The organism is Flavobacterium rhizophilum (assembly GCF_046000485.1).
GTDB classification, from domain to species: Bacteria; Bacteroidota; Bacteroidia; order Flavobacteriales; family Flavobacteriaceae; genus Flavobacterium; species Flavobacterium rhizophilum.
In genome coordinates this window covers 171,611-228,503 of sequence record NZ_JBELQB010000007.1, presented here as the reverse complement: position 1 = coordinate 228,503, position 56,893 = coordinate 171,611, and the positions used below count along the sequence as shown (strand labels likewise).

Sequence of the window (56,893 nt, the reverse complement as noted above, 5' to 3'; positions counted from 1 at the left end):
CTTAGTGATGGGACAATTTATTATGGAGAGATAACCGCAAACGGTTGTGTTAGTACTTCAAGGTTTGCAGTAACGGCAAATGTGTATACTACAGCAGCCCCAACAGGAGATGCTACTCAGAACTTCTGTTTTCAGGATACACCAATAATTGCTGATTTAGTAACTAATGAAGGCAGTACAACCTGGTACAATCAGGCATCAGGAGGTACAGCATACAATAGTGGAGATGCCCTTAGTGATGGGACAATTTATTATGGAGAGATAACCGCAAACGGTTGTGTTAGTACTTCAAGGTTTGCAGTAACGGCAAATGTGTATACTACAGCAGCGCCAACAGGAGATGCTACTCAAAACTTTTGTTCTCAGGATAGTCCTACAGTAGGAGACCTTGTAACTGTTGAAGGCAGTACAACCTGGTACAATCAGGCATCTGGAGGTACAGCTTATAATAGTGGGGATGCTCTTAGTGATGGGACAATTTATTACGGAGAGATAACCGCAAATGGCTGTGTGAGTACTTCAAGGTTTGCAGTAACGGCAAATGTGTATGCTACAGCAGCACCAACAGGTGATGCTACTCAGGATTTTTGTTCTCAGGATACCCCAACAATTGCTGATTTAGTAACCAATGAAGGCAGTACAACCTGGTACAATCAGGCATCGGGCGGTACAGCATACAATAGTGGTGATGCCCTTAGTGATGGTACTGTTTATTACGGAGAGATAACCGTAAACGGATGTGTGAGTACTTCACGATTTGCGGTAACAGCAAATGTATATTCAACACCGGCACCAACCGGTTTTGCAACTCAGGAATTCTGTACTCAGGATAACCCTACAATAGCCGATTTGACAACAAACGAAAGTAACGTTACCTGGTACAATCAGGCATCAGGAGGTACAGCTTATAATAGTGGAGATGCCCTTAGTGACGGAACTATTTATTACGGAGAGATAACCGCAAACGGTTGTGTCAGCACCTCAAGGCTGGCAGTTACTGCTAACGTGGGTAATATACCTGCACCAACGGGAGATGCTGCACAGGCATTCTGTACTATAGATAGTCCTACAGTAGCAGATATTGTGGTAAATGAAGCAGGTGTTGTATGGTATGACCAAGCTACTGGCGGTACAGCTTATAATGGGACTGATGCATTGGTTAACGGAGAAACGTATTATGGTTCTATTGAATCAGGAACCTGTGTTAGTACGAGTCGACTTGAAGTTACGGTAACCTTAAATACAACAGCTTCGCCTACAACATCAAACGCTACTCAGGATTTCTGTATTCAGGACAATCCTACTATAGCCAATTTGTCGACTAACGAAGGTAGTGTTACATGGTACAATCAGGCATCCGGCGGAACGGCCTATACAGGTACCGATGCCTTAACAGATGAGACTACATATTACGGAGAAATTACCCAAAACGGCTGTCCTAGTACCACAAGGTTGGCCGTAGCGGTTAATGTATATACTACGGCAGCTCCAACCGGAAATGCCTCTCAGGATTTCTGTTCTCAGGATAGTCCTACAATAGCTGACTTAGTAACCAATGAAGGCAGTACAACATGGTATAATCAGTCAACCGGAGGTACGGCTTATAATAGTGGAGATGCCCTTAGTGATGGAACAATTTATTACGGAGAAATAACCGCAAACGGTTGTGTGAGTACTTCAAGGTTTGCAGTAACGGCAAATGTGTATACTACAGCAGCACCAACAGGAGATGCTACTCAAAACTTTTGTTCTCAGGATAGTCCTACAGTAGGAGACCTTGTAACTGTTGAAGGCAGTACAATCTGGTACAATCAGGCATCTGGTGGTACAGCTTATACAGATACCGATGCCTTAACTAACGGCACTACTTATTATGGTGAAATAACAGCAAATAGTTGTGTGAGTACTTCAAGGCTTGCTGTGTCGGTAAATGTATACAGTACTGCTGCCCCAACAGGTAATGCGTCACAATCATTCTGCGGATATGACTCACCTACAGTAGCCAGCTTATCGGCTAACGAAAGCAATGTTACATGGTACAATCAGGCATCGGGTGGTACTGCATATGCAGGTACTGATGCTCTTGTAACCAGTACTACATATTACGGAGAGATTACCCAAAATGGCTGTGTGAGTACATCGCGTTTGGCCGTAACGGTGACCTTAACTACAAACTGTGATGTTACACTTAATCTAAAAATGATGCTTCACGGGGCATTGTCGGGTACTTCAGACGGGCTTATGCGTGACGATTTAAGAACAGGAGGTCATATTCCGGAAGAACAGCCTTACAGTAGTACGCTTAACGCAAGGTTTACTCATGTGAATAATACCGGAGATGAAACCACAAATGCTACAGTTCTTAGTGCTAACGACGGAACTGGTGACGCGGTGGTAGACTGGGTGTTTATTGAGATAAGAAACCCTTTAGATGATACAGAGGTAATTAAAACAATATCGGCACTGGTACAAAGGGATGGTGATGTAGTAGATGCTGCTACAGGCGGAGCCTTAAGAATAAGCTCATTACCACAAACATTTTATGTAGCAGTAAAACACCGTAACCATTTTGGTGCTATGACGGCAAATCCTATAACAGCTTCAATGGGATTAGCTACAATAGATTTTACATCTCTAAGTGATGCTAATACCTATCATTTATCAACCAGTCCTGATAATGTAGCAATGAATGATGTGGATATGACTGGTTATACAGGTAAGGCATTATTTGCAGGAAATGCAAACTATGATAACAAGATTAAGTATGACGGAATAAATAATGACAGGCAAACCATGGGAAGCCAGGTGCTTTCAGATTCCGAAAATACGGGACAGGTATTGAATTTCAATGCAGAAGGTTACCTGTCGGGAGATATAAACATGGACGGTACGGTTAAGTATGATGGTGCCGGAAATGAAAGGCAGGTAATGCAAAATTCAGTAATAACATATCCGCTAAATACAGGAAATTTAAACAACTATAATAATATGATAGAGCAGATCCCCCAATAAAGTGGAATACCGGGAGAGGAATTCCACTTTACGCACAAATTATTTCTAATTATATACCAATTGCATATGAGAAGTTTTCTACTTAAAATATTATTGCTCGGAGGAATATTGTTTTCCACACAATATTTGCATTCGCAGCAAATAGATCTTACCCTTAAATATGTTTCGGCAACGAACATGTATGAAGTGTATGCCCGCCCTGATTTTACTCAGGCCAATTTCTTCCTCGCGGGTGGTAGCCAGATAACGGTAGTAGTTCCTGCTGCGGTTAGCGATGGTGCACTTTCTGTCACAACTATAGACGGAGGACCGTGGTCTGACAACTCGCAGGTGTATGCTCCCGGAGCAGACTCTGCCAGTGATTACCATGGTGTAGCTACAAACGGTTCTACCGTAGATCTTGTGGCTAATAACGAATTGCTGCTTTTCAGGTTTACATTAGCTATGGGCTGTGTAAATGATGTTAGGCTGTATAACAATTCGTTAGATCCGGGTCCGTCTGATACCGGAATGAATGGTGCCGATTTCGGTAACTATATAGGTAATGTTTTTGACCTTCAGGACTACTATGGTGTAAACTACAACAATTCAGGTACATCGTGTGGAATAGTAGATAATGATGGTGACGGGGTAGCGGAAGGAACCGACCCTGATGATAATAATCCTTGTGTGCCTAACGCCAATTTTGCTACCTGTGATCAGGATGGTGACGGACTTAATAATTCTGAAGAGGCTCTTATAGGTACAGATCCAACTCTTCCGGATACCGATGGAGATGGTATAAATGACGGAGATGAGGTTACAGGAGGCAGTAACCCGTTAGATCCTTGTAGCCCTGTACCAACAGGAGGTTGTCCTACGGATGCCGATGGAGATGGTTCTCCTTTCGGAACCGATCCGGATGATACTAACCCTTGTGTGCCCGATATGTCTGCCGGAGCCTGTGATCAGGATGGCGACAACCTTAATAATACTCAGGAAACAGTATATGGTACAGACCCAACTCTTCCGGATACCGATGGAGATGGTATAAATGATGGTAGCGAGGTTACAAACGGTACCGATCCGCTTGACCCATGTAGTCCTAATCTTAATAGTCCGCTATGTGACAGGGATGGTGATGGTCTTACCAATGCCGATGAAGCCTTGTTAGGAACTAATCCAACACTGGCAGATACCGATGGAGATGGTATTACAGACGGTGATGAGGTAACAGACGGAACAGATCCGTTAAACCCTTGTGACCCTAATTCGGCAGCCGGTCCTTGTGACCGCGATAGTGACGGATTGACAAATTCTCAGGAAGCTTCAATAGGAACAAGCCCTACAAATCCGGATAGTGACGGTGACGGGATTAATGACGGTGATGAGGTTACAGGAGGCAGTAACCCTCTAAACCCTTGTGATCCTAACCCCACAAGTCCGGCTTGTACGGTAGATCCTTCAATAGATTTTACAGTAAGGTTTGACCCTTCAACCTGTACTTACGAGGTGTATGCTATGCCTAACTTCTCGGCAAGTGATTTCTTTGTGGCGGCAGGTAGCCAGATAGCGGTTGTTTTACCGGCTTCTGTAGACGATGAGGTTTTAGTGATAACTTCGGTTAACGGAGGTGTTTGGCTGGATGCTTCTCAGGTTTATGCCCCGGCAGCAGACTCTGCAAACGATTATCACGCGATAGCTACAGATGGTTCGGCTTTCGATTTTGTAGCCGGTAACGAATTACTGTTATTCACATTTGTATTGCCAAACAGTACTTGTTGTGCCGATGGTACAAGGTTGTTTAATAACGATACCGATCCTCAGTCTACTGATCCAGGTATGGCAAGCGGTGACTTTAACAACTACTTTGCTGATGTTTTCATATTAGACGATTACTATAATGATAATTATGATAACACAGGCACAATTTGTGATCCGTGTTTAATAAATCCGGTAGCAACACCTACTACAAATAATACAACCCAGGATTTCTGTGTGGTGGATGTACCAACTCTTGCGGATATTCAGGTAAATGAGGTAAATATAAGATGGTATGATGCCGCTACAGGTGGTGTGCTACTTGCAGATACAACCCCTCTTGTAGACGGAGGAATATATTATGCAGCCCAGTTTGAAACGGTTAACAACTGTGAAAGTGCAAACAGGCTGGAAATTACAGTAAATGTAAACGATGCGCCTACACCAACTACCACAAGTGCAACTCAGGACTTCTGTGTGGTAGATGCGCCAACGGTGGCGGATATTCAGGTAAACGAAACCGGAGTAATTTGGTATGATGCCGCAACGGCGGGTACAGCATTTGTAAATACTGATTTACTGGTAGACGGATCTGTTTACTATGCAGCACTGGTAGATGCGGTAACAGGTTGTGAGAGTTCAGTTAGATTAGCTGTAACAGTTAATGTGAACGATGCACCTACGCCAACTACTACAAATGCAACTCAGGACTTCTGTTTAATAGACAGCCCGACAGTTGCGGATATTCAGGTAAACGAAACCGGAGTAATCTGGTATGATGCAGCAGCAGGTGGTGCTGTAGTTGCAAACGGAATGCCACTGGTTGACGGAATGATATATTATGGTGTACTTACAGATGCAGTAAGCGGTTGTGAAAGTTCAACCCGACTGGCTGTAACGGTAAATGTAAACGATGCACCTACACCTACAACAACAAATGCTACCCAAAACTTCTGTCAGGCAGATATGCCTACAGTAGCCGATATTCAGGTGAATGAGACAGGAGTGATTTGGTATAATGCTGCAAATGGAGGAGCTGTTATAGCTAATACAACGACCCTTACAAGCGGAATATATTATGCAAGCCTTACCGATGCGGTTAGTGGTTGTGAAAGCTCAGTACGATTAGCAGTTACAGTAAATGTGAATGATGCTGCAACACCAACTACCATAAATGCTACTCAGGACTTCTGTCAGGCAGATATGTCAACAATAGCCGATGTTCAGGTAAATGAAACAGGAGTAACCTGGTATGATGCTGCTACAGGTGGTAACATGCTGGCAGCTACAACAGCCCTAACAGATGGCAGTATTTACTATGCCAGCTTAACCGATGCAGTAAGCGGGTGTGAAAGTTCGGTACGATTAGCAGTTACAGTAAATGTAAACGATGCACCAACGCCAACTACTACAAATGCTACTCAGGATTTCTGTCAGGCAGATATGCCAACAGTAGCCGATATTCAGGTAAACGAAACCGGAGTAGTTTGGTATGATGCTCCAACAGGTGGTAACGTAATAGCAAATACAGAAGCCTTAACGAGCGGAATGTACTACGCCAGCTTAACCGATGCGGTAAGCGGATGTGAAAGTTCGGTACGATTAGCAGTTACAGTAAATGTAAACGATGCACCTACGCCAACTACCACAAATGCTACTCAGGATTTCTGTCAGGCAGATATGCCAACGGTAGCCGATATTCAGGTAAACGAAACCGGAGTAGTTTGGTATGATGCTGCAACAGGCGGAAGTGTTGTTGCCAATACAACAGCCCTAACAGATGGTATGGTATACTACGCCAGCTTAACCGATGCGGTAAGCGGATGTGAAAGTTCGGTTAGATTAGCAGTTACAGTAAATGTAAACGATGCGCCTACACCAACTACCACAAATACTACTCAGGACTTCTGTCAGGTTGATATGCCAACGGTAGCCGATATTCAGGTAAACGAAACCGGAGTAACCTGGTATGATGCTGCAACAGGTGGTAACATGCTGGCTGCAACTACAGCTCTTACAGATGGAAGTGTTTATTATGCCAGCTTAACCGATGCGGTTAGTGGTTGTGAAAGCTCAGTACGATTAGCAATTACAGTAAATGTAAACGATGCGCCTACGCCAACTACTACAAATGCTACTCAGGACTTCTGTCAGGTTGATATGTCAACGGTAGCCGATATTCAGGTAAACGAAACCGGAGTAACTTGGTATGATGCTGCAACAGGAGGTAACATGCTGACTGCAACAACAGCTCTTACAGATGGTATGGTATACTACGCCAGCTTAACCGATGCGGTTAGTGGTTGTGAAAGTTCGGTACGATTAGCAGTTACAGTAAATGTAAACGATGCGCCTACACCAACTACCACAAATGCTACTCAGGACTTCTGTCAGGTTGATATGCCAACAGTAGCCGATATTCAGGTAAACGAAACAGGAGTAGTTTGGTATGATGCTGCTATAGGTGGTAACGTAATAGCAAATACAGAAGCCTTAGCGAGCGGAATGTACTACGCGAGCTTAACTGATGCGGTAAGTGGCTGTGAAAGTTCGGTACGATTAGCAGTTATAGTAAATGTAAACGATGCTGCAACACCAACTACCACAAGTGCAACTCAGGACTTCTGTCAGGTTGATATGCCAACGGTAGCCGATATTCAGGTAAACGAAACCGGAGTAATTTGGTATGATGCTGCAACAGGCGGTAACATGCTGGCTGCAACTACAGCTCTTGCAGATGGAAGTGTTTACTATGCGAGCTTAACCGATGTGGTAAGCGGGTGTGAAAGCTCAGTACGATTAGCAGTTACAGTAAATGTAAACGATGGGCCTACGCCAACTACTACAAATGCTACTCAGGACTTCTGTCAGGTTGATATGCCAACGGTAGCCGATATTCAGGTAAACGAAACCGGAGTAGTTTGGTATGATGCTGCTACAGGTGGTAACGTAATAGCAAATACAGAAGCTTTAGCGAGCGGAATGTACTACGCCAGCTTAACCGATGCGGTAAGTGGTTGTGAAAGTTCGGTTAGATTAGCGGTAACAGTAAATGTAAATGATGCTGCTACACCAACTACAAATAATATAAACCAAAACTTCTGTGTGGTGGATACACCTACAGTAGCCGATATACAGGTAAATGAAACTGGAGTTGTTTGGTATGATTCCCCAACCGGAGGCACAGTGGTCGCAAACACGGCATCGCTCATAGATGGAATGGTGTACTACGCGAGCCTGACCGACCCTGTTTCTGGTTGTGAAAGTTCGGTACGATTAGCGGTAACTGTAAATGTGACCGATGCGCCTACACCAACTACCACAAATACAACTCAGGATTTCTGTACTGTGGATATGCCAACGGTGGCCGACATTCAGGTGAACGAAACCGGAGTTACATGGTATGATGCTGCAACAGGAGGTAGCCTTCTGCCGGATACAACAGAATTGACTGATGGTATGACTTACTACGCAAGCTTAACCGATGCAAACGGTTGTGAAAGTTCGGTACGATTAGCGGTTACAGTAAATGTAAACGATGGTATGACTCCAACAGCTACAGAAACAGATCAGACATTCTGTAGTGTGGATAACCCTACTATTGATGATATACAGGTAAACCAAACAGGTATTACATTCTATAATACCGCAACGGGAGGTACTGCAATTGCAGCAGGAACCGAACTGGTAGACGGTATGACCTACTATGCAAGTATGATTGACCCTGTTAGCGGTTGTGCAAGTGCGGTAAGGTTAGCAATTACAGTTACCCTGAGCAACGGTACTACACCGACCACCAATAGTGATGCACAAACATTCTGTGCTGTAGATATGCCAACAGTAGCCGATATACAGGTAAACGAAACCGGAGTGGTTTGGTACACAGCAGCTACAGGAGGTACACAAATACTGGATACGGCAGCACTTGTAAGCGGTATGACCTACTATGCAAGTATAACCGATACCAGTGGATGTGAAAGTTCAGTAAGACTAGCGGTAACAGTAACTGTAGATGGTGGTGCAACACCTACAACAGATGATGTAACTCAAAACTTCTGTGCAGTAGACATGCCAACAGTAGCCGATATACAAGTTAACGAAACCGGAGTTACATGGTATGATGCTGCAACAGGTGGTAATGTGGTAGATCCGGCAACGGCTCTTGTTTCGGGAGTTACTTACTATGCATCGGTACAGTCGATAGCAGGTTGTGAGAGTTTGATACGACTGGCTGTAACAGTAACGGTAGATCCAGGTGTTAAACCAACTACTACAGATACTACTCAGGATTTCTGTGGGGTAGATATGCCAACAATAGCTGATATCCAGGTGTCACCTGCAGGAACCATATTCTATACTTCTATGACTGGTGGAGATCCGTTGGATCCTTCAACAGCATTGGTAGACGGTATGACTTACTATGCAGCTTATGTAAATGAGTCTGGTTGTGAAAGTCTTGACAGGCTTGAAATAACAGTTAATGTAAACGATGGTATTACACCAACTACTACAGATACTACTCAGGATTTCTGTGCAGGTGATATGCCAACAGTAGCTGATATTCAGGTAAATCAAACCGGAGTGATTTGGTACTCATCTCCAACAGGAGGAGCACCATTACCGGATGATACCCCACTTATGGACGGAGGAGTATACTATGCTTCAATCATTAACGGAGGTTGTGAAAGTTTGATAAGGCTGGCAGTTACGGTTAACATAAACGGTAATGCTACTGCGACTATATCTAACTCTGACCCTAGAACATGTTATGGTACAGAAACGGTTTATACTACCGAAGAGGGAATGACCGACTATGTATGGACAGTTGACGGAGGTATAATTGTAGAGGGAGGTACTGCTACAGATAATACCGCTACAGTAATATGGCTGAATCTTGGTGCCGGAAATATAAGTGTTTCTTATACAGATGCTAACGGATGTGCCGGAACTACAGAAGGTTCGCTTGATGTGGATGTGGTAAGCTGTTCTGATTTAACGATATCCAAATCTGTTAATAATTTTAATCCGCTTATCGGTGAAAATGTTATTTTTACCATTACAGTGACAAATGAGGGTAACAGTACCTTTACTGATCTTGAGGTAAGCGAGCAGCTGCCAAGCGGTTATGATTATGTTGATTCTACAGTAACACAGGGTACTTATAATGAGGTTAGCGGTATATGGGTTATACCATCACTTGGACCGGGAGAATCGGCAGTGCTGCAGGTAGTTACTCAGGTACTGTTTGGAGGTGATTATAATAATATTGCCTTCATAGTTGGATCCAACCCTATAGACAGCCAAACAGATAATAATGAGGCTATAGCCTGGGTAGAACCGTCATGCTTAACAGTATATAACGAGTTTACACCAAACGGAGACGGTGCTAACGACACCTTCAGGATAGATTGTATAGAGTACTATCCAAACAATACGCTTTCGGTGTACAACAGGTATGGTTCGCCGGTATACAAAACGTCTGGTTATCAAAACGACTGGGATGGTACGGCAAATCAGGATGGTACTGTAAGAAGAGGAGAAAAGCTACCGGTAGGTACTTACTACTATGTTCTTGAAGTAGATGGTGCAGTGAAAACAGGCTGGTTGTATATAATGAGATAAATAATGGTTTAGATAAAAAGAGTGGCAGCAGCACTGCCACTCTCAATTATCAATTAACAAAATATATTTAAGTATGAAAATCACACCAAAATTTATAAAAAGATATTTCCTGTTCGTGCTACTCTTTGCGGCATTTGCTGTAAACGCACAGCAGGAAGCTCAATATACCCAGTACATGTATAACACGCTAACCGTTAATCCTGCTTATACAGGCACGGTAGGGCATTTTCAGGGAGTGTTACAGCACCGCTCACAATGGGTAGGGCTGGACGGAGCTCCTACAACCCAGGCGTTTACTTTGCACTCACCTGTGTTTAACGAAAGGATGGGCTTAGGTTTAAGTGTTGTAAATGATAAACTGGGGCCTTCTCAGGAATTTTTTGCTAATGCTAATTTTGCCTACATTATCCCAGTGGGGTACGATGCTAACCTTTCATTTGGTTTAAAGGCAGGTGTAAGGCTTATGGATATTGACTGGTCTAAGGGTATTTACTATCAGCAAAACGACCCGTTACTTAATACTAACATCAATAATAAAGCAACACCTACCATTGGTGCAGGTGTTTATTATTATACCGAGAAGTTTTATGCAGGACTTTCTGTACCAAGCTTTATCAGGTCTGATTATTATGATGATGTTCAGGAGTCAACCGTGTCAGACAGGCTACACTATTATATAATGGGTGGTTATGTGTTTGACCTTTCAGAGAATTTAAAGTTCAAGCCGGCTGTTTTAGGTAAAGTGGTATCAGGTGCGCCTTTAACGGTAGATGTTTCTGCTAACTTCCTACTGTATGAAAAACTGACTTTAGGAGCATCATACAGATGGGACGATTCGGTAAGTGCACTTGTGGGCTTCCAGATAACGAGAGGGATTTTTGCAGGATATTCGTATGATTATACCGTAACTGATTTCAATAAGTACAACGACGGATCTCACGAAGTAATACTACGATTTGATGTATTACCTAAAAACAAACGTGTTAAATCCCCAAGATTTTTCTAAAAGATAAAGATTATGATGAGAAAACTATTTTTATACAGTTTACTATTTTGCATAGCATCAGGATTTGCCCAGCAGAGACAGCTTAAACAGGCCGACAGGCTTTTTGAAGACCTGGCTTATGTGGAAGCAGCAAAAGCTTATGAGAAATATCTTAAGGAAGAATCTGCTCCCGGTACCCAAACCATAATGAATGTTGCTGATGCTTATTACTATACAAGTAATAACGGTAGTGCCTTAAGATGGTACACTAAACTTTATAGTGTTTTAGCCGATAATATGGATGAAACCCATTTTAATAGGTATATACAAACCCTAAGGGCTACCGAAGATTATAAGAAAGCCGATGAATTACTAAAGAAAAGACTGGAACAAAAAGGCGATCAGGCTATGATTGACAAGTTTATAAGCCAGAGGAAGTACCTTGACAGTATTAATGGCCAGCCGTCTAATTATACGGTAAGTAATTTGAGTTCCAATAGTGATAAAGCCGATTTTGGTACGGCATTTTATGGTAGCCAGATTGTGTTTTCTTCCAGTAGGGACACCACAAAAGTAGGAGGGAAAACCTATTCATGGAACGAGCAGCCTTATTTAGAACTTTATGTAGCCGACAGGAATGCCGAAGACGGCTCATTATTCAATATTCAGAAGTTTCTGCCAAAAGAGCAAACGCAGTATCATAACGCTACCATATCGTTTATGCCTGATTTAAAAACGGTTTACTATTCGGCAAACATTGTAAAGCCTAATGATAAGCTAATTACAGATGATGAGGGGACAGGTAATTTTGAGATAATCAAAGGGACTATAGAGGGGGAGAAGTTCTCTGCAACCGAAAAACTTCCTTTTGATAATAAAAAATATTCGGTGGGTCACCCTGCGGTAAGCGCCGATGGTAAATGGCTGTTCTTCGTGTCAGATATGCCTGGTGGTTACGGTGATGCCGATATTTATGTTGCTCAGATTTTTGACGATGGTAAACTGGGTGAACCTAAAAACCTTGGTGATAAGATAAATACCAGTGGCAGGGAAATGTTCCCGTTTATTAACGACAGTATATTATATTTCTCTTCAGACGGTCACTACGGACTTGGAGGTTTAGATGTATTTGAGAGTAAAATGATAGGCAGGACCGAATTTGAAGCGCCTAAAAACCTGGGGAATCAGGTAAATAGTAATGTGGATGATTTTGCCTTTATTATTGATAAGGATAAAAAATACGGATACTTTTCTTCCAGCCGTAAAGGAGGCATGGGAGATGATGACATCTATTACTTTACGAGACAGGAACCGGTTTGTATACAAACGGTATCAGGTATTGTGACTAATGCTAAATATAAAGTGCCAATCAATCAGGCCGACATTAATGTGTATGATGAGTTTGGTGATGAGATAGCATCGGTTAAAACCAAAGAAGACGGTAGTTATAGCGTTGAGGTTCCGTGTGGTTCAAAAATAAAAGTAGAGGCTTCAAAACCTAACCACACCAAAGCAGAAAAAGAACTGGAAACAGATAAGACACCTAACCATGAAACTAAAGACGTAAACTTTGAACTTAACAACTATGAAGATCTTGTTAAGAAAGAAGACAACGTGGAAAAGGTAGATATCAATCCTATTTACTTTGATTATGACAAATGGGATATTACCCCTCAGGCAGCAGAAGAGCTTGATAAGGTAGTATACATTATGAAAAATTTCCCTGCAATTGTTATTAAAATTGAATCGCATACCGATTCCAGAGGTAAGGATGCATATAACATGACCCTGTCTGAAAACAGGGCGCAGTCTACTTACAAATACATTATTGAGCATGGTATCGATCCGTCAAGGATAGAGAGTGTGAAAGGATATGGTGAGTCGCAGCTTAAAAACAGATGCAGCAACGGAGTGAAGTGTTCTGAAGAGGAGCACGCAATAAACAGAAGGTCAGATTTTATTATAGTGAAGAAGTGATTTTAGCTTAAGTTGTTTAAGTTGATTTTGATGACAGGGCACCCTTATATGGGGTGCCCTTGTTTGTTTTTGGCGGATTAACACAAATAATGTTGTTAAATGTTCGCGAATTGTTATTTTTGTTGGTTGCAAAAAAGCAACGAAGTATAATTTTTTTATCTCCGTTGCGTTTACTTAACCGTATTACAGTGTTACAAACTATTTAATAATGAAATTAAAAAAGGTTCTTCTGGGGATTTCATTGTGTGTATCGGCACTTTCGTTTGCCCAACAAACAAAAAAAGAGGTGTTGTTTACCATAAATGAAAATCCTTATTATACAGACGAGTTTGTGAGGGTTTATAACAAAAACCTTGATTTAGTAAAAGACGACTCGCAAAAAGACTTAGATAACTACCTTAATCTTTTTATTGGTTATAAGCTTAAAGTAAACAGGGCTTACGAACTGGGACTTCAGGACAACAGGAAGTATCAGTTGGAGCTTAAAAACTACCGTGAGCAGCTTTCTAAAAACTATCATCTTGATAAAGAGGTGACAGATGAACTGGTGGAGGAAGCTTATAACAGACTTCAAAAAGAAGTAAAAGCCTCGCACATTTTATTCAAACTGGACGAAAATGCTTTACCTGCAGATACTTTAAGGGTTTACAATAAAGCAATGGAAATAAGGGCCAAGGCTCTTGCTGGTGAAGATTTTGGTAAGCTTGCACAACAATATTCTGAAGATATTCCTGCTGCAAAAACCGATAAAGGTGAACTAGGGTACTTCTCTGCTTTCAGAATGGTTTATCCGTTTGAAACAGGAGCCTATACTACTCCGAAGGGTGAGGTGTCAATGCCGATAAGAAGCCGTTTTGGTTATCATATTATAAAAGTTGAAGATGTTAGGCAAAACAGGGGAGATATTATAGTAGCCCATATAATGTTGCTTAAATCAAAAGATAATGCCTCTGAGGAAGAAAAAGCAAAAGTAAAAACCCGTGCTGAGGAGATATACCAAAAGTTAAGACAGGGAGAAGATTTTGGTGAACTGGCGAAGCAATTCTCTCAGGATGGTTATACAGCTACAAAAGGAGGTGTGCTTGAAAAGTTCAGCTCAGGATCATTAAGCTCAGAAGAGTTTGAGAACAGAGCGTTTGCGCTAGAGGTGCCTGGTGATTATACCGAGCCTTTTGAAACACAATACGGTTGGCATATTGTTAAACTGGTTAAAAAATTCCCATTACTTACTTTTGAAGAAAGCAAAGAGGATTTAGAGGCAAGAGTAGCTAAAGACGACCGTTCATCTGTTATTGCAGAGGCTATGACAGAAAAGCTTAAGAAAAAATACCCTATGGATACCGATAAAAAAATGTATTCTAAGGTACTTACGGCTGTAAATGATTCTTACTATGTTACTGACTGGAAGCTACCTGAAAGTGCAGATAACTTTAATAAAACTTTATTGACTATAAATAATGATAAAGAAATAAAGGCTTGGGATTTTCTGGAATACATAAATAAAGAGCAAAAAGGAGGTATTAAAGCCAAACCTCTTAACAGGCTTGTATCTATTTTATATGAGAAATTCAGCAATGAAAAGCTAAACGAGTATTATGATGAAAATCTGGAAAATGAATTTCCGGAGTTTGCAGGTGTAATGCAGGAGTACAAAGACGGACTGTTGCTGTTTGATTTAATGGAGAAAGAGATATGGGATAAAGCTAAAAAAGATACGATAGGGCTAAGAAACTATTACAACGCTCATCTTAACGAATACAGATGGGGTAACAGGGTTAATGCCGAGGTTATTTCTTCTACAGATAAAAAGACTATTGAAAAAGCAAGAAAACTTCTTAAAAAAGGTAAAGACATTGCTTTTATAAAAGAGGAACTTAATACTAACGGTAAAATAAATGTAATAGAAAGATCGGGTGTGTTTGCTCAGGATGATGAGATGCTACCTGTTCTTGATAAGTGGGAAACAGGTATAAGTGATGTGGTTAGTAAAGGCGACTACTATTATGTTATTAAAGTAAATAAGATTTTACCTGCTACTACTAAAACACTTGATGAGTGCAGAGGGCGCGTGGTAAACGATTATCAGCAATATCTTGAGAGCACTTGGGTAGATACTCTTAAAAAAGAGTTTACCGTTAAGATAAATAAAGATGTTTTTGAAAAAATAAAAAAACAGCTTAACCAGTAATGATTAAAAAAGCAGTATTGTTTTTACTGGCAGGATTAGCCGTATCCTGTAATTATTTTCAAAAAGAGGCAAAGCCACATGCTGTTGCAAGGGTTAACGATTCGTATTTGTATGAAGAGGAAATTAGTAAGCTCGTACCGGCAGGAACCTCAAAAGAGGATAGTGTAGCTATTGTGAAAAGTTATATTGACAGATGGGCTACTCAAAAACTACTTTATAATGCGGCAGAACTTAACCTTGGTGCAGAAAAGCAGGAAGAGTTTAATGAACTGGTAAGGCAGTATAAAATTGATTTATATACTAAGGCGTATATAGAGGAGCTGGTAAAACGAAGTGTAGATACTGTAGTGGCAGATACCGAGCTTAAGGCGTACTATGATGCCAATAAAGAAAACTTCAGGACTACCGGTACACTTGTTAAGCTTAAATACATACACTTATTAAAAGATCATCCTAAATTTGCATCGATAAAAGAAAAATTTTCGAGTAATAAGAAAGCAGATGTAAAGGCGTTAAGTGATATAGCAATACAATTTAAAAGTTATGCTTTTAACGATACAACGTGGGTAGATATGAATCAGGTATACAGAAAACTGCCTTTTATAACTCCTGAGAACAGGGATACATATATAAGTAGTAATATGTCTTATCAGTACCCCGACTCTACAGATGTGTATTTGGTAAAGGTGTCTAAAGTGTTAGGTAAAAATGAAATTTCCCCGTATGAGTATATAAGGCCAACTTTAGAGCAGCTTATAATAAACGGCAGGAAGTTTGAGTTAATAAAGAAATTCGAAAAAGATATAACGGATGATGCGATTAAAAATAAAGACTATGAAATTTATAAATAGCAAACTGGCTTTGTTTCTTGTAACCAGTTGTATGGTTATTGGAAGTGTGAGTGCTCAGGAAATAATTAAAGATGAGCCGGTGCAGGACACAGTAAAGCCAAAAGCTCCAACAGGTAAGTTAAAGGTAGACGGTATTGTGGCTGTTGTTGGTGATTTTGTAGTGCTTGATTCTGATATCGATATGATGTATAAGGAGCTTCAGGCTCAGGAAGTATCTGTTAAAGATATTACCCGTTGCGAGCTGTTGGGCAAACTTATGGAAGATAAGCTGTATGCTCACCATGCTATACAGGATAGTATCATTGTAAGTGATGTTGAGGTTAACGAAAGAATGCAGCAACAAATAGATTACTTTGTAGAGCAGTTAGGTTCTGAGCAGCGTATGGTTGAATATTTCAAAAAAAGAGATCTTCCGTCGTTTAAGGAGGAGCTTTTTGAAATGATCAAGAATCAGAAGCTTACAGAGCAAATGCAGAAAAAGATTATTGATGAGGTAGAGGTAACTCCTGAAGAGGTAAAAATATTCTTCTCTAAATTTAAAGGAGATGAAATACCTCAGTTTGGTGCCGAGGTTGAGATTGCTCAAATTGTAGTGAAGCCTGAAATATCTCAGGAAGAAAAACAAAAGATAATAGATCGTTTAAAGGAAATTAAGAAAGAAGTTGAGGGAGGGGCAAGTTTTTACAGTAAAGCTGTACTTTATTCTGAAGACCCGGGGTCAAGATCGTCGGGAGGTTTTTATAAAATGACCAGAAAAACAGCTTTTGTAAAAGAGTTTAAGGATGCTGCCTTTAGTTTGGATGAAGGTGAAATATCAGATCCGGTAGAAACTGAATTCGGTTACCACCTTATTTATGTAGAGAAAATCAGAGGTCAGGAAATTGATGTAAGACATATTCTTATGAAGCCTAAGGTTTCTAAGGAGTCTGAGGCAGCAGCAAAAAAGAAAATCGAGAATATAAGACAAAGAATTTTAAGCGGAGAAATATCATTTGCCGATGCAGCAAAGTCTGAGTCGGACGAAAAGGAAACCAGAAACAGCGGCGGACTTCTAATGAACCCAAGAACGCTGGAAACCCGTTTTGAGCTTACAAAACTTCCGTCAGAACTTTACAGTGCCGTGTACGATCTTAAAGAAGGTGAGATAACCCAGCCATTGCTTGAAGATGATCCAAGAACCGGTAAGGTTTTTAAAATAATGACTGTTGCTACTCGTTACCCGGAACATAAGGCTGACTTTGCTCAGGATTACCTTAAAATTAAAGAACTGGCACTTAAGGAAAAACAAATTCAGATAATTGGAGAATGGTCTGAAGAAAAAATTAAGGAAACTTACATAAAGGTAGCTAAAGAGTATCAGGACTGTAAGTTTGCTAATCACTGGGTTAAAAAATAAGTAATCTTATTCTGTGGGAATTTTAGGTTTACTTTAAAAATATTTTTAAGTTTGGAGTAAGGGAATTCCCGTTTTTAATTCGAAACCATTAACCAATTATGTCAGACGTAGCAGCGATACAAAATTTAGTTCAGAAACAAGCTGAGCTAAAAAAGGAAATTGCAAAAATAATTGTAGGCCAGGAAGAAGTTGTTAATCAAATTGTACTTAGCATTTTTGCCGGGGGGCATGCCCTTTTAGTTGGTGTGCCGGGATTAGCAAAAACCCTTATGGTTAATACGATTTCCCAAGCCTTAGGGTTGGAGTTTAAACGTATACAGTTTACCCCTGATTTAATGCCGTCAGACATATTAGGAAGTGAGATACTCGATGAAAACAGACAGTTTAAATTTATTAAAGGTCCTATTTTCTCCAACATTATATTAGCCGATGAGATAAACCGTACACCGCCTAAAACTCAGGCAGCCCTGTTAGAGGCAATGCAGGAGAAAGCGGTAACCGTTGCAGGGCATCATTACAAACTGTCGTTACCTTACTTTGTGTTGGCTACACAAAATCCAATAGAGCAGGAGGGAACCTATCCGTTACCTGAGGCGCAGTTAGACCGTTTTATGTTTGCCATAAAGCTTGATTATCCTACTTTTGAAGAAGAGGTTCAGGTAGTTAAAAGTACTACGGCAGACACTACACAGCAGATAAATCCATTGTTTACAGCTCAGGAAATTTTAGATTTCCAACACCTTATCAGAAGGATACCTGTAGCAGATAATGTTATTGAGTATGCGGTTCGACTGGTAGGTAAAACAAGGCCTGGTAGTGGTATGGCAGATGATTATGTTAATAACTACCTTGATTGGGGAGCAGGGCCAAGAGCTTCACAAAACCTTATACTGGCAGCAAAAACACATTCGGCTTTAAACGGAAAGTATTCCCCGGATATAGAAGATGTACAGGCTGTTGCAACAGGGATTTTGAGGCATAGGATAATAAAAAATTATAAGGCAGATGCCGAAGGTATAACCGAAGAGATGATAATTAAAAAGCTGTTTTAAAAACAGCTTTTTTTATTTAGGGCTAGTTTTGTCAGAAATTCTGTAAAAAGTCGAAAATGTTACTAAATTGTTAATAAATAGTTTGTATTTTTTTATAATCAATATGGAATAGTCTCGTTATATATTTTATATTTACGGTGCATCTGTATAAATATGAAAAAACTATTAAAAACATTTCCTGAATTCTATTATATAGGATTGGGAGCTTTTACGATTATTAATGATTATTATACTAACAGTTATAATAATTATGTTGCCCTTTTAATTACCTGGCTTGTCTTTTTGCAGATTTTTTATAAGCATAAAGTATTAGGACTTGTCTATGGTAATGTGCTTACTTTGTTTTCTGTATATATGTTGGTAAATGTTTTTGAAAATTACCGTGAAACAGGTTCTGTAATGCATTTTGTATCGGGAACAGTTTTGTTTGGTATAGCGTTTATAGCTGCAACGGGAATGATTTATAAGTATGCCGTAGCAGAAACAAAGTATAATGAAAACGAGTTGACTATAACTTATTAATAAAGTTTTATTTAGCTTATAAAAAGCCATTCTCCTGTGCAGAGAGTGGCTTTTTTTTATGGATTAGGATTGTTTTTTTAGGAATTGTCAATATAGAGTGAAAAAATTAAGAATTCTTAAATATTTGGGTTAACTTCTTAATTTTATTGAGATATGTGCAGTATTATAGAATGTTTATAAATAATAATTGCTGCAAATTAATCAATCAATAAAAATTTTTTAATTGCTGCAATAATCAGTAAATTTACACACTTTTTACAAACGAACATTAATATACTTATTATGGCTTTTGATATTGAAATGATCAAAAAGGTGTATGAGAACATGGCAGAGCGTGTAGATAAAGCACGTGATCTTGTAGGTCGTCCTCTTACACTTTCTGAAAAGATTTTATATTCCCACTTATGGGAAGGTGTGCCTTCACAGGCTTTTACAAGAGGTAAGGACTATGTGGATTTTGCTCCGGACAGAGTTGCCTGCCAGGATGCTACTGCACAAATGGCTTTGCTTCAGTTTATGCATGCAGGGAAAAACAAAGTAGCAGTTCCTACAACTGTACATTGTGATCACCTTATCCAGGCTAAAATTGATGCAAAAACCGACTTAAAACGTGCTAAAGAGCAAAGTAATGAAGTTTTTGACTTTTTATCATCTGTATCAGATAAATATGGTATTGGTTTCTGGAAACCGGGAGCTGGTATTATTCACCAGGTTGTTTTAGAGAACTATGCATTCCCTGGAGGTATGATGATTGGTACCGATTCTCATACTGTAAACGCAGGTGGTTTAGGTATGCTTGCAATTGGTGTAGGTGGTGCTGATGCTGTAGATGTTATGTCTGGTATGGCATGGGAGCTTAAATTCCCTAAATTAATTGGTGTTAAGTTAACCGGTAAGCTATCTGGTTGGACTGCACCTAAAGATGTAATCTTAAAAGTTGCCGGTATCCTTACTGTAAAAGGTGGTACGGGTGCTGTTATAGAATATTTTGGTGAAGGTGCTAAGGCTATGTCTTGTACGGGTAAAGGTACTATTTGTAACATGGGTGCAGAGGTAGGTGCTACTACTTCTACATTTGGTTATGATGAGTCTATGGATCGTTACCTGAGAGCTACAAACAGAGCTGATGTTGCTGATGCTGCTGCTGAAGTTGCTGATTATCTTACTGCTGATGCAGAGGTTTATGCTAACCCAGAGCAGTATTTTGATGAAGTAATTGAAATTAACCTTTCTGAGCTTGAGCCACACTTAAACGGTCCTTTTACTCCGGATTTAGCTACTCCTATCTCTAAAATGAGAGAAGAGGCGGTTAAAAACGACTGGCCTTTACAGGTACAGGTAGGACTTATAGGCTCTTGTACTAACTCTTCTTACGAAGATATTTCACGTTCGGCTTCTCTTGCTAAGCAGGTTGCTGAAAAGAAACTTAAAACTAAAGCTAAGTTTACAATTACTCCGGGTTCTGAGGTAGTTCGCTATACTATAGAACGTGACGGATTTATTGATACTTTCGATAAGATTGGTGCTACTGTATTCGCTAATGCCTGCGGACCATGTATTGGTATGTGGGATCGTGAAGGTGCTGAGAAAGAAGAAAGAAATACTATTGTTCACTCTTTTAACAGAAACTTCTCTAAACGTGCCGATGGTAACCCTAATACATTAGCATTTGTTGGTTCTCCGGAACTTGTAACTGCTCTTGCAATTGCAGGTGATCTTGGTTTTAACCCGTTAACAGATAAGTTAATTAATGAAGACGGTGAAGAGGTAATGCTTGATGAGCCAACAGGTAATGAGCTTCCTCCAAAAGGTTTTGATGCTGAAGATCCAGGTTATCAGGCTCCGTCTATAGACGGTAGTGGTGTAGAGGTTATTGTAAGCCCTACTTCAGAGCGTTTAGAGCTTCTTGCTCCGTTCCAGCCATGGGATGGTGAGAACATCACTGGTGCAAAACTTCTTATCAAAGCATTTGGTAAATGTACTACAGACCACATTTCTATGGCTGGTCCTTGGTTACGTTTCCGTGGTCACCTTGATAACATCTCTAACAACATGTTAATTGGTGCTGTGAATGCTTTCAATATGAAGACAAACTCAGTTAAAAACGAACTAACAGGGGAGTATGATGCTGTACCTGCGGTACAACGTGCTTATAAAGCTGCAAATGTTCCTACAGTAGTAGTGGGTGACCATAACTATGGTGAAGGTTCTTCACGTGAGCATGCTGCAATGGAGCCAAGACACCTTGGTGTTAGGGCGGTACTTGTAAAATCGTTTGCCCGTATTCACGAAACTAACCTTAAAAAACAAGGTATGCTTGCGTTAACTTTTGCTAACGAGGCTGATTATGATAAAATCCAGGAAGGTGATACTTTCAACTTTGTAGATCTTAAAGAGTTTGCTCCTAACAAGCAACTTACTCTTGAGGTTATTCACAAAGACGGATCTAAAGATGTAATTATGGCTAACCACTCATACAACGAAGGTCAAATTGGCTGGTTTGTAGCTGGTTCTGCTCTTAACCTTATTGCTGCGGCTTCAAACGCTTAATAGTAAGGTTACGATTATAAATATAAAACTCCCGTGCAATGCACGGGAGTTTTTTTATGTCCTGATTTGATTGTTTTAAAAAGTATAGACATAAAAAAAACCGACCTTTTGGGTCGGCTTTTCCAGTTGCGTTTCCGCAGCTGTCCGCATCTATTAATAATAAGTGTACCTCCTTACTTGAGCTATGTATTTAGCCAGGCGAATTACCTGGTGGCTGTAACCATATTCGTTATCATACCATACATATAATACAATGTTCTTGCCGTCTGCAGATACAATTGTTGCATTGCTGTCGTAGATTGAAGGGGCAGAAGTCCCAACAATATCAGACGAAACAAGTTCATTGTTTAAAGAATATTTAATTTGCTCTACAAGTTGTCCTTCAAGAGCATAATGTTTCATAGTGTTGTTAATCTCTTCAACCGTTGTTGGTTTTTCAACCTCAAGGTTAAGTACTACAAGTGATCCGTTTGGTACCGGTACACGAATAGCATTTGATGTAAGCTTTCCTGCAAGTGATGGTAGTGCTTTTGCAACAGCGCTACCTGCACCTGTTTCTGTAATTACCATGTTAAGGGCAGCAGCTCTACCACGACGGTATTTCTTGTGCATGTTGTCTACAAGATTTTGGTCGTTAGTGTAAGCATGAATAGTTTCAAGGTGGCCTTTTACTACTCCTAAAGTATCTTCTACAGCTTTAAGGATAGGTGTAATGGCGTTAGTAGTACATGAAGCGGCAGAGTAAATATCTACTTCTTCAGGGTTATACTCATTGTGGTTAACACCATAAACAATGTTTGGAACACCTTTACCCGGAGCGGTTAATAATACTTTCTCTACCCCTTTAGAGGTTAAGTGACGCTTAAGGGCTTCTTCGTTTGTAAATGCACCTGTATTGTCAATTACTAATGCACTTTCAATACCATATTCAGTATAATCAATATCTTCCGGTGCGTTTGCCGTAATCATGTGAACGGTAGTGCCGTTTATGATAAGGGCGTTATTTTCATGATCTGCTATAACCGATCCCTGGAAATCACCGTGGATAGAGTCACAACGTAAAAGAGAAGCTCTCTTTTCTAAAAGTACTGCATCGTTTTTATCTCTGGTAACAATGGCTCTTAGGCGAAGTTGGTTTCCTTTACCTATTTTAGACATCATTTCTCTTGCTAAAAGACGGCCTATACGTCCGAAACCATAAAGAACAACATCTTTAGGTTGGATGTTTTTACTTTGTTTAGCATCTTTTAGTTTGTCTATAACAAATGCTTTTGCATCGTTATACTTATTGTCTTCAATATGGTACTCGTATGTAAGTTTCCCAATGTCAATACGTGAAGGAGGAAGGTCTAGCGACTGTATCGCCCTTGCTATCTCAACAGAATCAAAAATATTTATTGGTTTCTGTACAAATTCTCCGGCATATTCATGCAGGTTAATAATGTCGCTAACGTTACGGTCAATAAGCTGGTTTCTGAAAAGTACCAGTTCTATTGACTTGTCGTACCAAAGGTCGCTAACGATTTTGATAAATTCTACACCTGCCCTGCGTCTGTCTGCCTGGAAGGATAATTCTTTCTCGTATAAAACATTATTGTTCATGAAGATAGAAAATAGTTTAGTGTGTTATTTGATTGCAAAAATATATATTTCAAACGTTTTCGTAAAAATTTTTTTCAATGTTTTTCATTTATTTTTAAAAAATCAATAATTGAGTTAAAACGATGATAATTATTGAAATTATAAATATTATACTATAACTATTGTTACGAAAACGATGTATTTGTCCAGTTTGTGTTAAGTAATAGTTAAAAAGTGATTTTGTGTTAGTGAGAATTTTTTGTCAAATCGTGAAAAATGAATGCTAATCGTCTAATAATGGTATTTTCATAACTTTTTAATTAATTTTTGTAGTATATTTAGGTACTAACATTAAAATAATTAATATGAAAACACACCTACACTTAATTTTTTATGTTTTTTCTTTTTGTGCAATGCTTTCTTATTCCGGTAAGACATATGCCCAAATAGATTATAATGACAATTTTGAAGATTATCTTTATGACTGGGATAGTTATGATTTTGACTACTACAGTCTTGTTCCCTGTGAAGGAGATCTCTCTTTTGTGACAAACCTTTATAGTGATTTTACCGAGGCTGAAATTGTTTCACCATCTTTAGGGGTTTCAAATGGTTATGAAACAACTCTGTCTTTCGAATATAAAATTATGGATTATGCTGGCTTTGTAGATCCTACAATTCCTACAGCAAACGCGGACAACTGGGGTAGTATAGAATTTTATTATTCTACTTCTGAAACCGGACCTTTTACACTAATACACACCATTGATCCTGATAATCATATAGAATCTGCCGATTGTGCTACACAAACAGTAACATTTACTCCTGATGAGGGTGAAGAGGTTTTTGTGAAAATCCTTGCTCAGATTGGAGATACTTCAAACGATTTCTATATTATTATTGACAGTTTTTCTGTAATACAGGATTTACCTGTTTGTACAGGAACTCCAGATGCTGCTGATACTGTTTCTTCAACAGTTTATGCTTGTGATACAGCTGATATTAGCCTGTCACTGTCTCCTGCTTATTCGGCTTCAGGTTTGGCTTATCAGTGGCAGTACTCTACCGATGGCGAAACATTTACTGATGTGGCTGAAGGAGGTGATATGGCAACCTATAGTGCTACACAAACAGAGACTACATGGTATCGTGCTGTAGTTACATGTACTGATAGTGATGAGTCGGCGACCAGTACTCCTGTACAGGTGGTTCAAAGTGGTATGCCGTGCTATTGTGATGTAGATTTTTATAATGGTACAGAGCCTATAACTTATGTAGAGTTTGCAGGTATAGAAAACTCATCCTCAGTAGACACAAGTAGCCCGGGTATGGAGGACTTTACAGGTATGGCTCCCGGAGAAGTTTCTTTAGGGGAAGAGTATAGTGTTGTTGTAGAGGGAAATACAAACGGATCTTATGAAAACTATTTAACCGTATTTATTGATTTTAATCATAACGGAGACTTTACTGATGAAGGTGAAAGCTTTGAAATAGGATTTTTAGATACTTCTACCGGTGAAGACGGACAGCAGGTTACAGGGACTATTGCAATCCCGGCTGATGCTATGACCGGAATAGCTGTTATGAGAGTTTTTAAATCATATGGTGCTTATACTTCAGATCCTTGTTCAAGTGAAGATGCAGTGGGTTACGGGCAGGTTGAAGATTACCTGCTAAATATTACCTGTGGTACTGAAGCGCCTGTTGCTGATGTTGTGCAGTATTTCTGCTCATCGGGTGTAGTGGCCGATCTAATGGCCGAAGGCGATACAGTAGTATGGTATAACGCCGCTGAAGATGGTGATATGCTTGCCGAAACAGATGCTCTTGTGGATGGAGCTACTTATTATGCGGCACAAGTTCCTGATGGTGGTTGTGAAAGTGAAATGAGAACCGCTGTTATGGCTATGGTTACTGTGGTATCTGCACCTACAGGTGTGTCAGAGCAGTCTTTTGAAGCAGATCCTGATTTATTATACCCAACACTGACTGAAATTGAAGTTGAAACTGAAGAAGGAGCTGTGATTAATTGGTATGCTTCTGAAGAAGATGCTCTTGCAGGAGAAAATGCTCTTGCAGGAGAAACGATTATAGATGCTGATGCAACATATTATATAACACAAACTGTAGATGGTTGTGAAAGTGCGCCGTTTGCAGTAGGTGTAATTTTAGGTAACGAAAGTTTTGCTTTTGGAACATTTAAGTACTATCCTAACCCGGTAAGCAATGTGCTTAACATGTCTTACACTAATACTATTACAGGTATAGAGGTGTATAACCTGGTAGGGCAAAGGGTAATTGAGAAATCGTACGCTCAAAATGAGGTACAGTTAGATATGTCTCAATTAACAGCCGGTACTTATATGGTTAAAGTGATCACTGTAGACGCTTCATCTACTATTAAAGTGGTGAAGCAATAAATATAGTTGATTAATGTTTAAGGAGAAAGGGACGCATTAGCGTCCCTTTCGTATTTATTGCTTTATCAGTTTAAATGTTTTGGACTGTTCGCCAGATGTTATTTTTATAAAATATATGCCCTCACTCAAGCTGCCTGTATTGATCTCGACTTGTCCGTTTAGGTAAACGCTACCTTTATTAATTATCTGACCCAGGTTGTTGTAAATAGTGTATTCAGCATCAAGAGATTGTTTTGATGTGATATAAAGCTTGTCGCTCGTTGGGTTAGGGTATATGCCTATTCCCTGTAGAACAAAATCATTTGTGTTAAGTTCTTCTGCAATAGTAAAGCCAACAGATTCACTGAAGCCATAATCTCCGTTTGATGCTATTTCGTTATTGTCATCTATTGTAAGAGTGTAGTACCCGTCGCCGGATAAGCAGCAAATTCCATCACCAAAAGCATCTTTAATAGTAAACAGGTAGCATTCGTCGGTGTTTACATTAAATGACTGAATAATTGCTCCCGGCATTTCATCGGTATCTTCATAAGGCCCTCCACTGTAAAGTATATCTCCCTCTCCGTTTTTAAGTTCCCAGCTAACTTCGCTTCCCCATATATCATTTTGTAGTGTAAGGGTTACGGTTTCGGTTACATAGCTTTGGTTGTCTGCAACAACAAAGTCTTTGTCTTTGGTGTCGTTAAATTCATAAACATCGGCATTACCGTTAACCGTAGCCACATCGGCAAAGAGGGTATGAGAACCAGCAGTTGAGTTTAATCCGGTTATGGTAACCTGTTCAGATTCATTTGTTGCCAGTTCACCTGTCCATGTGTACGTTTGAGTTGTTTCGCTATCAATAGTATAGCTTATAGTAGCTTCGGTCATTGTAGCGCTACCTATATTGGTTAATGTCAGTTGGATGCTAAACGGACCCGAACATGCCATTTCTATATTGTCTATATTAAGAGAGCCGTCAAATTCAACATCTTCAGGATAAATGCAGCTGTTTGAGGTTGCGAGCGACATACGTCTTGGTGAATTTTCGAGTACGGTCCATACACGTGTTTTCTGGTCGTTAGTAAAAACATTTTTACACTCATCCAGTGTATAATCCATATGATTTTCAATCATGTCACTCTTTACATCTTCTGTACAGGTGTCTACTTCTGCACAGGAGAAGTGAAGCCCAACTACCGGAGGAGTATCATCACAAAAATCAGTTGCATCACAACTGTCTTCATTTCCCCATATATGTATAAGTCCGAAAAAGTGCCCTACCTCGTGGGTAGCGCTCCTGCCTTTATCACGCCCGAAAATGTAATCACCTTCGGGATAAAGGTCGTTGCTCCCCATGCACTGATAAGAAAGGATAACACCATCAATTTCTGCAAAACCTTCAGCTCCTTCAAGGCCTTCAAGACCTGATAGTTCAGGGTAGTAAGCATAACCGCCAACGCCACTCATTTCGCCTCCCATTTTGCAAACCCATATATTAAGATAACGTTCAGGGTCCCATTGAGTTTCGGCTTTAAGTATTAAATCAATATCCTCAAAGTTGTTCCAGCTTGCTCTGCCAAGGTTGATATGTTCAATACCTGTGGTTGGGCTTCCTCCGGGATCTCTTTGTGCAAGGCAAAACTCTATTTCCATGTCGGCACCATCTGGGTGGTCATTATACCCGGGTGTGTCCAGCATTTTCCTGAAGTCCTCGTTAAGCACCTGTATTTGCGTAATTATCTGATCATCGGTAATATTTTCATCAGTTCCTATAGCATCCCCGTTGTGAATAACGTGTACAACAACAGGTAGTGTGATTACCGTATTAGTGTTTTTTAACTGAAAATTATTTTTGGAAGCGTCAATTTTAGCAGCCATATTAATTTCAAACTCCTCTCGCGATTGCAGGGTAGTGTGTGTTTTCTTTAAATAGTTTTGGTACTCGTCGGCTACACACGGTATGTGTCCGTTTGTGTCTGCCGGCAAGGTTTTGCCAAAATAAGCTTTTTGCCTGTTTTTTTTGTCCTGAGAGTTTGCATTATGGCAAACGGTAAGCGCAACAAAACAGCATAAAACAGCAGCGTATTTTTTTATCATAGTTTAGTAGTTTTTAAATAGTTAAAACAAAAATAAACTATGATGTTAAACTTTTATCGTAAAAGTGGATTTTTATGATGAAAGATTTGATTTTTATGACAAAAGCCTAAAAATGCTGTTTGTTGATTTTTTTCCATTTTTTTGAAGAGATAAATCCCATAGCCGGATAGAGAAATGCGGCAATCAAAAAAATATAGGGAACCGTGTGTCGTCCTTCAAGATAAACTACATAAGATATTACCAGCAGGGCCGGAGCTTCTATAAAGTAGCAGGATCTTCTGGCTTCTTTTGGCTTTATTCGTAGCGGACGCCATAACAACATTATTACCAAAACCAGAAGGCCGAAACTAAGAAGTATAAAAGCAGGGAAGAAAATTTGTTTTGTTAGCTGGTCATATCCTTTAACTAAGATTATGGCAGTTGTTAGAAAGTGAAGGAATGTTTCTGTTTTCCTGAGTACTTTTTTCTTCATGTTTTTGGTTTGTACAAAATTAACTCAGGTGTTGTTTGATTACTGTTATGTGAGGGTTGTATTTAAGTAAACAAAAAAAAGCCCCTGTAATAAACAGAGGCTGATTTTTATTTAGTTGGGAGATAATTAAATCAGGAACCTAACCAGTTCTCCGCTTTTAGTAATCATTTCTACACGAACCCTTTCGTTAGCTTTTTTAGAAGAAAGAATTTTAGAAACGGTTTCAATATCTTTTGCTTTGTAGTTACCAATGCTTAAAATAATTCCGTCTTTAAGTTCATTGTAGTATGGCATAAGGCTTTCGTCGTTAATTTCCTTAACCTTAACACCATAGTTTATTTTATACTGTTGTTTTTCGCCATTGCTTATATCTTCCAGCTCAAGACCGTTGTATTTAAACGTATTGATGTCATTTTTAGAAAGCTTAACCGGGAGGGTAAGTAATTCTCCGTCACGATGAATGCCTACATTCACCACGTCATTAGGGCGTTTTGTTCCGATAGCGTTGTTTAAATCGGCAAAGCTATTTATAGTGCGTTCATCTACCTTCACAATAATGTCACCTTTTTTAAGTCCGGCCTTTTCAGCGCCCGAATCTTTAATAACATCATTAATGTAAAAGCCCTGTGTTTCCCTAACACCAAGTTCTTTTGACGCATAGCTGTTCAGTTCGCCACCTTTTACACCCAGTACACCACGCTGTACATTACCGTACTCCATAATATCTTCAATAATCTTACGGGTGATGTTTGAAGGTACAGCAAAAGAGTATCCTACATACGATCCCGTCATTGATGAAATCATGGTGTTAATGCCTACAAGTTCGCCTCTGGTATTTACCAGTGCCCCACCGCTGTTACCCGGGTTTACGGCAGCATCGGTTTGTATGAACGACTGTATACCGTCGTTACTAAGGTTACGTGCCTTTGCTGAAACAATACCGGCAGTAACGGTAGAGGTAAGATTGTAGGGGTTACCTACGGCCAATACCCATTCGCCTACCTTAATATCATCTGAATTGCCAAAAGTGGCAAAAGGCAGTTTCTCGTCGGCATCAATTTTAAGTAGGGCAATATCCATATTTGAGTCGGTTCCTACCAGTTTAGCCTTGTATGACTTATTATTGTTTAGTGTTACCTCAAGCTCACTGGCATTTTGAACTACGTGATTATTGGTAACAATATAACCGTCTTCGGTAATAATAACACCCGATCCCGTACCTATCTGTGGTTGTGCTTCCCTTTGCCCGTAGCCAAAGAAATAGCTATATGGATTAGACGGGGCTGTGCTGTAGGAAACATTCTTGACGTGTACAACAGTGTGTACAGCTTTGTCTGCCGCAGCGGTAAAGTCGCCTGTTTCCGGCAGGTAATTAACATTTTTAGCAAAATTTGTTTGCGAAGGAGCTACAGATAATTCAGAACCAACCGGTGCATTTTTGTCAAACACCAGTTTGTAAGCTCCTAAGGTTATGGCACCACTTAAAAGTGCCATAAGGAATAAACCTGAAATTCTTTTCATAATCCTTAACAGTTTTTTTAATTTTTGTGGTAAAAATTTATTGTGTTACATAAGCGAGAATCAGCCTTTCCTGTTGTCGTTAATATTCGTATTTTTGTCAAAATACCTGTAAAAAATGCAATACACCTTTTACAAATATCAGGGAACCGGTAATGACTTTGTGATGATTGATAATCGCAATAATTTATTTCCCAAAAATGATACCAAACTCGTTGCCAGACTGTGTGACCGCAAATTTGGCATTGGGGCCGATGGCCTCATTTTATTAGAGAACGATAAAGATGTTGATTTTCGTATGGTGTATTATAACTCCGACGGAAATGAAAGCTCTATGTGTGGTAACGGAGGAAGGTGCCTTGTAGCATTTGCAAAAATGCTGGGCGTAATTGACGATGAGGCCAACTTTATAGCAACCGATGGTTTACACTATGCAACGGTTAATGATAAAGGTATTGTTTCATTACAAATGAAGGATGTTAATTCGGTATCTATATACGAGCATTATGTATTTATGGATACAGGATCGCCACACCATGTGGAAATTGTAGAGGGACTTGATACTTTTGATGTGAAAAAAGTAGGTTCATCCATTCGTTACAGCGGACTTTATGGTGATAAGGGATCTAACGTAAACTTTGTTAGTCCGGTTGGAGAAAACACTTTTGACGTTCGTACTTACGAAAGGGGAGTGGAAGATGAAACACTTTCCTGCGGAACCGGAGTAACGGCAGTAGCAATAGCTATGAATGTAACAGGGAAAACAAATGCTAACGAAGTAACCCTTAACACCCAGGGTGGTGAGCTTAAGGTTTCATTTAAGCACGAGGGAGATCGTTTTAATGATGTGTTCCTTACCGGGCCTGCAACATTTGTATTTAAAGGAGAGATAGAATGGTAACACTTCAGGGAGATAATGTATTTTTAAGGGCTCTCGAACCGGAGGACCTTGAGTTTATATACAGTATTGAGAATAATGAAGAAGTTTGGGAAGTAAGTAATACCCAAACCCCATACAGTCGTTTTTTGATACGCCAGTATCTTGAAAATGCCCATCAGGACATTTATGAGGCAAAACAGCTAAGGCTTGCCATTTGTGAGAAAGAAGGTTTTACAGCTTTAGGACTTATAGATTTGTTTGATTTTGACCCAGTGAACCAAAGGGCAGGTATTGGTATTATAATACGAGATGCCGAAAACCGAAATAAAGGCGTGGGTAAGGAAGCGTTAGGTTTACTTATTAACTATGCATTCAGTAAATTGCAATTGCATCAGTTATATGCAAATATTGATACAGATAATACAGCAAGTATTTCTCTTTTTACTAATTTTGGCTTCAAACAGATAGGGGTTAAAAAAGACTGGAACAGAATAAATAATCAGTTTAAAGACGAAGCCCTGTATCAGTTAATAAACAAACAATAATAAGTTATTTACATTGAAACTAAGAAAAATAATAGGGATATTCTCCCTTGTGGCTATTACCGCAGCCAGTATATATGCCTATTCTATTTATAAGGATATTTTTTCGCCTAATACCGCTTTCTCCGAAAACAGCGTAGCGATATACGTACCAACCAATTCTACTTATGAAGAGGTTGAAGCAATTGTAAAGCCTTATATTGAAGATATGGAGCGCTTTAGGATGGTGGCCGAAAAGAAATCCTACGTAAGGAATGTTAGAGCAGGTAAGTTTTTTTTTAGAAGAGGTATGAACAGTAATGAGATAATAAACTCATTACGCCAGCCGGTTCCTGTAAAGTTATCGTTTAATAATCAGGAAACACTTCCTGATGTAGTGGGAAGGATAGCACAACAGATAGAGCCTGATAGTCTTGCCTTATATAATGCCTTTACTGATAAGAAATTTTTAGAAGATAACGGTTTTAATGAAGACAATGTGTTAAGCATGTTTATTCCTAATACCTATGAATTCTTTTGGGATGTTAGCCCGAACAAGTTCCGCGAAAGGATGGCAAAGGAGTACAGGAAGTTTTGGAATAAGGACAGACTCGCAAAAGCAGAAGCTTTAGGGCTTACACCGCTGGAGGTTTCGGCACTGGCTTCAATAGTGCATAAAGAAACTGTAAAGGCAGATGAAAGACCAAGAGTAGCGGGAGTTTACTTAAACAGACTTAAAAAAGGGATGAAACTGGAGGCTGATCCTACGGTTATTTATGCTGTGAAAAGAGAATCAGGCGATTATGAGCAGGTTATTAAGCGCGTGTATTTTAAACACCTTGAGACCGATTCTCCATATAATACTTATATGTATGCCGGTATACCACCGGGGCCTATAGCTATGCCCGATATATCTGCTATAGATGCGGTACTAAACCCGGAACAACATAATTACATTTATTTTTGTGCAAGTGTAACTAATTTTGGTTATCATGAATTTGCGGTTACAGGTGCGCAACATGCCAAAAACAGACAAAAATATGTAGCCTGGGTAAACAAAATGGGAATTAAATAACCATACTTTATCGGTTTAAAACATAAAACCCCGAAAGCAATAAAACGTTTTCGGGGTTAATTATTAGTTAAAAATCAAAAAAAATATTCTCTTAAAAACAGTTTGGTATGGTTTTTCCTTAACACTAGTGTTTGCAGGTGTTACAGAAAATTCTGTCTTAATCAAACCAGCAAATCTAATGTTAAATTTAAAGCAAAGGGTTAAATTATTGTAAATCAATCTAATAATTTTTGTTATCTTTGCCGCCGAGAAATTTCACGGGGTGACAGACTGTGAGAAATCAACATTTATGATAAAAAAATGGAGTTATTTTTTAGGGTTATCCCTTTTTATTGCAGTAGTAAGTTCTGGATTTAAAACTAACGATGCAAAACAATTTGGCAGAATAGAAGGTTTTCACCTTGCCGAAGATGAAATTACTAACTATACCGTGCCAACGGTTGATGAGACAGCCAAGATAAATTATAACTTTCCGTTCACAGGGAAGTCGTATATTGGCTTTAAACAGGCGATAGCCATTAAAGAGTCGCAGGGACTTTATAAATTAGTAAACCCTTTTGGCTATATGGGAAAATACCAGTTTGGTAAAAGTGCCCTTAGAGCTGTAGGGATTAGAGATACTAAAAAGTTCCTGAACAGCCCCCAACTACAGGAACGAGCTTTCAAAGCATTACTTTCTAAAAATAAGTGGGAGTTGAGAAAAGAGATTAAACGTTACGAAGGAAAAGTAATCAACGGGGTTAAAATTACCGAATCAGGATTACTTGCCGCAGCTCATTTAGGAGGGGCAGGATCGGTTAAAAAATACCTTAGAAGTAACGGTACACAAGGTTTTAAAGATGGTTTTGGAACTTCGTTAAGAAGCTACATGAAAAAGTTTGGAGGTTATGATACCTCAAACATCATTGCAAATCCAAATCCTAAAGTAAAACTGGATTAAGAAGTAAAATTACACCACACAAAGCTCTGAGTTATCAGAGCTTTTTTTTTGCAACTCACTTATTAAATCGTTAGTTCTTTTAATCTTGTTACTCTGTTCGTTTAACATGGAGTTGATTTTGTTAATCACTCTCCTGTTGTTACACCTTCTTATTTTAAGCAATAAGGGTTTTGAAAGGTTTTGGGAATATTCTTTTTTCATTTGATGCAGGTACTCGCCACAGCTAATGCCGGGAAGTATAGGCTCTTCAATAGCGTCATGTGTAAGTATGTAATCGCTTAAGGAGTCCTGTACTTTAAGAAAAGTATTTTGTGTTCTCCTGTATTTAGTGAGCAGTTCAAGCCTTTCCTGTCTATACATCGGTATTTTATTTATGATGTATATAAGAAAGATCATTAGGAGCAGAGCTCCTGCTACTATTTCAAGTGGGGTGTTCATATAACTTACTGGTTAGCAGTTGCTAATATAGTGAAACATTTTTTTTTAAGAAAAAATTAATATTTAAATTTCAGATATTTTTTTAAAAAGTTAAACAACTATTCAAAATAATATCATTTCTCTGTAATATAGTTGGTATTTTTGTGAAAAAATAAAAGTAGTAATTTTACAGTAAAAATAAGATTAAACTTACATATAATTTCTTGTTAATGAAATATTTTGATGTTGTAGTGGTAGGTAGTGGGCCTGCGGGAGCCGGTGCGGCGTTTAAACTGGCAGAAAAAGGATTGTCGGTGGCTGTTATTGAAAAAGAAAAATTACCACGATATAAAACCTGTGGAGGAGGCTTTGTGTACAGGGGGCGTAAAATGTTGCCATTTGATATTAGTGAGGTGGTAGAAAAGGAGTTCTCTCAGGTAGATATTTTAATCGGTAATGAATTCCATCTTATAACCAACAGGGATGAACCAGTTATAAGTATGGTAATGCGTGATACTTTTGATGAGTTTCTTGTAAAAAAAGTTACAGAAAAAGGAGGGATAGTTATTGATAACTGTAAGCTTAACGGGTTAAGAAACGAAGATGATAAGGTGGTTTTGTCTACTACAGTAGAAGAAATTACTGCGAGGTTTGTTATAGCTGCTGATGGTGCTTTGAGTCCTACCGCAAAAATGGCGGGATGGGATAAAGATACTAGGAAGTTAATACCGGCGCTGGAATATGAGGTAGAGGTTTATGAAGCTGATTTTGAAAGACTGTCTAAAACGGTACGATTTGACATTGATGCTATTCCGGGAGGGTATGCATGGAGCTTTCCTAAAAAAAATCATTTATCTATCGGGGTAGCTTCCAGTAAAAGGACAAAAATAAACCTTAAGCAGTGGTATCAGGATTATCTTGTAACATTAGGTATAGAACAGGTAATTACAGAGTCCCAACATGGATTTCAAATACCTGTATCACCACGAACAGATGGTTTTGTAAAGAATAATGTATTTTTAGTGGGTGATGCTGCCGGTTTTGCTGATCCGGTTACAGCCGAAGGTATCTCTAATTCGATTTATAGTGGTTTGCTGGTTGCAGAGGCTATAATTGAAAGTGATTTTGATAGTAAAACGGCCGAAGAGCTTTATTTGGCTAAGCTTAATGAGAAGATGTTACCTGAGATAAAAACCGGTTTAATGCTTTCTAAATTTTTATACAGTCAGCCTAAAATAAGAAACCTGTTTATGAAAAAGTACGGACAAAGATCATTTGAAGCTATGACCGATGTATTTATGGGTAAAAGATCCTATCCTACAGATGTGATGCAAACTTTAAGCAAAAGAATAAAAGGGATGCTTTTTTCATAAATAGCCTGCTTTTATTCTACAATAAGTAATAAATTGCAATAACCATTATTTATCTATGATATAAGTAATGGTTATTTTACTTTTAGCAAAACTAACTACAATTAATGAGAAGAATATCGGCAATACTAAATCTTCATGAAGGAGAGGATAACAGGGAAAAAATTCTTGAAAGCATTAAAAAGAATATTGAGTTTAAAGGAGCAAATCTTTGGATTTTAGCCTGTGCTATTATTATAGCTTCGGTAGGATTAAATGTAAACTCCACCGCAGTAGTGATTGGAGCCATGTTAATATCTCCGTTAATGGGTCCTATAGTAGGGGCTGGTTTTGCACTGGGGGTTTATGACTTTACGCTTTTAAAAAGATCATTAAGAAACTTATTAAATGCTACAGCTGTAGGTTTAGTTTTTTCGGCTATATACTTTTTAATAACCCCTTTTAAAGACGGACAGTCAGAGCTTTTAGCAAGAACAGCACCTACCATTTACGATATTATAATAGCCTTTTTTGGTGGTTTAGTAGGTGTGATAGCGGTAACAAGGGTAGAGAAGGGTAATCCAATACCGGGTGTAGCAATCGCAACAGCGTTAATGCCGCCATTATGTACTGCAGGGTATGGTTTAGCGACTTTCCAATGGTCGTTTTTTCTTGGGGCTTTCTATTTGTATTGCATTAATTGTGTGTTTATTGGTATAGCTACTTTTTCGATTATTAAATATCTAAAGTATCAACCAAAAAAGCAGGTAGACGAGAAACAACAAAAAAGGGTAAAGATGATTATATCTATATTAACCTTTATAATGCTTCTTCCGGCAAGTTATCTGGCTTATTCTTTATATATGGAGCAGCAGTTTAAAAAGAGTATAGATAATTTTATTGAAAACGAATTTTCCGATAGGGGGTATACTGTTGTGTATAAAAAAACCCGATTTAGCACTACACCAAAAAAACTGGAGTTGGCTTTTTTGGATAAAAGATTTGAAAAGAAAGAAATAACAGGTTTACAGGAAAGGATAGATAATAATAAGTATATAAAAGGTACAGAGCTTATTATAAGGCAGGACAGTACCGATAGGTTTAATGTTTTGAAAGGGGATATTCTTAAACAGATTAAAAGCAATGAGAATGAGGTGAGCCAAAAGGATTTAAAAATTGTTCAGCTGGAAAAACAAATTGCCGCTAATACTTTTGATAATAAGAGGTTTTTAAGGGAAGCCAAATCGCTATTTCCTAACATAAAGTCATTCTCGGTTTCGCATCATGATATGGCTACTGCAAAAGACAGTATTGTAGGTATAACAGCAGTATTGTATGAAACACCGGAGGAGGACCTGAGTGATGAGGAGAAAGTAAAACTCAGAAACTGGTTAAATGAACGATTGTCGGTCAAGAATGTTGAGATATTCAGGAAGAAATAAAAAATAAAAAAGGAGAGTTTTAAAACTCTCCTTTTTTATTTATGCCTGTTGAGGTATAGCCTCTTTCTTTTTCTTTTTACTGTAGAAGTTAAGTAATGCAAATCCTATTATACCAGAGCATACAGATGCTACTAATACGGCAAACTTAGCTTCGGTTTGCAGTGGTACGCTATCCTTAAATGATAGTAGGGCAATAAATATAGACATGGTGAAGCCAATACCTCCCAGCATTCCTAATCCCAGTACGTGAGTCCAGGTTGTTTTTTCAGGGAGTTCGGCGATCTTAGCTTTAACCGAAATGAAGGACATAAGGAAAATCCCTATCGGCTTACCTAAAAACAGTCCTAATACAATACCTAAACCTACATTACCTGTAAGCCCTTCTACCATTCCGTCTACAAAAGTGATATTGGTATTAGCGATGGCAAAAATAGGCATGATTAAAAAGTTTACCGGTTTAGCCAGTGCGTGCTCCAGTTTTTCAAGCGGAGATTCTTTGTCATCAGGAGTAGTAGGTAGTGTTAATGCTGTAAGAACCCCTGCAATAGTTGCATGGATGCCTGAGTGGTGTATTAGGTACCACATTACCATACCCGGAATGATGTAAAAGAATATATTATGAAGTCGCATGCGGTTAAAGCCTATCATAATAGCATAAACACCTGCTGCATATATAAGGTAGTCTAAGTGTAGGTTAGAGGTATAGAAAATGGCAATAACCAAAATAGCCATAAGGTCGTCTACAATTGCTAGTGCAGCAAGGAAAACTTTTAGTCCGCTAGGTACTTTATCTCCCAGTAATGAAACAATACCTAAAGCAAAAGCAATATCGGTAGCCATAGGTATACCCCATCCGTGAACAGCAGGGGTGCCAGCGTTAAATAACGAATATATTGTTGCCGGTACAACTACACCACCAATGGCTGCAAGTACAGGTAACGAAGCGTGGCGGATGGAAGAAAGTTCTCCCTCTATAATTTCCCTTTTGATTTCAAGTCCTACCAAAAGGAAGAATATAGCCATAAGTCCGTCGTTTATCCAGTGGATAACCGAGAAATCCAGATCTATACTTTCGGTTTTAAACCCTACTACGGTGTGCAGGAATTTTTCAAAGCCCCAAGCTAAAGGGCTATTTGCGATTGCCAGTGATATTACTACACAAATAAGGAGGATAATACCCCCTCCTGATGAAGAATTAAAAAATTCTTTAAATGTCTTTAGGTTAATGAGTTTTGCCATATTGCAAAAATACAAAATCGTTGAATTTTGGCAGGTAATTTTAATGGTATAAAAACTAATATTAACATTTTTTAACAGGAATAGTTTTTAATTGGCTTTTTAAAGAGTTATCTTGCGTTTTTTCTAATTTTAAACAAAAAAGAATGATAAAAATTCAAAAATATCATCCAAATGAATCTATGAATAATGAATTACAAAAAGAAGTTGTTAACTTTTTGTACAAAAGCCTAGAACAGTATGGAGACCCTGAGGATGATATTAACAAAGCAGTTAATTATGCTTTAAATAAGAATAATGAGAAGAATAAAACCACAGGCGGACTTGTGCTTACGGCCAGGCTTGAAGAAAACAACGCTATAGTAGGTGCTGTGGTGATAAATGAAACCGGAATGGGCGGTTATATACCGGAAAATATTTTGGTATACATCGCAACAGATCCAAACCAGAGAGGTAAAGGTATTGGTAAGAAACTAATGCAGGAGGCACTTGAATCCAGTAACGGAGATGTGGCATTGCATGTTGAACCCGATAATCCTGCGAAAAGACTTTATGAGAATCTTGGATTTACAAATAAGTATCTTGAAATGAGATACAAAAAAACAATCTAATGGCTTTTATAACACTAGATACAAAAAAATTAAAAAAGAACTTTAACTATTTAAACTCGTTTTTTAAAGAAAACAACATATACTGGTCGGTTGTTACAAAAATACTATGTGGTAACAAAGACTACCTTACCGAACTTCTTAAAATGGGAATCAGTCAGTATTCTGATTCCAGGATAAGCAACCTTAAAACAATCAAGGCAATTGATGGGAATGTAGAGACTATTTACATTAAGCCACCTGCAAAAGGCGCTATTAAGGATGTGATAAAATATGCCGACATCAGTATGAATACTGATTTCAGGACTATTGAAATGCTTTCTAAAGAAGCCCAGAAGCAGGGTGTTACCCATAAAATTATTATTATGATTGACTTGGGGGAACTGCGTGAGGGTGTAATGCGTGAAGACTTTGTAGGTTTCTATTCGCAGGTTTTCCAAATGAAGAATATTGAGATTATTGGCTTGGGTACAAACCTATCCTGCCTTTATGGTGTTCTTCCTAATAACGATAAACTTATACAGCTTAGCCTTTATAAGCAGTTGGTAGAAGTTAAGTTCAATGTAAAAATCCCTTTTATTTCAGGAGGTTCCTCGGTAACGATACCATTGGTTAAGCAGGGGCTTATGCCGGTTGGTATAAATCACTTTAGAGTAGGTGAAACTCTTTTTATGGGTACAGATGTTTACAACGGTGAGCAGTTTGACCACATGGAAAATGATATCTTTAAGCTTTATGCTGAAGTTATTGAGCTGTATGAAAAACCTATGATTCCCAGTGGTGAAATGGGAACGAATCTTGAAGGGGATACTTTTGATTTTGACGAAAACAATCAAGGTAAGACCTCAATACGTGCCATTATAGATATAGGGCTTCTGGATATAGATATGAAGCATCTTGATACTACTGATACCGATATTAAATATGCCGGTGCTACATCTGATATGGTGGTGCTTGATTTAGGAGAGAATCCTAAAGGGTATAAAGTAGGAGATTTAGTAGAGTTCACTATGGACTACATGGGTATCGTGCGCATAATGAACTCTAAGTATATTGAAAAACGTATTGTTTAATTATGGATATCGGTCACTACTTTATAAGTAGGATCTTCCATAATGTTTACATCAATAACGGCTTCGGCATTTTTTAATAGTCTTTTACAGTCTTCACTAAGGTGTCTTAAATGAACAGTTTTTCCTGCTTCATGATACTTTTTAGTGATACCGTTAAGGGCTTCTATTGCCGACATGTCTGACACTCGACTTTCCTTAAAGTCGATAATCACTTCCTGCGGATCGTTATCTATGTCAAACTTTTCGGCAAACACGGTTGTGGAGCCAAAGAAAAGTGGTCCGTAAATTTCATAATGTTTAATGCCATTTTCATCTATATAGTGCCTTGCGCGTATGCGCTTGGCACTTTCCCATGCGAATACCAGTGCCGATATGATAACTCCTATTAATACGGCAAGGGCAAGGTTGTGCATAAAAATGGTAATAAGAGCTACCAGTATACCGGTAATAATATCTGATTTCGGCATTTTGTTGATGATACTGAAACTGGCCCACTCAAAAGTACCTATTGCTACCATGATCATTACTCCGGTAAGTGCTGCCATTGGGAGTTTACCTATAACAGGGGCACCAACAAGTATAATAACCAATATGGTTAATGATGCTATGATTCCTGATAATCTGGCTCTTGATCCTGCCGAAAGGTTTACTAGTGTTTGAGCAATCATAGGGCATCCACCCATCCCGAAAAAGAATCCGTTAGTAATGTTTGCAGCTCCCTGTGCTAAACATTCCCTGTTGCTGTTTCCTCTTGTTTTAGTAATCTCATCTACAAGATTAAGGGTTAGCAGTCCTTCGGTAAGACCTACTGCTGCCATAATAAGAGAATAAGGAAATATTATTTTAAGAGCTTCAAGGGTAAAAGGTATTTCCGGTATGTGAAATGGTGGGAAACCTCCCTGTACCGATGCTATATCTTCAACAGTTTTTGTTTCGATACCAAAACCTATAACAACTAAAAATACCACTATAATAGCGGCCAGAGATGCCGGTACTGCTTTAGTGATTTTAGGGAATAAAAGTACTACGGCGACGGTAAGTGCCACAAGTGCCCCCATGATAAATAGCGGAGTTCCGTTAAGCCAGCTTTCTCCGTTTTTAAACTGTTCCAGCTGAGACATAAAAATAATAACAGCAAGCCCGTTTACAAAACCATACATAACAGGTTGTGGTACCAGCCTGATAAACTTTCCTAGTTTAAAAAGCCCAACCGTTATCTGTAATACTCCGGCGAGGGCAACTGCTCCAAAAACATATTCAATTCCATGCGATTGCATTAGGGCGATAAGTACTACTACTGTTGCACCGGCACCACCCGATACCAGTCCCGGGCGTCCGCCAAAAACCGAGGTGATAAGCCCCATAATAAAGGCAGCATACAGTCCTACAAGGGGAGGAAAGCCTGCCAGTATCGCAAATGAAAGCGATTCGGGTATCATGGTCATGGCAACGGTAAGTCCGGCAAGTATTTCGTTTTTATAATTTACTTTCTGTGAAAAATCAAACAGGTTGAAAATTTTGTTCATTATAAAAGTGTTGTATTTTAATAGATTAGCGCAGGCTGCGGTTTTAGAAGGCGCAAAAATAGGGCTTTTTTTGCAAACCGTTTTTATGGGGTAGTATTACAGGTTTTCTTAATCAAAAATTAACGTTGAAATCGTTTTTTGTAATCTCTTTAATCGTAATATTGCAATATATAAATATAATAATATGGGAGCTACTAAATCAGATCAGTTTACAAAAGAGCAGAACGAGCTGGCTTCTTTGGCAAAAGCTTTAGGGCATCCGGCACGTATTGCCATTATAGAATACCTACTAAAGGTTGATTCCTGTATATGCGGTGATATAGTAGGAGTATTGCCACTGGCACAGCCAACGGTATCTCAGCATTTAAAAGAGCTTAAAAATGCCGGACTTATAAAAGGAAATATTGAAGGGACAGCGATTTGTTACTGTATAGATGAAAAAGGATTTAAAAAAATAAAATCGTTTTTTGACCATATTACAGTGTCGCTTTCCAAAAAGAAATTTGATTGTTGTTAATTAAAATGAATGCATATGAGGTTGTCTGAAATCAAAACAATACTTGAAACGGTCGAAACTGTAAATTTCCGTTTCCCGGACGGAGGCTATGTACCCGAACATTTTCATGTAACAGAAGTGGGTGTTGTAACCCGCAATTTTATAGACTGTGGCGGAACAGTAAGGAAAGAGGTTGTGGCTAATTTCCAGCTATGGGATGCTAACGATTTTGAACACAGGCTTAAACCTAAAAAACTACGTAATATAATTGCGCTTTCAGAACGAGTACTCGGGATGGAAGACAGTGAGATTGAAGTGGAATACCAAGGAGTGACTATTAATAAGTACGGACTTGATTTTGACGGGAAGGATTTTGTTCTTATCGTTAAAAATACGGCCTGCCTAGCAGAAGATGCCTGTGGTATTATCGAAGCCCAAAAAGAAAATGAAGTTAAAAACGAGCAGTCCTGCTGTACACCGGGAGGAGGTTGCTGTTAATTAAAATAAGATGAAAAAAATTTTAGTATTATGTACGGGCAATAGCTGCCGTAGCCAGATGGCGCATGGTTATTTAAAATATTTTGCCGAAGGTAGGGCAGAGGTTTATAGTGCGGGTGTGGAAACACATGGTGTTAATCCAAAGGCAATTGCTTTTATGAAGGAGGATGGTATTGACATATCCGGGCATACGTCTAATAACGTGGAGGAGTATAGTAATATAGACTTTGATTTTATTATCACGGTTTGTGATAATGCTAAGGAGAATTGTCCGTTCTTCCCCTCAAAGGCACAGCGTTTTCACTATAATTTCCCCGATCCGTCAAAATATGAGGGAACTGAAGAGGAGATAGCTGCCGAGTTTAGGAGGGTGCGTGGTATGATTAAAACTTACTGCGAAGATTTTATAAATATGATGGCCATATAAAGAGTGATATTTTCTGTCCTTTGCCGGTAAACTTTTAAGTGTCGTTTAGGGTCTACAAATGGTAGAGGCAGGAAATATTATTCTATAATACTATGATGTATGAGTGTGAATAATTGTGCTCCGGCTGCCGAAAGGAAAAAATTAGGTTTTTTAGACCGTTATCTTACTCTTTGGATTTTTACTGCAATGGTCCTTGGTGTAGCTATAGGCTACTTTTCTCCTAATGTTGAAAGTTTTATCAATTCGTTTTCAAGTGGTACAACAAATATTCCGCTTGCAGCGGGGTTAATTGTTATGATGTATCCTCCGCTTGCTAAAGTGAAATATGAAAATATAGGTAAGGTTTTCAGAAATACAAAAGTGCTAGGGGCTTCCCTTTTGCTTAACTGGGTAATTGGGCCTGTAGTTATGTTTGTACTGGCGATTTTATTTTTAAAAGGTTATCCTGAGTATATGTCGGGACTTATTTTGATTGGTATTGCCCGCTGTATTGCTATGGTAATGGTTTGGAACGAACTTGCCGAAGGTAACAGGGAATATGCTGCGGGGCTTGTGGCTTTAAACAGTATTTTTCAGGTGCTATTGTATAGTATATATGCTTATGTGTTCATTACGCTTTTACCTCCGCTGTTTGGTATAACCGGACTTGAGGTTGCTGTAACAATGGGTGATATTGCCGAGAGTGTTGCTATATATTTGGGTATTCCGTTTGTGGCGGGTATAGCATCGCGTTATATATTAATTAAGTTGAAGGGTGAAGAGTGGTTCAATAATAAATACATTCCGTTTATATCTCCGTTTACCCTTATAGCTTTATTGTTTACTATAGTAGTAATGTTTAGTCTTAAAGGTAAACTTATTGTTGAAATCCCAATGGACGTACTGCGAATAGCAATACCGTTATCCATATACTTTGTGATAATGTTTGTGGTTAGCTTTTTTGTCGCTAAAAAAACAGGGGCAGACTATAGTCAGTCTGCAGCCATATCATTTACAGCGGCAGGTAATAACTTTGAGTTGGCTATAGCTGTAGCGATTGGAGTATTTGGAATAAACAGCGGTCAGGCTTTTGCTGGAGTTATTGGTCCGTTAGTAGAAGTACCTGCTCTTATAGCATTAGTTAACTTAGCTTTTTGGATAAAGAAAAAATATTTTGGAGTTTCTGCGTTAAATAAATAAGTTTATTTTTATGATAAAGTACCTTATTTATGGAGAAACCCGAATTTCCGTTAGTTGATATATACGACTCTCATCATGTAGATTTGATTCCTGAGGAGGAGAACTTAAAAAAAGCTCCTGCTACAGAACTTCTTATAAAAGATAATCATTCCCTTTTATATGATAAGGATGGTAATATATGGCGCTATTTCCTGAAATCAGAATTTTTTGAAGATACACTGGTAAACAGGGTAGTGGCACATACCTTATACAATCCGGACTTTGAAGTAGAACCTGTTTGGGAACATGCCGGAGAATATCATATTGAAGACCTTAAAGATGAGGTTTTAAGATGTATAGATTATGATGAAGGTATAATTACCCAATATGAGGAGGCTGATATAATCCAAAAGGAAATAAGTATCTGTTTCTCTTTTGAAGATGTGGTTGCGGTTTTAAATAAATATGTTTTTGATGTTGACGAGGAGTTAATCCTTGCCGAACAAAAACGAAGGGAAGAAAACGACTATTAGTCTAAAACTTATGAATTATAAAAATGCTCGGTCTGTTATGCAGGTCGGGCTTTTCTTTTTTCCATTGTGCTACCGTTTTTGTTTTTATGTACTCTGTAGGTAGTGTAATATCGCAGGCGATACATAAATGAGTAGAAGGTTGCAGTATTTGAAGTATATCTTCAATAAGTTTATTGTTTCTGTATGGTGTTTCTATAAAAAGCTGTGACTGACTTTTCTCGTTAGAAAGCCTTTCATAGTTTTTAAGAGCATTTTTCTTTTCACCCTTATCAATAGGGAGATAGCCATTAAAGGCAAAGCTTTGCCCGTTCATGCCCGATGTCATCATGGCAAGTAGTATGGATGACGGACCTACAAGTGGTACTACCTGTATCCCTTTTTCGTGTGCCAGTTTAACAACGGCAGCGCCGGGATCGGCTACACCGGGGCATCCGGCTTCACTCATTAAGCCTACGTTAAAACCTTCAAAGCAAGGTTTTAGGAAATCATCATATTCATGAGCTTCGGTACGTTTGTTAAGTACAGATAACTTTAGATCAGGCTGTTTTTTAGTAGGTAGTATGGCTTTGATAAAACGGCGGGCCGTTTTTTCGTTTTCCACGATATAATGGTCGATAAATTCAACAGATCGCTCTACCGTTTCCGGAAGCACTTCTTTTGGATTGGCATCAGGACCAAGAGGTACGGGTAACAGGTATAGTTTTCCTATTGTTTTCATTAGGCGTTATCGTTAATAAGTTTGCTGGCTACAATCTGGCAGGCTTCATCAAGCATATCATATACATTGTTAAAACCTTCAGGACCTCCGTAATAAGGGTCGGGTACATTAATGCTTTCTCCCGGATGTAATGCATCCATCATAAGGCTTACTTTGGTTTTAGCCTTATCATTTGGGGCAAGTTTTAAAACATCTTTAAGGTTAGAGGTGTCCATAACAAAAATATGATCAAATTCGGTAAAGTCGCTAACCTTAAACTGTCGGGCCCTTTGGTGTGTAATGTCTAATCCGCGTTCTCTCGCAGTTGTTACCGAACGTTTGTCCGGCAATTGACCTACGTGCCATCCGCCTGTTCCGGCAGAATCTACCCTAAACTTATCAGATGGAAGCTTAGATTGTAAAATACCTTCAGCCAGGGGAGAACGGCAAATGTTTCCCAGGCACACCATTAAAACTTTAACGGGCATTATATCGATAATTTTTTGTTGATATCGTCAACAAATTTACGGAATTGCTTGTCTGTAGAAACCAGGTTGTCAACCGTTTTACATGCGTGTAATACAGTGGCGTGGTCACGGTCTCCAATTTGGGAGCCGATGTTTGCCAGTGAAGCCTTAGTGAACTTTTTAGCAAAGAACATAGCTAACTGACGCGCCTGTACTACGTGACGTTTTCTGGTTTTTGACTGTAATGTGTCTATATCCAACTGGAAATAATCTGAAACTACTTTTTGAATGTAGTCTATAGATATTTCTCGTTTTACATTTTTTACAAACTTTTCCACTACCTGTTTTGCAAGGTCTATGGTTACTTCACGCTTATTGAAAGATGATTGTGCTATTAATGATATGATAGCGCCTTCAAGTTCGCGAACGTTTGATTTGATGTTTTTGGCTACATATTCCACAATTTCTTCCGGCATATCTACACCGTCACGGTATAGTATGTTTTTAAGGATGGAAATCCTTGTTTCATAATCCGGTTGGTGAAGCTCGGCAGAAAGGCCCCATTTAAAACGGGATAAAAGCCTTTGTTCAATATCCTGCATATCTACAGGAGCCTTATCTGAAGTAAGGATAACCTGTTTTCCGTTTTGGTGCAGGTGATTAAATATGTGGAAGAAAACGTCCTGTGTTCCTGTTTTACCAGATAGGAATTGTACATCATCTATAATAAGTACATCTATCAATTGGTAAAAATGGATAAAGTCGTTTCTTGTGTTTCGTTTAACAGAGTCTATATACTGTTGTGTGAAAATCTCTGCAGAAATGTATAAAACCGTTTTCTCAGGGAATTTCTCTTTTATCTCCACACCAATAGCGTGTGCAAGGTGGGTTTTACCCAAACCTACACCACCAAATATAAGTAGCGGATTGAATGAAGTTCCACCGGGTTTGTTTGCTACGGCCATACCTGCCGAACGTGCCAACCTGTTTGAGTCACCTTCAAGGAAGTTGTCAAAGCTGTAGTTAGAGTTAAGCTGGGATTCGATTTTTACGTTTCTGATTCCCGGTATAACAAATGGGTTTTTAAGTTCCGGGTTTTTGTTTTGTAACGGTACATCTACTTCCTGTGGTTTAACAGGAATACGGTTAGCACTTGGTAGTTGTTCGGTGAACGGTTGTTTGTTACCGTAAGTGTTCTCCATTTTAATTTTATAGAGTAACTTTGCACCGTTTCCAAGTTCTTTTGTAAGGGCAACCTTAAGCAGTTTTACATAGTGTTCTTCCAGCCATTCATAAAAGAATTTACTGGGCACCTGTATGTAAAGAGAATTATCAGCCAGTTCTACTGCTCTAATCGGCTCAAACCAGGTCTTGTAGGCCTGCTCCTGAATATTGTCCTTTATGAATGCCAGACAGTTCTCCCATACCGATTGCGCAGTTTTAGTCATATATCTGAAAATTAAATGTTTATTATTGGTTGTTTTGCAAAAGAAAAAACAGAGAATTTTACTCCTCTACGGGAGAACAAATATGTAAACAATTTTTTTTAAAAAAAAATGGTTTGCATATTGATTTTTTTAAAAAAATATTGTAAGCGAATTTAAATAAAAATTAAAACAAAATTAACAGTAAAAAAATATGAAAATTCATGAATTTAGTGTAAGGGTCAGATATGCTGAAACCGATCAGATGGGGGTTGTTTACCACGGTAACTACGCTCAGTACTTTGAAATGGGGCGTGTAGAATGGCTTAGAAATCTGGGACTTACGTATAAGTTTATGGAGCAAAACGGTGTTATGTTACCTGTTGTCTCCTTGTTAATGAATTACAAAAAACCAGCCCGATATGATGATTTGTTAACAGTTCGTACTATCTTCAAAAAACAGGAATCTGTGAAGATAGAATTTGACTACGAAATCCTAAATGAGGCAGGTGAGTTATTAACAACCGGCAACTCAGTTTTGGTGTTTGTAGACATGAAAACAGGTCGTCCTGTTACTCCTCCCGGCTATGTTGCCGAGAAAATGCAATTAGTTAAAAATTAATTAAATTTAACAGATTGTTAAATTACACACAAACTGCAAAACCTAAGTCAGACTTCCTTGATTTCTATCTCGTATAAACTGTTAAATGCCTCAAATACCATTGGGGCATTTTTCTTTCGGGTACTAATCGTTACTTCACAGTCCATCTCCATTTTTTGAGCGACTATGTTTAGGTTCTTTTCTTTAATAACGCGCATAACCTTGTTCATATTATGGTAACCGAATTTAATTTGGTAATGAACATCGATTGTTTTCTCTATTATCTCCGATGCTTCCAGTGCCATTTGTGCCGAAGTACGGTAAGCTGTTATCAGTCCGCCCACTCCAAGTTTTACTCCGCCAAAGTATCTGACTGATATAACCAGTACATTCGTAACATCAAACGATTGTATCTGTCCGTATATGGGCATTCCGGCGCTATTGTTAGGTTCGCCGTCGTCGTTAGCGCGATAGTATAGTTTTTTCTCATCAGTACCCAGTTGGAAGGCATAACACCAGTGGCGTGCCGAATGGTGTTGCTTTTTAATGTTTTCCAGTATGGATTTTACCTCGTCTTCACTGGTTACGGGAAAAGCGTAACCGAAGAACTTACTGTTCTTTTCCTTGAAAAGTGTTTCTTCCGATGGGGCTGCGAGTGTTTTGTAGGTGTCTTTTTCCAAGAGATTAGCTAATTGGCTGCAAAGGTATTTTATATAAAACGGAATTGCAAACCATGGTAAAATTGAGTATACTTGTGTGTAACTAACTTAATTTAATTATGAAAAATCATCTTACCTTTTTACTTGTTCTTTTTACCTCGTTTATTGTTAATGCAACCACATGGGATGAACCATGGCAAAAAGAGATTATCCAAAAGTCTGACTGTTTTGTTTACGGGAGTGTTATTAAGGTTAACGATACCGTTGTTACTGTAAATGTTGTGAAGTCTTTTGGGAGGGTTTTGACAGGTCAGATTAAAATAGACGGCTTTTTTATGTTGGAGTTATGTAGTATGAGCGGAGGGCATGGGCCTGAACTTCATTTTAAAGAAGGTGATGAAGGGTATTTCTTTTTAAAGAAAGGTGATAACGGTAATTATATGATACCAACTCCATCGTCAGGTTTTGATATAATTGTCGATGGTTCTGTACATGCAACTTACAGGCATACCTATCATCAGGCAGCGGTTGATCCTAAAGTGTATGAAATGACTTATTCCCAAATTTGGAACTATTATCATAACAAAAAAGTAAATGATGTTGAAGTTAAAAAGTTTATAGAGGAATATCTTTCAAAACCGGTTGCCGGCTTTGAGGAGGATGAACTTGATTTGTTTTTTAATCAGCATGTAGCTTTGGAAACGGCTTATCTGTTAAATATTCCGGTTGATTTTGATACGCTTAAAAAGTTTGCCGAGTCTGAAAATTATCATTCCCAAATATCAGCAATGCGTTGTATGGGGGTGCAAAACACTTCTGAAGCAAAAAAATATATTATCACTTATATTCAGCAGGAAGATAAGAGTTCTTTTTCAAAAGTTATGGGTATAGAGGGGCTTATAGCTTCGGGCGATAAAAAATATATAAAGCAACTGATAAATATAAAAGACAAGGTGAGTGATGAGGAAACAGGATTTGGCGGAAACATAATGGATCCAAGGGTGTGTACTTCGGTTCCGTCTCCAAGAATGGCTATTGAAATGATTGCAGAGGGTTAGTTTGATGTAAGCCTTTGTTTTTTGTATTAGTAAGTAAAAAATAATTTTCAATGAGGATAGCTCATATTAAAAGTAATAATGATTATTTCTGGTTGTGCATCCCGTTGAGGGATAAAATAAGGTTTGAATCCAAACTGCTGGCAATGGAAATAGAGTTTCATTTTGATGAGAGTTATTCGATGCCCGAAAATGACATAAGGTATTTTTTTAGGGAAGAAGATTCAGGCCGTGTTGAAGATGCTTACCGCAGTTGCCGGATAAGGGTTGTTTCGGCAGATAAAGGGTTGGTAAGTGTTTCCAAGCCTATACGACTAACCCGATTTTATATAAAAGTGTCGATTATAGTAGTGGTAGTTTTTATAATAGTTTCGTTGTTATTAACGCTCTTTACGGGTTAAATTGTTTCCTATTTCGGTATCTGTTTTATTTTTTTCGGTATCCGCTATATAATTTTTACTTTTACGTCATCACAATCAAATCAGATGGATTCAATTTTAAAAGTAAATAATGTTGTTAAGCAGTATGGTGATTATACAGCTTTAAACAGCGTTTCCCTTGATGTTCCCAGAGGTAGTATTTACGGACTTTTAGGTCCTAATGGCGCCGGGAAAACCTCACTTATAAGAATTATTAACCAAATTACAATGCCCGATAGCGGTGAGATTTTACTCGACGGAGAAAAACTAAAGCCGGAACATGTTGCCCATATAGGTTACATGCCTGAAGAAAGAGGGCTATACAAAACCATGAAAGTGGGTGAGCAGGCACTATACCTGGCACAGCTTAAAGGGATTTCCAAAGAGGAAGCAAAAAAACAGCTGGAATACTGGTTTGATAAACTGGAAATAAAAGGCTGGTGGAATAAAAAAATTCAGGAACTTTCTAAAGGTATGGCACAAAAAATTCAGTTTGTGGTTACGGTGCTGCACCAACCTAAACTGTTAATATTTGATGAGCCGTTTAGCGGTTTTGACCCTGTTAATGCTAACCTTATTAAAGATGAGATATTGGAGCTTCGTGACAAGGGGGCAACAGTTATATTTTCTACCCACAGGATGGAAAGCGTGGAGGAGATGTGTGATCATATTGCGCTTATCCATAAATCCAATAAACTTATTGAGGGTAAACTGCACGATGTGAAAAAACAGTACAGAACCAATACTTTTGATGTGGGGATTGCACCCTATAATTTCCAGCAGTTACTGGCCGATATCAATACGAAATTTAAAACAGAGAAAGCCGATTTTAAAACGCTTGACGACGAACTTAAACTGGCTGTTACCCTGCCACAGGGAGGCTCTCCACGTGATTTGATGCAGTATTTAATGCAGCACGGTGAGGTAACCTATTTTGTAGAGAAGATACCTAGTGTTAACGATATTTTTATTCAAACCGTAAGTCAGAAATAGTATGAGCCTATCCCTTATTATAAAAAGAGAATTTAATGCCAAGGTGCGAAATAAGTCGTTTATAGTAATGACTTTTTTGAGTCCGTTGCTTGTTGTGGCAATGGGGTGCCTTGTTGGTTACCTGGCAAGTGTAAATGGTGACGAAGTTAATAAAGTAGCCGTTTATGATAAAGCAGGTTTACTGAAGTCGGATTTTGAAAATACGGATTATACTGAATATACTGACCTGTCTGGCATGTCGCTTGAGAAAGCCAAAGAAAAAGCATCTGAAGGTTATTTGGGACTTATTTATGTCCCAGAAGTAGACAGCTTGCCACAACTGGCCAATAAGGTGGAGTATATTACTAACGAAACACCAAACCTTGAATATGTTTCGGAGATTGAAGGTGTGGTAAATAGTAAGCTTACCAAATACAATTTGAAGCAGCTTGGGTTTGATTCTGACAAAATAGATAAGGCTAAAACCAAATCGAATATTCACCTGAGTAAGTTTAGTGGTGAAGAGACATTTAAGGAAGGAAGTATTCTTAAAATAGCTTTGGGAGGTTTATCGGGCTATCTTATCATGATGTTCGTTATTATATATGGTAATATGGTAATGCGAAGCGTTATCGAAGAGAAAACCAATCGTATTATAGAAATCATTATATCATCGGTTAAGCCATTCCAGCTAATGATGGGTAAAATTATAGGTACATCACTTGCAGGAATATTACAATTTTTAATATGGGCCATATTGGGTCTAACCCTGTTTTTTGTACTTAACATGGTATTTGGAGTGCAAATGGGAGGCGCAGCAGCCCAACCTGAAGCTGCTGCTGCAACACAGGAAGCAATGAGTAGTGTACAAATATACCTGTCGGAGTTTGCAAAACTTCCTCTGGCTACCATATTTATTTCGTTTTTACTGTATTTTATAGGAGGGTACTTCCTCTACAGTAGTTTTTATGCTGCAATTGGTGCTGCTGTAGATAGTGAGACCGATTCTCAGCAGTTTTTACTGCCTATAATAATGCCGTTAATGCTTGGGGTTTATGTGGGAATATTTACGGTTATAAGCGACCCGCATGGTACTGTGGCAACCGTATTCTCCATGATACCGTTAACATCGCCTATTGTAATGCTTATGCGTATACCTTTTGGAGTACCTATGTGGCAAATAATAGTTTCACTACTTATTCTTTTTGGAACCTTTTTTGCAGTGGTGTGGTTCGCCTCAAAAATATACCGCATCGGTATACTTATGTATGGCAAGAAACCAAGCTATAAAGAAATATTTAAGTGGCTTAAATATTAATTTTAAAATCAAACAATCAACGAGAGTATGTCTAAAATACTTATTATAGAAGACGAAGCGGCTATCCGCAGGGTATTGTCAAAAATACTGGCAGAGGAGAACGATTCGTATAAAATTGAAGAAGCCGAAGACGGGCAGCAGGGTATAGAGAAAATCAAGGAAAACGATTTTGATCTTGTACTTTGTGATATAAAAATGCCTAAAATGGACGGTGTTGAAGTACTGGAAGAGATAAAAAAAATAAAGCCTGAAATTCCGTTTGTAATGATATCCGGTCATGGTGATTTGGAGACGGCTGTTCAAACTATGCGTTTAGGAGCGTTTGATTACATTTCAAAACCACCTGATTTAAATCGTTTACTTAATACCGTACGTAATGCGCTAGACAGGAAAACACTGGTAGTAGAGAATAAAAGACTTAAAAAGAAAGTAAGCAAAAACTATGAAATGATAGGGAACAGCGAACCTATAAACCTTATTAAGGATATTATAGAGAAAGTTGCCCCAACAGATGCCCGCGTACTTATTACAGGGCCAAACGGTACAGGTAAGGAGCTTGTGGCACACTGGCTGCATGAAAAGAGCGAGCGTAGTGCTTCTCCCTTTATTGAGGTGAACTGTGCGGCTATACCAAGCGAGCTTATTGAAAGCGAACTTTTTGGTCATGTTAAAGGAGCATTTACCAGTGCTGTGAAAGACAGGGCAGGTAAGTTTGAAGCTGCTGATAAAGGAACTATTTTTCTTGATGAGATAGGGGATATGAGTCTGCCTGCACAGGCAAAGGTACTACGTGCCCTTCAGGAAAACATGATACAAAGGGTAGGTGCCGAAAAAGATATTAAAGTGGATGTTCGTGTAATAGCGGCCACGAATAAAGATCTTAAAAAGGAAATTGAAGAAGGACGCTTCCGTGAGGATTTATACCACCGTTTGGCTGTAATTTTAATTAAGGTTCCGGCACTTAATGACAGGAGGGACGATATTCCTGAACTAATAAGCCATTTCTCCGGTAAAATTGCTGCAGAGCAGGGTACGGCTCCAAAATTATTTTCGGATTCTGCTGTAAAACTGCTACAGGAGTACGACTGGACGGGTAACATCCGTGAGCTCCGTAATGTGGTAGAGCGCCTTATTATTTTGGGCGGTGGGGAAATCTCTGAAAATGATGTAAAACTTTTTGCTAGTAAATAAATGACGGACCATAATTGCTGGTCAACGATATTATGTTTTTAAAGAAGATATACGAAAAACTCGCGCAGGGAGTGGAGCAGGCAGGTTTTACCGAGCCTACCGAACTGCAAAAAGAAAGCTTTGGTACTATTAAAAGTGGTGCCGACTGTGTGCTGGCCATGCCTAATGGCGGAAGTAAATCCACAACTATTGTTATTAACGTAATCCAAAAGCTTCAAAAAGCATTTGAACAGTCTCCGCGTGCCCTTATTGTGGTACAGGATAAGGAAAAGGTTCAGGAAATGAAGGAGATGTTTGAGGTACTGGGCAAGTATACCAATTTAAGGGTTTATGGCGTGTATGACAAGAGCGACATTGACGAAGATAAAAACCAGATATCTGTAGGTATTGATGTGCTTATTGGTACACCAAATAAGCTTAACGATATGTTTGGTGGTGCCGGTTTTGATGTAAACCAGCTTAAAATGTTTATAGTTGATGATACCGAGACATTGCTTAAAAACCGACAGGAGCCGAAAATTAGCAGGATTTCTAATAGTATAGCCAAGGTACAACGTATCTTTTTTACCGATGTGATTACCGAAAGGGTAGAGATACTGGCCGACAGGATTATGGTTGAGCCTTATTTCTTTGAGTTTGATGATGAGGAGGAAGAGGCTGATGAGAATTAGAAAAGATGAATACATTTAAGATTTATGAATATACAGAAAAGGCTTCGGGCCTTTTCGGTTTTTTAAGGCGGAAAGGCCAAAAAGCTCCGCTTGGGGAAATCGTTTTTCATAATGATAAAATAGTAGTAGCCGGTAAGGAGATTCTTCTTGCTGAATTACAACAAATACGTATTCCTGTATTTCATGATTATTACGGTAGAAATGATAGAGGTAACACTTCTCAGGGTGATAATAATTTGATAGAGTTGCTGTTGATGGGCGGAAATAAAGAGACGTATTACTTTGCTTTGAGTGAGCGTTATGAAGTACGCAGTATAAAAGACCAACTCATAACTTACTATAAAGCAGGGAAGTTTGAGTTTGATAACCTTACCCTGGTTTTAGGACTTGAAGATTATAATGCCGTACTTAATTTTAAGAGAAGTCTTACTAGTAATAATTTAACTTAAAATGGATAAGAAGTTTAAAACGAAAACAGGTTATTGTCATGTGCTTCCAGACAATATAGTCCTTACAAGAGATGGAGTTTTAGGTGAAATATCAAAAATTGCCGTTGGCAATACAATGACAAGGAGTATGATTATATATTCACTTTTTTTAGTTTATCTTATTTATAAAGTAGTAACGCTATACGCAATAGGCGATATGGTAAGGGCTATATTTCATTTAGCAGTTGCGGTGTTATTGTTTTTTGCGTTGCTTAAAAGGGTGAATAACTCTGCTACTCCTGTAATACCAAGAAATAAAATAAAAGCAGTTACGTTTAAAAAAGCAACAGCTTTAACCAGGGCCTATTTTTTAATTGATTTTGAAGATGAGAAAGGCAAACTTAAAAAAAGAATAATCATGTTACCGGGGTCTATGTCGGGAGGATATGAAGCTGCAGAGGGCGCCGTTAAAATAATGCAGGAAGAAAAGCTTATTGCCTAAAATGCCGTATCTTTAAGTAAAAACATAAAGCTATGGCATTAGTAAAAGTATATTCCGGTAGTGAGATAGAGGTAGCCCCGGTAAAAGCAGTATTAGAGGAGGCAGGTATTAACCCTGTTGTTAAAAACAATGTACAGTCGGCTACCCTTGCAGGGTTTGGTTCATTTGGTCAGGCTATGGAACTCTATGTAGAGGCCTACGAGGCCGATAAAGCCAAAACACTTATAACAAACTATATTAAATAAAAAGAATGCTTCCGGTAAAAGAAACCCAAAGATTACTATTTAGGGAATTAGAGCTTACAGATGCAGAAGCCATGTTTGAAATGGACTCTGATCCTGATGTGCATTTGTATTTGGGTAACAATCCCGTTAAAAATATTGATGAGGTAAAATTCGTTATAGAGAACCTACAATGGCAATACAAAACCTTTGGTATGGGGCGTATGGCAGTTGTACTTAAGGAGACAAATGAGTTTATAGGTTGGGCAGGGTTTAAAAGAGAACGTAATGTAAACGGACATGAGGTTTTTTGCGATTTGGGTTATCGTTTTCTTAAAAAACACTGGGGTAAGGGATATGCCGGTGAATCGGCTAAAGCCTTTGTGGAACACGGCTTTAATGAAATGAAACTGGAAAAGATAAATGCCTATGCTGATGCTGCGCATACCGCTTCACGCAAGGTACTTGAAAAGGCAGGTTTGCAATATATAGAAACTTTTGATCTTGATGGTGTTGAAGAGGTATGGTATGAAATGCTAAACCCAAATATTTATGCTGAAAAGTCTTAAACTTATAATGATTACATTACTTTCTTTTTTCACATTACTTTATTTGCTGGCTGTAACACTGCTATATTTTAATCAGGAGAAAATTATATTTCCTGCCGAAAGGCTGTTGCAGGAGTATGAGTTTAAGTTTGAAGGAAAATTTGAGGAACTTTATATTTCGATGAGTGATAATATAAAGCTTAACGGCCTCCTGTTCAAAGCCGAAAATTCCAAAGGACTTATTTTCTACCTACACGGTAATGGAGGTGCATTAGATTCATGGGGAGATATTGCATCTACCTATACCAATTTGGGTTATGATATTTTTATACTGGATTACAGAGGTTATGGTAAAAGCGAAGGCTATATAGAAAGCGAAGATCAGTTTTTTAACGATGTGAAAAGATCATATGCCGAACTCCTTAAAAGATATAACGAGGATAATGTAATTATTATGGGGTACAGTATAGGCACCGGATCGGCAGCCATGCTGGCATCACTTAACAACCCAAAATTACTTATATTAAAAGCACCTTATTACAGCCTTAGTAATGTAATAGACGGCAGAGTGCCTTTTATGCCAGAATTTTTAAGGAAGTATAAATTTGAAACCTATAAGTTTTTGGAGGATGTAAAATGCCCTGTATATACTTTTCATGGTACTAAGGACAAGGTGATACCTTTTTCCAATTCAGAAAAGTTAAAAGAAGCATTTCCAAATAAAATAGAACTAACTACATTACAGGGAACTGACCATTTGATTAATGGCGATAATAGTGTTTATAAAGCAAAGCTTGCAGAGATATTGGCAGACTAATGTTTTGTTTTTTGATGTTTTTTTCTTTTTTCAAACAGGTAGCCTATAATAAGGCCTACTACTATCCAAAAGGGGATGCCCAATAGTATTTTGTGGTAAGAGAGTGTTTCGCCGTCAATTATAGGGAAAATAATCATGGCTATAATGTAAAGCACTCCGCCCCATACGAGTCCGGATCTTAACCATCTTTTCATGACTTCTTATTTTTGCAGGATTAATTTACTAAGAAAGGTACGATTATTCCTTTAACTAAGCAATGATGGGCTGGAAAAGAAATAGTTAAATGTAAATTTAGAGGGTAGTTTTTTTCTTTACTGTAGTCTTTTTGGCTTTTATCGAGATAAATGAAAAAAGAAATCCTCCCATAAGGTATCCTAACAAATCGGTTAAATTATATAATGCAAGGAAGTCATTAAGCTCAAATACTTTTACTAAAAACGGCAACAGAATAAATTTCCACAACCCTATCCATACAAAAAGGCATAATATTCCTGTTAACCAGTTTTTTGATTTATTCATCTATTTGTTTTTTAGGTCCTTTTTTTCTTGAAAAATAGCCAAACAGTAACCCGAATATTATCCATAAGGGAAACATGAAAATGCATTTTTTAATGTCAATTTCTACACCGTCATATAGCGGAAAACCTATGTTCATTAAAAAGAACATAAATATTCCCCAGCCTATCCCAAATTTCATCCAACTTTTCATGCTTATCCGTCTATTTGTTTTTTAGGACCTTTGTTTTTTCTGTGATTGTA

General features: G+C 38.5%; 51 protein-coding genes (1 of these 51 only partly in view). 36 read left to right on the top strand and 15 right to left on the bottom strand.

All coding sequences use genetic code 11. From position 1 onward, the window contains the following. The 10 genes from ABS768_RS11205 to ABS768_RS11160 form a co-directional block, all read left to right on the top strand. A partial coding sequence (locus tag ABS768_RS11205; RefSeq protein WP_456264636.1) for an Ig-like domain-containing protein occupies positions 1–3,012 on the top strand: 3,012 nt, incomplete at its 5' end. A gap of 66 nt (positions 3,013–3,078) precedes the next feature. Beyond that, on the top strand, positions 3,079–10,374 hold the full coding sequence (locus tag ABS768_RS11200) for an Ig-like domain-containing protein (protein ID WP_408075052.1): 7,296 nt from the start codon (positions 3,079–3,081) through the stop codon (positions 10,372–10,374). 73 nt (positions 10,375–10,447) lie between these two features. After that, complete coding sequence (locus ABS768_RS11195) at positions 10,448–11,380, top strand: PorP/SprF family type IX secretion system membrane protein (protein WP_408075051.1); 933 nt, start codon at positions 10,448–10,450, stop codon at positions 11,378–11,380. Positions 11,381–11,392: 12 nt separating this feature from the next. Then, on the top strand, positions 11,393–13,336 hold the full coding sequence (locus ABS768_RS11190) for an OmpA family protein (protein ID WP_408075050.1): 1,944 nt from the start codon (positions 11,393–11,395) through the stop codon (positions 13,334–13,336). Positions 13,337–13,544: 208 nt separating this feature from the next. Next, on the top strand, positions 13,545–15,524 hold the full coding sequence (locus tag ABS768_RS11185; protein WP_408075049.1) for a peptidylprolyl isomerase: 1,980 nt from the start codon (positions 13,545–13,547) through the stop codon (positions 15,522–15,524). After that, positions 15,524–16,375: a hypothetical protein gene (locus ABS768_RS11180; RefSeq protein WP_408075048.1), complete on the top strand. Its 852-nt coding sequence runs from the start codon at positions 15,524–15,526 to the stop codon at positions 16,373–16,375. Before ABS768_RS11185 ends, ABS768_RS11180 begins: the two co-directional genes overlap by 1 nt. Further along, a complete protein-coding gene (locus tag ABS768_RS11175; protein ID WP_408075047.1) occupies positions 16,359–17,771 on the top strand; it encodes a peptidylprolyl isomerase in 1,413 nt (470 codons plus the stop codon). Before ABS768_RS11180 ends, ABS768_RS11175 begins: the two co-directional genes overlap by 17 nt. Positions 17,772–17,869: 98 nt before the next feature. Beyond that, on the top strand, positions 17,870–18,823 hold the full coding sequence (locus tag ABS768_RS11170; RefSeq protein ID WP_408075046.1) for an AAA family ATPase: 954 nt from the start codon (positions 17,870–17,872) through the stop codon (positions 18,821–18,823). Positions 18,824–18,976: 153 nt separating this feature from the next. Further along, complete coding sequence (locus tag ABS768_RS11165; protein ID WP_408075045.1) at positions 18,977–19,345, top strand: hypothetical protein; 369 nt, start codon at positions 18,977–18,979, stop codon at positions 19,343–19,345. A gap of 282 nt (positions 19,346–19,627) precedes the next feature. Then, positions 19,628–21,895 carry an aconitate hydratase gene (locus ABS768_RS11160; RefSeq protein WP_408075044.1) on the top strand — a complete coding sequence of 756 codons (2,268 nt, stop codon included), beginning with the start codon at positions 19,628–19,630 and terminating at the stop codon, positions 21,893–21,895. A 153-nt stretch (positions 21,896–22,048) separates the two neighbouring features. Here ABS768_RS11160 and ABS768_RS11155 read toward each other — a convergent pair whose 3' ends face one another. Further along, complete coding sequence (locus ABS768_RS11155; protein ID WP_408075043.1) at positions 22,049–23,497, bottom strand: glyceraldehyde-3-phosphate dehydrogenase; 1,449 nt, start codon at positions 23,495–23,497, stop codon at positions 22,049–22,051. A 344-nt stretch (positions 23,498–23,841) separates the two neighbouring features. Between ABS768_RS11155 and ABS768_RS11150 the strand changes: the two genes are divergently transcribed. After that, entirely contained in the window at positions 23,842–25,896 is a 2,055-nt protein-coding gene (locus tag ABS768_RS11150; RefSeq protein ID WP_408075042.1) for a GEVED domain-containing protein, read from the top strand. A gap of 54 nt (positions 25,897–25,950) precedes the next feature. On the opposite strand, the gene ABS768_RS11145 is transcribed toward ABS768_RS11150, so the two are convergent. From ABS768_RS11145 to ABS768_RS11135, 3 genes are all read right to left on the bottom strand, one after another. Beyond that, positions 25,951–27,975: a M43 family zinc metalloprotease gene (locus ABS768_RS11145; RefSeq protein WP_408075041.1), complete on the bottom strand. Its 2,025-nt coding sequence runs from the start codon at positions 27,973–27,975 to the stop codon at positions 25,951–25,953. 106 nt (positions 27,976–28,081) lie between these two features. Then, positions 28,082–28,447: a hypothetical protein gene (locus tag ABS768_RS11140; protein ID WP_408075040.1), complete on the bottom strand. Its 366-nt coding sequence runs from the start codon at positions 28,445–28,447 to the stop codon at positions 28,082–28,084. 126 nt (positions 28,448–28,573) lie between these two features. After that, positions 28,574–29,968 (bottom strand): Do family serine endopeptidase, encoded by a 1,395-nt coding sequence (locus ABS768_RS11135; RefSeq protein WP_408075039.1) that lies wholly within the window; start codon positions 29,966–29,968, stop codon positions 28,574–28,576. A gap of 115 nt (positions 29,969–30,083) precedes the next feature. Here ABS768_RS11135 and dapF point away from each other — a divergent pair, with 115 nt between their 5' ends. From dapF to ABS768_RS11115, 4 genes are all read left to right on the top strand, one after another. Further along, positions 30,084–30,866: a diaminopimelate epimerase gene (gene dapF, locus ABS768_RS11130; protein ID WP_408075038.1), complete on the top strand. Its 783-nt coding sequence runs from the start codon at positions 30,084–30,086 to the stop codon at positions 30,864–30,866. After that, positions 30,860–31,390 carry a GNAT family N-acetyltransferase gene (locus ABS768_RS11125; RefSeq protein ID WP_408075037.1) on the top strand — a complete coding sequence of 177 codons (531 nt, stop codon included), beginning with the start codon at positions 30,860–30,862 and terminating at the stop codon, positions 31,388–31,390. Before dapF ends, ABS768_RS11125 begins: the two co-directional genes overlap by 7 nt. Before the next feature lie 13 nt (positions 31,391–31,403). Next, the gene (gene mltG, locus ABS768_RS11120) at positions 31,404–32,441 is read left to right on the top strand and encodes an endolytic transglycosylase MltG (protein WP_408075036.1); all 1,038 of its coding nucleotides are present in this window, start codon (positions 31,404–31,406) and stop codon (positions 32,439–32,441) included. A 289-nt stretch (positions 32,442–32,730) separates the two neighbouring features. Next, positions 32,731–33,381 (top strand): peptidoglycan-binding protein LysM, encoded by a 651-nt coding sequence (locus tag ABS768_RS11115; RefSeq protein WP_408075035.1) that lies wholly within the window; start codon positions 32,731–32,733, stop codon positions 33,379–33,381. 9 nt (positions 33,382–33,390) lie between these two features. On the opposite strand, the gene ABS768_RS11110 is transcribed toward ABS768_RS11115, so the two are convergent. After that, on the bottom strand, positions 33,391–33,819 hold the full coding sequence (locus ABS768_RS11110) for a hypothetical protein (protein ID WP_408075034.1): 429 nt from the start codon (positions 33,817–33,819) through the stop codon (positions 33,391–33,393). Positions 33,820–34,028: 209 nt separating this feature from the next. Here ABS768_RS11110 and ABS768_RS11105 point away from each other — a divergent pair, with 209 nt between their 5' ends. Continuing rightward, the gene (locus ABS768_RS11105) at positions 34,029–35,171 is read left to right on the top strand and encodes an NAD(P)/FAD-dependent oxidoreductase (RefSeq protein ID WP_408075033.1); all 1,143 of its coding nucleotides are present in this window, start codon (positions 34,029–34,031) and stop codon (positions 35,169–35,171) included. Positions 35,172–35,275: 104 nt separating this feature from the next. After that, positions 35,276–36,589: a TIGR00341 family protein gene (locus tag ABS768_RS11100; protein WP_408075032.1), complete on the top strand. Its 1,314-nt coding sequence runs from the start codon at positions 35,276–35,278 to the stop codon at positions 36,587–36,589. 39 nt (positions 36,590–36,628) lie between these two features. On the opposite strand, the gene nhaA is transcribed toward ABS768_RS11100, so the two are convergent. Continuing rightward, the gene (nhaA, locus tag ABS768_RS11095) at positions 36,629–37,828 is read right to left on the bottom strand and encodes a Na+/H+ antiporter NhaA (protein ID WP_408075031.1); all 1,200 of its coding nucleotides are present in this window, start codon (positions 37,826–37,828) and stop codon (positions 36,629–36,631) included. Between the two features lie 143 nt (positions 37,829–37,971). Between nhaA and ABS768_RS11090 the strand changes: the two genes are divergently transcribed. Together ABS768_RS11090 and ABS768_RS11085 are read left to right on the top strand one after the other, a co-directional pair. Further along, a complete protein-coding gene (locus tag ABS768_RS11090) occupies positions 37,972–38,436 on the top strand; it encodes a GNAT family N-acetyltransferase (protein ID WP_408075030.1) in 465 nt (154 codons plus the stop codon). Continuing rightward, positions 38,436–39,506 carry an alanine racemase gene (locus tag ABS768_RS11085; RefSeq protein WP_408075029.1) on the top strand — a complete coding sequence of 357 codons (1,071 nt, stop codon included), beginning with the start codon at positions 38,436–38,438 and terminating at the stop codon, positions 39,504–39,506. The genes ABS768_RS11090 and ABS768_RS11085 overlap by 1 nt, the downstream gene beginning before the upstream one ends. Here ABS768_RS11085 and ABS768_RS11080 read toward each other — a convergent pair. Further along, on the bottom strand, positions 39,503–41,032 hold the full coding sequence (locus ABS768_RS11080; protein ID WP_408075028.1) for a SulP family inorganic anion transporter: 1,530 nt from the start codon (positions 41,030–41,032) through the stop codon (positions 39,503–39,505). The two genes, ABS768_RS11085 and ABS768_RS11080, sit on opposite strands and share 4 nt — an antisense overlap. A gap of 184 nt (positions 41,033–41,216) precedes the next feature. Between ABS768_RS11080 and ABS768_RS11075 the strand changes: the two genes are divergently transcribed. The 5 genes from ABS768_RS11075 to ABS768_RS11055 all read left to right on the top strand — a co-directional run bounded on the left by ABS768_RS11075 (position 41,217) and on the right by ABS768_RS11055 (position 44,144). Continuing rightward, a complete protein-coding gene (locus tag ABS768_RS11075; protein ID WP_408075027.1) occupies positions 41,217–41,549 on the top strand; it encodes an ArsR/SmtB family transcription factor in 333 nt (110 codons plus the stop codon). Between the two features lie 15 nt (positions 41,550–41,564). Next, positions 41,565–42,026: a DUF6428 family protein gene (locus tag ABS768_RS11070; RefSeq protein WP_408075026.1), complete on the top strand. Its 462-nt coding sequence runs from the start codon at positions 41,565–41,567 to the stop codon at positions 42,024–42,026. A gap of 10 nt (positions 42,027–42,036) precedes the next feature. Continuing rightward, entirely contained in the window at positions 42,037–42,453 is a 417-nt protein-coding gene (locus ABS768_RS11065; RefSeq protein ID WP_408075025.1) for an arsenate reductase ArsC, read from the top strand. A gap of 99 nt (positions 42,454–42,552) precedes the next feature. Next, complete coding sequence (gene arsB, locus ABS768_RS11060; RefSeq protein ID WP_408075024.1) at positions 42,553–43,632, top strand: ACR3 family arsenite efflux transporter; 1,080 nt, start codon at positions 42,553–42,555, stop codon at positions 43,630–43,632. Between the two features lie 29 nt (positions 43,633–43,661). Next, the gene (locus ABS768_RS11055) at positions 43,662–44,144 is read left to right on the top strand and encodes a hypothetical protein (protein WP_408075023.1); all 483 of its coding nucleotides are present in this window, start codon (positions 43,662–43,664) and stop codon (positions 44,142–44,144) included. 1 nt (position 44,145) lies between these two features. Here ABS768_RS11055 and ABS768_RS11050 read toward each other — a convergent pair whose 3' ends face one another. Genes ABS768_RS11050 through dnaA form a run of 3 tightly spaced genes read right to left on the bottom strand, consistent with a single transcriptional unit; the run spans position 44,146 to position 46,756 of the window. Next, complete coding sequence (locus ABS768_RS11050; protein ID WP_408075022.1) at positions 44,146–44,862, bottom strand: SAM-dependent methyltransferase; 717 nt, start codon at positions 44,860–44,862, stop codon at positions 44,146–44,148. Further along, complete coding sequence (locus tag ABS768_RS11045; protein ID WP_408075021.1) at positions 44,862–45,329, bottom strand: low molecular weight protein-tyrosine-phosphatase; 468 nt, start codon at positions 45,327–45,329, stop codon at positions 44,862–44,864. The genes ABS768_RS11050 and ABS768_RS11045 overlap by 1 nt, the downstream gene beginning before the upstream one ends. Then, a complete protein-coding gene (dnaA, locus tag ABS768_RS11040) occupies positions 45,329–46,756 on the bottom strand; it encodes a chromosomal replication initiator protein DnaA (RefSeq protein ID WP_408075020.1) in 1,428 nt (475 codons plus the stop codon). Before dnaA ends, ABS768_RS11045 begins: the two co-directional genes overlap by 1 nt. Before the next feature lie 190 nt (positions 46,757–46,946). On the opposite strand from dnaA, the gene ABS768_RS11035 reads away from it, so the two are divergent. Then, entirely contained in the window at positions 46,947–47,354 is a 408-nt protein-coding gene (locus ABS768_RS11035) for an acyl-CoA thioesterase (protein WP_408075019.1), read from the top strand. 47 nt (positions 47,355–47,401) lie between these two features. Here the strand turns inward: ABS768_RS11035 and ABS768_RS11030 are convergent, their stop codons facing one another. Continuing rightward, positions 47,402–48,013 carry an IMPACT family protein gene (locus tag ABS768_RS11030; protein ID WP_408075018.1) on the bottom strand — a complete coding sequence of 204 codons (612 nt, stop codon included), beginning with the start codon at positions 48,011–48,013 and terminating at the stop codon, positions 47,402–47,404. Positions 48,014–48,111: 98 nt separating this feature from the next. Between ABS768_RS11030 and ABS768_RS11025 the strand changes: the two genes are divergently transcribed. The 11 genes from ABS768_RS11025 to ABS768_RS10975 all read left to right on the top strand — a co-directional run bounded on the left by ABS768_RS11025 (position 48,112) and on the right by ABS768_RS10975 (position 56,134). Beyond that, complete coding sequence (locus ABS768_RS11025) at positions 48,112–49,050, top strand: hypothetical protein (RefSeq protein ID WP_408075017.1); 939 nt, start codon at positions 48,112–48,114, stop codon at positions 49,048–49,050. A gap of 50 nt (positions 49,051–49,100) precedes the next feature. Beyond that, on the top strand, positions 49,101–49,448 hold the full coding sequence (locus ABS768_RS11020; protein ID WP_408075016.1) for a hypothetical protein: 348 nt from the start codon (positions 49,101–49,103) through the stop codon (positions 49,446–49,448). Positions 49,449–49,532: 84 nt separating this feature from the next. After that, a complete protein-coding gene (locus ABS768_RS11015; protein WP_408075015.1) occupies positions 49,533–50,459 on the top strand; it encodes an ABC transporter ATP-binding protein in 927 nt (308 codons plus the stop codon). Position 50,460: 1 nt separating this feature from the next. Continuing rightward, positions 50,461–51,756, top strand: a complete 1,296-nt coding sequence (locus tag ABS768_RS11010; protein WP_408075014.1) for an ABC transporter permease — start codon at positions 50,461–50,463, stop codon at positions 51,754–51,756. A gap of 27 nt (positions 51,757–51,783) precedes the next feature. Further along, on the top strand, positions 51,784–52,947 hold the full coding sequence (locus ABS768_RS11005; protein ID WP_408075013.1) for a sigma-54-dependent transcriptional regulator: 1,164 nt from the start codon (positions 51,784–51,786) through the stop codon (positions 52,945–52,947). Positions 52,948–52,979: 32 nt separating this feature from the next. Then, positions 52,980–53,618, top strand: a complete 639-nt coding sequence (locus ABS768_RS11000; protein ID WP_408075012.1) for a DEAD/DEAH box helicase — start codon at positions 52,980–52,982, stop codon at positions 53,616–53,618. 5 nt (positions 53,619–53,623) lie between these two features. Continuing rightward, positions 53,624–54,067, top strand: a complete 444-nt coding sequence (locus tag ABS768_RS10995) for a hypothetical protein (RefSeq protein ID WP_408075011.1) — start codon at positions 53,624–53,626, stop codon at positions 54,065–54,067. Between the two features lies 1 nt (position 54,068). Beyond that, positions 54,069–54,548: a phosphoribosylaminoimidazolesuccinocarboxamide synthase gene (locus ABS768_RS10990; protein ID WP_408075010.1), complete on the top strand. Its 480-nt coding sequence runs from the start codon at positions 54,069–54,071 to the stop codon at positions 54,546–54,548. Between the two features lie 32 nt (positions 54,549–54,580). Next, complete coding sequence (locus tag ABS768_RS10985) at positions 54,581–54,793, top strand: putative signal transducing protein (RefSeq protein ID WP_408075009.1); 213 nt, start codon at positions 54,581–54,583, stop codon at positions 54,791–54,793. 5 nt (positions 54,794–54,798) lie between these two features. Continuing rightward, complete coding sequence (locus ABS768_RS10980; RefSeq protein WP_408075008.1) at positions 54,799–55,338, top strand: GNAT family N-acetyltransferase; 540 nt, start codon at positions 54,799–54,801, stop codon at positions 55,336–55,338. Then, complete coding sequence (locus ABS768_RS10975; protein WP_408075007.1) at positions 55,322–56,134, top strand: alpha/beta hydrolase; 813 nt, start codon at positions 55,322–55,324, stop codon at positions 56,132–56,134. The genes ABS768_RS10980 and ABS768_RS10975 overlap by 17 nt, the downstream gene beginning before the upstream one ends. Here ABS768_RS10975 and ABS768_RS10970 read toward each other — a convergent pair. The 4 genes from ABS768_RS10970 to ABS768_RS10955 form a co-directional block, all read right to left on the bottom strand. Beyond that, a complete protein-coding gene (locus tag ABS768_RS10970) occupies positions 56,131–56,328 on the bottom strand; it encodes a hypothetical protein (protein WP_330442810.1) in 198 nt (65 codons plus the stop codon). The two genes, ABS768_RS10975 and ABS768_RS10970, sit on opposite strands and share 4 nt — an antisense overlap. A gap of 97 nt (positions 56,329–56,425) precedes the next feature. Then, positions 56,426–56,653 (bottom strand): hypothetical protein, encoded by a 228-nt coding sequence (locus ABS768_RS10965; protein ID WP_408075006.1) that lies wholly within the window; start codon positions 56,651–56,653, stop codon positions 56,426–56,428. Continuing rightward, on the bottom strand, positions 56,646–56,843 hold the full coding sequence (locus ABS768_RS10960; RefSeq protein WP_330122755.1) for a hypothetical protein: 198 nt from the start codon (positions 56,841–56,843) through the stop codon (positions 56,646–56,648). The genes ABS768_RS10965 and ABS768_RS10960 overlap by 8 nt, the downstream gene beginning before the upstream one ends. A 2-nt stretch (positions 56,844–56,845) precedes the next feature. Beyond that, a protein-coding gene (locus tag ABS768_RS10955) for a hypothetical protein (protein ID WP_408075005.1) crosses the window boundary here: on the bottom strand, positions 56,846–56,893 show its 3' portion. The gene runs 156 nt beyond the window's last position; the window shows 48 of its 204 coding nt (coding positions 157–204); its start codon lies beyond the right edge, outside the window; its stop codon occupies positions 56,846–56,848.

What these genes read in the sequence shown, in the direction of transcription:
- ABS768_RS11005 (WP_408075013.1), top strand. Translation starts at nt 51,784, where the DNA reads ATGTCTAAAATACTTATTATAGAAGACGAAGCGGCTATCCGCAGGGTA.
- ABS768_RS11000 (WP_408075012.1), top strand. Translation starts at nt 52,980, where the DNA reads ATGTTTTTAAAGAAGATATACGAAAAACTCGCGCAGGGAGTGGAGCAG.
- ABS768_RS11200 (WP_408075052.1), top strand. Translation starts at nt 3,079, where the DNA reads ATGAGAAGTTTTCTACTTAAAATATTATTGCTCGGAGGAATATTGTTT.
- ABS768_RS10965 (WP_408075006.1), bottom strand. Translation starts at nt 56,653, where the DNA reads ATGAATAAATCAAAAAACTGGTTAACAGGAATATTATGCCTTTTTGTA.
- ABS768_RS11125 (WP_408075037.1), top strand. Translation starts at nt 30,860, where the DNA reads ATGGTAACACTTCAGGGAGATAATGTATTTTTAAGGGCTCTCGAACCG.
- ABS768_RS11020 (WP_408075016.1), top strand. Translation starts at nt 49,101, where the DNA reads ATGAGGATAGCTCATATTAAAAGTAATAATGATTATTTCTGGTTGTGC.
- ABS768_RS11085 (WP_408075029.1), top strand. Translation starts at nt 38,436, where the DNA reads ATGGCTTTTATAACACTAGATACAAAAAAATTAAAAAAGAACTTTAAC.
- ABS768_RS11160 (WP_408075044.1), top strand. Translation starts at nt 19,628, where the DNA reads ATGGCTTTTGATATTGAAATGATCAAAAAGGTGTATGAGAACATGGCA.
- ABS768_RS11070 (WP_408075026.1), top strand. Translation starts at nt 41,565, where the DNA reads ATGAGGTTGTCTGAAATCAAAACAATACTTGAAACGGTCGAAACTGTA.
- ABS768_RS11115 (WP_408075035.1), top strand. Translation starts at nt 32,731, where the DNA reads ATGATAAAAAAATGGAGTTATTTTTTAGGGTTATCCCTTTTTATTGCA.
- ABS768_RS11050 (WP_408075022.1), bottom strand. Translation starts at nt 44,862, where the DNA reads ATGAAAACAATAGGAAAACTATACCTGTTACCCGTACCTCTTGGTCCT.
- ABS768_RS11025 (WP_408075017.1), top strand. Translation starts at nt 48,112, where the DNA reads ATGAAAAATCATCTTACCTTTTTACTTGTTCTTTTTACCTCGTTTATT.
- ABS768_RS11185 (WP_408075049.1), top strand. Translation starts at nt 13,545, where the DNA reads ATGAAATTAAAAAAGGTTCTTCTGGGGATTTCATTGTGTGTATCGGCA.
- ABS768_RS10990 (WP_408075010.1), top strand. Translation starts at nt 54,069, where the DNA reads ATGGATAAGAAGTTTAAAACGAAAACAGGTTATTGTCATGTGCTTCCA.
- ABS768_RS11010 (WP_408075014.1), top strand. Translation starts at nt 50,461, where the DNA reads ATGAGCCTATCCCTTATTATAAAAAGAGAATTTAATGCCAAGGTGCGA.
- ABS768_RS10970 (WP_330442810.1), bottom strand. Translation starts at nt 56,328, where the DNA reads ATGAAAAGATGGTTAAGATCCGGACTCGTATGGGGCGGAGTGCTTTAC.
- ABS768_RS11165 (WP_408075045.1), top strand. Translation starts at nt 18,977, where the DNA reads ATGAAAAAACTATTAAAAACATTTCCTGAATTCTATTATATAGGATTG.
- ABS768_RS11035 (WP_408075019.1), top strand. Translation starts at nt 46,947, where the DNA reads ATGAAAATTCATGAATTTAGTGTAAGGGTCAGATATGCTGAAACCGAT.
- nhaA (WP_408075031.1), bottom strand. Translation starts at nt 37,828, where the DNA reads ATGGCAAAACTCATTAACCTAAAGACATTTAAAGAATTTTTTAATTCT.
- ABS768_RS10960 (WP_330122755.1), bottom strand. Translation starts at nt 56,843, where the DNA reads ATGAAAAGTTGGATGAAATTTGGGATAGGCTGGGGAATATTTATGTTC.
- ABS768_RS11135 (WP_408075039.1), bottom strand. Translation starts at nt 29,968, where the DNA reads ATGAAAAGAATTTCAGGTTTATTCCTTATGGCACTTTTAAGTGGTGCC.
- ABS768_RS10980 (WP_408075008.1), top strand. Translation starts at nt 54,799, where the DNA reads ATGCTTCCGGTAAAAGAAACCCAAAGATTACTATTTAGGGAATTAGAG.
- ABS768_RS10985 (WP_408075009.1), top strand. Translation starts at nt 54,581, where the DNA reads ATGGCATTAGTAAAAGTATATTCCGGTAGTGAGATAGAGGTAGCCCCG.
- ABS768_RS11145 (WP_408075041.1), bottom strand. Translation starts at nt 27,975, where the DNA reads ATGATAAAAAAATACGCTGCTGTTTTATGCTGTTTTGTTGCGCTTACC.
- ABS768_RS11190 (WP_408075050.1), top strand. Translation starts at nt 11,393, where the DNA reads ATGATGAGAAAACTATTTTTATACAGTTTACTATTTTGCATAGCATCA.
- ABS768_RS11175 (WP_408075047.1), top strand. Translation starts at nt 16,359, where the DNA reads ATGAAATTTATAAATAGCAAACTGGCTTTGTTTCTTGTAACCAGTTGT.
- ABS768_RS11090 (WP_408075030.1), top strand. Translation starts at nt 37,972, where the DNA reads ATGATAAAAATTCAAAAATATCATCCAAATGAATCTATGAATAATGAA.
- ABS768_RS11055 (WP_408075023.1), top strand. Translation starts at nt 43,662, where the DNA reads ATGGAGAAACCCGAATTTCCGTTAGTTGATATATACGACTCTCATCAT.
- ABS768_RS11155 (WP_408075043.1), bottom strand. Translation starts at nt 23,497, where the DNA reads ATGAACAATAATGTTTTATACGAGAAAGAATTATCCTTCCAGGCAGAC.
- ABS768_RS11075 (WP_408075027.1), top strand. Translation starts at nt 41,217, where the DNA reads ATGGGAGCTACTAAATCAGATCAGTTTACAAAAGAGCAGAACGAGCTG.
- ABS768_RS11045 (WP_408075021.1), bottom strand. Translation starts at nt 45,329, where the DNA reads ATGCCCGTTAAAGTTTTAATGGTGTGCCTGGGAAACATTTGCCGTTCT.
- ABS768_RS10995 (WP_408075011.1), top strand. Translation starts at nt 53,624, where the DNA reads ATGAATACATTTAAGATTTATGAATATACAGAAAAGGCTTCGGGCCTT.
- ABS768_RS11065 (WP_408075025.1), top strand. Translation starts at nt 42,037, where the DNA reads ATGAAAAAAATTTTAGTATTATGTACGGGCAATAGCTGCCGTAGCCAG.
- ABS768_RS11195 (WP_408075051.1), top strand. Translation starts at nt 10,448, where the DNA reads ATGAAAATCACACCAAAATTTATAAAAAGATATTTCCTGTTCGTGCTA.
- ABS768_RS11180 (WP_408075048.1), top strand. Translation starts at nt 15,524, where the DNA reads ATGATTAAAAAAGCAGTATTGTTTTTACTGGCAGGATTAGCCGTATCC.
- arsB (WP_408075024.1), top strand. Translation starts at nt 42,553, where the DNA reads ATGAGTGTGAATAATTGTGCTCCGGCTGCCGAAAGGAAAAAATTAGGT.
- ABS768_RS11080 (WP_408075028.1), bottom strand. Translation starts at nt 41,032, where the DNA reads ATGAACAAAATTTTCAACCTGTTTGATTTTTCACAGAAAGTAAATTAT.
- ABS768_RS11100 (WP_408075032.1), top strand. Translation starts at nt 35,276, where the DNA reads ATGAGAAGAATATCGGCAATACTAAATCTTCATGAAGGAGAGGATAAC.
- ABS768_RS11015 (WP_408075015.1), top strand. Translation starts at nt 49,533, where the DNA reads ATGGATTCAATTTTAAAAGTAAATAATGTTGTTAAGCAGTATGGTGAT.
- dapF (WP_408075038.1), top strand. Translation starts at nt 30,084, where the DNA reads ATGCAATACACCTTTTACAAATATCAGGGAACCGGTAATGACTTTGTG.
- ABS768_RS11105 (WP_408075033.1), top strand. Translation starts at nt 34,029, where the DNA reads ATGAAATATTTTGATGTTGTAGTGGTAGGTAGTGGGCCTGCGGGAGCC.
- ABS768_RS10975 (WP_408075007.1), top strand. Translation starts at nt 55,322, where the DNA reads ATGCTGAAAAGTCTTAAACTTATAATGATTACATTACTTTCTTTTTTC.
- ABS768_RS11170 (WP_408075046.1), top strand. Translation starts at nt 17,870, where the DNA reads ATGTCAGACGTAGCAGCGATACAAAATTTAGTTCAGAAACAAGCTGAG.
- ABS768_RS11150 (WP_408075042.1), top strand. Translation starts at nt 23,842, where the DNA reads ATGAAAACACACCTACACTTAATTTTTTATGTTTTTTCTTTTTGTGCA.
- ABS768_RS11110 (WP_408075034.1), bottom strand. Translation starts at nt 33,819, where the DNA reads ATGAACACCCCACTTGAAATAGTAGCAGGAGCTCTGCTCCTAATGATC.
- ABS768_RS11140 (WP_408075040.1), bottom strand. Translation starts at nt 28,447, where the DNA reads ATGAAGAAAAAAGTACTCAGGAAAACAGAAACATTCCTTCACTTTCTA.
- dnaA (WP_408075020.1), bottom strand. Translation starts at nt 46,756, where the DNA reads ATGACTAAAACTGCGCAATCGGTATGGGAGAACTGTCTGGCATTCATA.